This window comes from Vibrio salilacus (assembly GCF_002811245.1).
In the GTDB taxonomy this organism is placed as follows: Bacteria; Pseudomonadota; Gammaproteobacteria; order Enterobacterales; family Vibrionaceae; genus Vibrio; species Vibrio salilacus.
In genome coordinates, this window is the sequence record NZ_NIVQ01000004.1 from 1 (window position 1) to 57,671 (window position 57,671).

The window sequence follows — 57,671 nt, forward strand, 5'->3', positions numbered from 1 at the left end:
ATGAATCGGAACGTTTGTATTGGGAAAGCTCTAAAACCGTGGCCAATTTTAGTTGACCACTACAGAGCTTATAGTTACGTAGGTTGGTCTGTACGTCTTTAAGAGCACAATGAAATATTAAAAAAGCTACAGCTCTTTTGATGTCGACTGTATAACTACATCCAAAGTACACTCAGGTATTTTAACTTATTGATCTAAATTAGAAATGTATGATTTCTAGGGTCCAGAAACGGTGAAACCCCGATGTTGGTAGCATCGGGGTTTCGAATTTCTAGACTTCTCGGTTGGTAATGCCGATTATCTTATATGCAAAAGGTTGGATTTTATCCGAATAATTCCCGGTAGGAATTAGATACGGATGAAGTCCATGTGCTCAACTTTTGGCTTGAACGCGTGACGTTGAACGTCTTGTGGCTTAACTTTAACTTCAGCGCCGTCAATTACTAGAACGATACCTTCGTAGAACTCAGGCTTGTCCATTTGGTTGATAACGTCATCGTGCTTAAGAACGATAGATACTGGCGCAGCTTCACCACCGTAAACGATAGCAGGGAATTTACCAGCGTGACGTAGGCGGCGGCTCGCACCTTTACCTAGTTCAGTACGTACTACTGCTTCAAATTTCATAGTATGACTCTCTAAAAATACAAATTGATTTATCCGTCCGCAATGCGACCTCGCGGACATTGAACGCTCAAGAGAAATTGGTAGTAACTCCATAAGCGAGCGCGGATACTAACATTCTCTCTCTTTTGCCGCAACTCAAAATCCTCTAATCCCTTTGTTTTAAGGCGATGCACTATCAATTGGTTAAGTCTAAAGCACTGTCTGTATTACGCTCTGATAATAGAAATCTTGCCTATGAGTAAAATGCTGCCTAAAAGTAGGCAAAACCTTGCTTGATTTTAGCGGTTCATGCGCTGGATATCAGCAATAAGCACAAGTTGTTTGTTGGCGCTATCTTTGCAACATCGCGTAGATTCACTAAATGGTCTCGTGAGTTGCGAGCAAAGAAAGGAAGCGTTATGCCAACACTGCATTACCGGATAAAAATTGAAGGGCTAGACGATGATTCGCTGGTAGTTCGACAGTTTTCAGGTACTGAGTCGTTATCTTCGACGCGTTTAGAATCTGGCCAAGAGTGCTGTGGTTATCGTTTCAACATTGATTTAGCCAGCCGACGCCATACTCTTCATCAAGATGATGTTGTTGATCAAAATGTACAGCTCGAGCTGTATCGTAATAATGTTCGCGAGCGAGTTGTACATGGCGTGGTAAGAAGCTTTACCAAAGGCGATACTGGCCATCATCATACCTTTTACTCGCTTGTTCTTGTTCCCGCTCTTGAGCGTTTGTCGTTACGACATAATAGCCGCATATTCCAATCGCAGACGGTGCCAGAAATCGTCTCTATCCTTTTGCAAGAGATGGGAATTTCAGATTACGGCTTTGCACTAAAGAAAGAGTATGCAACTCGAGAATACTGTGTGCAGTACCGAGAGACAGATTTGGCGTTTATTCATCGTCTGTTGGCCGAAGAGGGCATCACTTACTACTTCCAGCATGAAGATAACAAGCATAATGTTGTTTTTTGTGATGCCACTGAGTGTCTAATCGAGTATCAGACACCGATTCCTTATAATGCAGTTTCTGGTGGCTCTGCAGATATTGCGCATGTTTTTGGCTTGGCAGAAACCAAACGTGTACAGGTAAGTCACGTTCAAACCGGCGACTACAGTTTTAAAAAGCCAGCTTATCGTTTTTTACAAGATCAACAAGCATCGCAAGCTGAATACCAAAACAGTCACCTTTACGAGCACTTTGATTTTCCTGGGCGTTACAAACAAGAGTCAGTCGGCGCTGCGATTAGTCGTACTCGCTTAGAATATGTACGTAGGATGGCGCATTCAGCGGTTGCTCAGAGTAACCATTTGCAAATGCAAGCTGGGCTTAAGTTTCAACTTGAAGATCAATCAGAAAACTTTTCTACTAACCTGTGGCAAGTGATTAATCTTGTCGTGACCGGAACTCAACCTCAGGCTCTTGAAGAAGAGGGAGGTAATGGTGCCACAACGTACCAAAATGAACTTATTTTGATTCCAGCCAATACTATTTGGCAAGCAGAGCCGCAAGCGAAACCTAAAGTCGATGGTGCTTGTATTGCCCTAGTCGTTGGCCCAGAAGCTGAAGAAATCTATTGTGATGAATACGGGCGAGTGAAGCTACATTTCCCTTGGGATCGCTACTCAAATGGCGACGAGTATAGTTCTTGCTGGGTAAGGGTTTCTCAAGGTTGGGCGGGTTCTCAGTATGGAATGGTTGCGTTGCCAAGAGTGGGGCAAGAGGTCATCGTCTCTTTCTTAAATGGCGATCCAGATCAGCCGATTGTTACTGGCCGAACTTACAATGCAACCAACGCCTTGCCTTATCCGTTGCCAGACAACAAGAGCAAAACGGTGATTCGAACTGAGTCACACCAAGGAAGTGGTTTTAATGAACTGAGCTTTGAAGATCAAGCCAACCAAGAGCAAATCTACTTGCATGCACAAAAAGACTTTCAAGCTGAAGTTCTCAATGACGTAAAAACCCATATCCGCAATGACCTCCATGTTCAAATTGATAATGATCAGTTTGACTCAATAACTAACAACTATCATGCAGTGACACAAGCTGAATCAAGGCTGACCGTTGTAGGCTCAAACACGGAAATAGTCGAGAGTAACCTTGAGCAAAAAATTGACACCTTATTCGCAGCCGAGGCAGGGCGCGAAATTTCATTCAAGAGTGGCGCCAAAATCGTTGTAGAGGCTGGGGCTGAAATTACCCTCAAGGCCGGTGGCAGTTTCGTCAAAGTTGATGGCGGTGGTGTTCATTTAGTTGGTCCTGCGATCAATCTAAACTCTGGAGGTAGTGCAGGTTCAGGCAGCGTCTATAGTGGCAGCGAGCCAATACTACCGATTGATGTAGAGTCGCCGCCAGTTCCTGAAGTTGCAAAAACCATCCGTTACCAATCTCTTTTACAAGCTGAAGAGTCAAGTATTCCGGCGGTGAAAATGTGCCCATTAGCAGGTGATGTTTGATGTTAGCCGCATATTTACCGTGTAGTGACAGTAACGCCTATTGGTTAGTCGATAGCAAAGCGCATCGTCTTGCTGTGAAAGCGTTGAGTTTCGGGTTTGATGAGGCGGTACCACTCTTCTTTGGAGAGACTTTTGCGCCAGCGATGGACTTATCACCTTGGTTGATCCCCGTAACCGAGCAAGTTACGTCATTGGATGATGATGTATTGGATCTAGGTATCCTATTACGCAGTGAAAGACCAGTTGATGAGGTGATTGATCACCTACGCAGCCTTTTAATCGCATCGTTAGACGGTGAAGAAGTCATGTTTCGCTATTACGATAAAAAGGTCCTTCTCGCGATGCTTCAAGCCATGGATGAAAGTGAACGTTATGCATTTATGGGCAATATCGACACTATGATACTTGCAGAGCAAGAAGTTCATGAGTTTCAAAATAGCGCGAGTAAGCCTTTTGAGCTCAATGTGGACGTTTGGTGGCGTCTGTTACCGCATCACATGGATGCGCTCTACAACGTTCAAAACCATGCAAAAATTCTTGAAAGACGTTTGTGGGAACTGATACCCAATGCGTTAGCGCAATTCGACAGTCCATCCAATGTGATCATTCATGCGCTTGAAAGTGCTATTGAACGCAACTATGAAAAGTCGCAGCTAGAGTCGTGCGTAATCATTGAAGTGGCTAAACAAGCGAATCTACACCTTTCAGAACTATCAATGCCCCTTCGTTTAACATTTGATGAGCTTAAAGCATTACAAAGAATTAAGGAGACTTGGTCGTGAGTAGTGAAACAGGAACCAGTCCTTACTGCTATCCGTGTGAAAACAGTAATCACTGGATTGAAATCCTTGTTCGGGATGAGTTCAATCAGCCCTTTTCAGGCGTGAGTGGCGTTTTAATTGACGGCGCTGGTAATGAATTTCCAATATCACTAGGTGAAGCCCCAATTTTATTGGAAGAGCTCGCAGCGGGTGTTGCCACTCTTAAGTTAGACAGTCAATCTTGGTTGATTGAAGCCCAAGGTGACAAGCGCACACCGAATTCAGAAGCCAATCCGACAAAAGAGTTCGCCAGTGAATATCAGGGACATCAAGATTCTACACCAAAATACGTCGAGATAACCGCCGGAGATGTAACCGAACTTGCGGAAGGGGAAGCTTTGCCTTCTCGCCATCAAAAAGGTAAAGCAGACAGCTTAAAGTTGGTCGTAGATAATAGTTATGTACTGCAAGTACGCGGCTTTAACTTTATTACTCTCCGTGTAGGGATGTTCTTTGATGGAACAGGTAATAATACGTACAGCGCCCAGTGGGGCAAAAAGCAGTTAGAGAAGTATCAATCTAAGTGGCGTCAAATATACGATGCAGATTGTCAATTGATCTCAGAAAGGTCTGAGTACAAGAAAAGTAATATACCAATTACGGAGTTGTCTGAGGAATGTTTCAAATACCCTGAGGAAGAAAACTTCTTGGTCAAATTATTTTCTGAGAGTGATGATGAAGTAGAAACTGTTGAGGGTAGTGCGACCAATGAGCTAACCAATATACAGAAGTTGTTTGAGCGATATGCTCAAGATAAGTATTTTGAAACCGAGAACTTGTTCTGTTCAGCTCATTATATTACCGGAATCGGCACAGGAAATGAGACTGTTGAGAAACCAGCAAAAGAATCGATATTTGGGCAAGGTACTGGCATCGGTGATTACGGTGTTGTTGCAAAAGCAAATTTTGGGATAGAAAAGCTAGTTGAACAAGTTTCCGGATTAAAAAGTATTTTCGAAAATGATTTTCCCAATGTAGTGGATGGTATTTCGAAGTTACAATTTGATGTGTTTGGCTTTAGTCGAGGAGCTGCTTCTGCAAGGCATTTTGTGAATGTGGTTCTTGAAGGGGGCGATGGTGAATTTGCAAAAGCATTTACAGATGAATGTGAAAAGCAGAAAGTTGGATTGTCTAGCTCCTTTGATTGGGATTTAGCTGATAAGGATAGAGCTAGTTGCGAGGTAACATTTGTGGGGGTGTTTGACACGGTGGCATCTGTTGTACATCTTGTATCGCTAGACTCCAAAACAATTCTCGATTTTGACTTCAGTACTCATACTGACAATGGAGGTGTTAAGCTGTGGCTTGATCCTGAGCGAGTCAGAAGGGTTGTTCACTTAACTGCAAATTCAAAAACTGAATGTAGAGAGAACTTTAGTTTAAACCGGATTAATGAGTATGAGACATTTTCTGAATTGACGTTGCCTGGTGCTCACTCAGATATTGGTGGCGGTTATCACTCGAGGAACTCATATTCTCAAGAGGATTATTTATTACCTTTGCTGGAAAATAAACTAGTGAAAAAAGTGAGTCGTTCTTATTCTAGTCAATTTGAGAAAAAAAGAGCTCTTAAATATATCCAGCAGACTCTGGAAGAATATAAAAAGCTGGACTTAAACAGTGGATGGAAAGATTCAGACTACGCTCCAGTGATTCTTGAGGAAACTATGCTGGGCAACAATCGGAATAGAGTTACAGGCAAACTGTTTATTAAGAGGAAAGTTGAAGGTGACTTATCGCGCTTATATTTACGAGTGATGTATGGCTTCGCAGAGTTTCATGGTGTGCCTCTAACGGATGACGATGGATACGCTTGGACAGATAACGTCTACCTATTAGTAAAAGATTTACCTTCCGATAAGAAGGATAATTCGATGGCATTTACTGAGTTAAACGCCAATATATTGAAATTAGCAAAAAATGGTGATTATGAGGGAGTTATAAGCTCACTGAGTACACCGCAAAGGTTAAAAGAGTTTATGGATTCCGATTTGTACCACCATTCTTCGAGTGATACTGTTGGAATGAAGCCACTATTGAATGAGTCAAAACAACAATTTGAAAGAGCTAGTTATGAGTGTAATAAAGATACTTAATAGGCTATTACTGCGTTTAGCTTTATTCTTAGCCGTTTTGAGCGCCAATGCATGTGCTTCAACGACGCCGGGTGATGTGCCTGAGTGGAGGGTTAGTGTTTCCTCATCATCACTATTTCCTACCAAAGTTACAAAGTCTTATGGGACTAACTATCAGGAAAATTGGACATCCGAGCTACATGCGTTTAGTCAGTTTATGGCTAAGAGTGACACGAGCAATGCTAAGAAGTGGCTAGACGGTTATGATGGCTACGGCTTACCTCTACACACTTTTACTATGGTAAGGGGAGTTCAGATTTCGGGAAGAAGGTCATTACCAGATGAAGTATATTTATACTGGACTTCGCTTACAAACACTCAGTTCTATGTAACTCGATTTGACTTAGATGAAAAAATAAAAAGACTGATGGCTAGCAAAGATAATTATATCGGACATTCAGGTGATGAGATTAGCTGCTACCGAAGTGAAATTGTTTTTGGGCTTTTACCTGACGGGCGCGCTAAGGTATTTGTAAAAGGATGTGGAGAACTCATCTACATCGCAGAGCTAGAGCCAGAGCGAGTTATGGATCATGATAGCCATGGCTTCGGTGCCGACGACTACAAAAAACGTTCATACCTAAAACGAATACAAAAAAGAGCCGAAGAAGCTGGTGTGTCGATAGACCCAATTCCATGGGACAAAGTGAACAAAGTGTACTCCAGCGACAAAATTACACAGTTAAACTGATATACATTCTTCTAGTGTTTACCAAGTTTCCCGAAAGTGGTGATAGTGCAAAAATTAATGTCTAGCGTGTTAATGATGTTGCCGATGGCTTCTTGTGCATTCGCAAAAGTGCCTAGCGTTCCTGAAGATATGCCTAAATGGCGTATTGGTTATGCTATGTCTTCGTTGTATCCGGCAAAAATAACCGAAGCTTATGGAGTGAATGAGGAAAAGGATTGGACATCGTTTGTTCACAACGATCTACAATTTATTCGTAGAACAGAATTGGATAGAATTTTAGGTAAGCTACCAAACTATAATGGCTTTGGTATTCCGCTAGGTTCGGCCGTTGGGATCTTTCCTCAGGTAGCAGGGACCAAAACACTACCAGACAGCGTATTTATATATTGGGCATCAATAAGTAATGCAAGATTCTTTGTGACTAAATTTGACTTAACAAAAGAGGTTAAATCATTGATGGTTACAAAAAGGCAAATGACTACATGGGATGGTGCTGTCCTAGATTGCTATCAAAATGACATTGTTTTTGGTTTTTTGCCCAATGGAAACACTAAGGTTTGGTTAGATGGCTGCGGCGAGTATAAATACGTAACAGAACTAATGCCAGATGCTGAGCTTGAAGCAGACTCGCGTGGTAACAATGCCGAAATTTACAAAGCTAACTATGGCGCACGAATTACTAAAAGAACAGAAGAAGTAGGTGAGACTTTAGACCCAATCCCATGGGACAAAGTGAACAAAGTGTACTTCAGCGAAAAAATCAAACAAGTAAACTGATGTGTTGTAGCCGGTTACTCATCGGGTTGCCGACAGTGGTGATAGTGCAAAAATTATTGTCTAGCGTGTTCGTGATGTTGCTGCTGGCCTCTTGTGCATTCGCAAAAGTGCCTAGCGTTCCTGAAGATATACCTAAATGGCGTATTGGATATGCTATGTCTTCGTTGTATCCGGCAAAAATAACCGAAGCTTATGGAGTGAATGAGGAAAAGGATTGGACATCGTTTGTTCACAACGATATGCACTATATGCGCAGAACAGAGTTGAGTAGGATAAGGCAAGATATAGCTGATTATGATGGTTTTGGTCTAGTTCTAGGGACACCTGTAACTAAGATTGGTCAGGTCGCTGGCACCCAAACATTACCGGACAGTATCTACATTTACTGGGCTTCCATTTCAAACCAAAGATTTTTCACGACTAAATGGGATTTGTCACCCAATATCAAGACGGTGATGAGTACCAAAGAAACGTACACCAGATGGGATGGTGTTGTGAGAGATTGCTATCGCACCGATATGATTTTTGGTTTTTTGCCCAACGGGAACAGTAAAATTTGGTTGCGTGGTTGTGGTGAATATAAATACATCACCGAGATAACACCAGATGCAGAGCTTGATGCTGATACTTTTGGCAATAATGCCGATATCTATAAAGCTAACTACAGTGACATGATTGCCGAGAGAGCCAAACAAGCGGGTGTGTCGATAGACCCTATCCCTTGGGACAAAGTCAATAAAGTCTACTCAGACATCAATTAGTTAAGTTCATTTAGTTAATCAGAGTCTCGGCAGTGCTTTTCGTGGTTAGGTGGAAAGCTTCAATGATAGAGTAACTTTTAGTCCACCTAAGTGACTCGTAGAAAGCGACAGCTGACCACGGTAACTATGAGCCATCTCGCTGACAATATTGAGGCCAAGACCGCTGCCGGGTGTTGTTTCATCTAACCTGACACCGCGCTGTGTGACTTGATTAACATCCTCGTTAGGAATTCCCGGACCATCATCTTCAATAATAATATTAATGTCGCCGATTTCACCGGGCTCGGAGTAAACACGAATAATCGTATTCGACCACTTGTAGGCGTTCTCAAGTAGGTTGCCGACCATTTCATCTAGGTCGGTTTGCTCTACAGCGACATCGATTTCAGAATCTAACTCGTTGACCAAAGTGATTTGACGGTTCGCATAGAGCTTGTCAAATGCCATCGAAATCGCATCGACCCTTGATGCTACGTTGCTACGCACGGAAAGAATATTCTTCGATCCTGCCATGCGGGCTCGGCCAAGATGATAATCAATCTGGCTTTGAATTTGTTCGACAGAAGGCAGTAAGTGCTGTTGAGTGTTAGAGTCCAAGTTATTGATTTCGTTTTTGAGTACCGAAAGGGGCGTTTTTAATGCATGGGATAAGTTACCACCATGATGCCGAGCGCGTTCGAGTAACTCTTGATAGTGGAACAGTAGCGCATTGAGATCAGAGACGACGGGCGAGACTTCTTTCGGATAGTCTTGGTCAAGGCGTGTTTTATCTCCGCTGCGCAGTTGAGCCAACTCTTTTTGCATTTTGGTCAATGGACTCAGCGACCACTGAACTTGCAACATGATGACGAGAAGTACCCCAAAATAGAGTAGCGCAAGAATGACCCACAACTGACTCATAAGCTCGCGCACCGTATCTTTAATCGGTTGCTCATCGATACCAATCAGTACTTGAATTGGCCCTTTGTAATCGGGGTAATAGAGATTCATTTTGACGAAAATTAGTGGCTCACCGCGTGCGCCGAGCATCTCTTTACCGTTAGGTTCAGACACCATGGTTTTATCCCACAATGAGCGCGAACGCAGTAAATCAGAGTCAGTCTGAGCAGACCAATAAAGCCCGCTGTAAGGTCGATTAAAACGCGGATCAGAAAGTGCATTAGCCAGTGTGATATTGCCGGTTTCATCCGCCTCAATCGACGCGGATATTTCGTCGATAAATAGATTTAATTGTCCTTTAGTGTCATCGACCATGTAGTTGAGTACTTGGTTCGGGACACTGATTCCAGCAGCAAAAACCATCGCGGTTAGCCACACAATGGCCGCCAGTACTAAGCGACTTTTAAGACTCAGACGCTTGAGAGTTGGACGTATTTTATTCGGCATTCAATTGATACCCTAAACCGCGGACAGTCTTTATTACTTTAGGGGCGATTTTTTTTCGGATTCGGCCAATGAAGACTTCAATTGTATTTGAGTCACGATCGAAATCTTGTTTATAAATATGCTCGACGAGCTCAGTGCGTGAAATAACTTTTTCTGGGTTATGCATAAAATAGGCAACCACTTTGTATTCCAAAGCGGTTAAGCTTACCGCTTGTCCTTGCCACATGACTTTTGATGTACGAGTATCTAGGCTCAAGTTGCCGACTTGTAGAATAGGTGAAGCACTGCCTGAAGCGCGGCGCAGTTGAGCACGAATACGAGCGGTGAGTTCGACCATCTCAAATGGCTTGGTAAGGTAGTCATCGGCGCCGGCATTGAGGCCTTCAACGCGCTGAGTCAAGGTGTCACGGGCGCTCAAAATAATCACTGGGGTATTGATGTTTTCATCGCGAATGCCATTTAATACGGTTAAACCATCCAGTTTTGGTAACCCAAGATCTAATACAATCGCGTTCCACTCTTCAGATGTCGCGCGGTATAAAGCATCAATGCCGTCTTGGGCAAGTTCTGGCACCCAGCCCGTCTGTTCCAGTGACTCAATAATTTGTTGGCCTAAACGTGGGTCATCTTCAACAACAAGAATTTTCATAAGCGTTAGTCTTCTGTATTTTTAAGTGCTTGTCTGATGTTTCTGCCTTTAATTTGCAGCATTTCCAACGTCTGGGCGTTGTATTCAACTTTCAGAATGTTGTTATTGTGGTTTAGTTTTAGCTCGTATATCCACATATCATCATCCTCTTCAAGTTCAACCTGAATAATTCGACCATGCAAGTCGCGCTCAACCACGGCGTACATTTCAGAAAATGGCTGAATATAGCCTTTTTTTACCGCGTCGTAGACTTCGTCTTGGTCCTCATCGAATTCAATACGAGTGCCCGGTTTGTGGACGTCTTGAACTAATGCATGGCCATCATAGTCGTCGTGATCTTTTGCTATCGTAGGCCAAGCGAACAGTGTACATACCATCAAGACTATAAAATGTGTAATTGGACGTTTAGACACAATGGTACCCCTTTAAAGTTTCTCAATATGAGTATATGGACTCAAATATGAACGCCAAGTGAATTATCGATTATTGGATTAACTCATCGGCGAAGATTTTGTCGCGCATTTTCCAAAATCGGCCAGATTTTCTGGCAATAACAAATTGTGGCGGTCGAAAGCGGTGTTGATTGTTCACCACTTTAGTTGGTGAAGCATCTTCAAATGGGCGGTGTTTGTCAGCAAGATGAGGACGAACAAACTGATCTTTAAAGCGCTGTTTCTGATTTCTAGTTGTGAGTGACCAAAATTCGCTGACTTTAGCCTGATTTTCTCCGATATAACAAACCTTAAGACTACTTTTTCCCTTGTCATCTTTATGTACGGATAAATCCATCTCGATGCACTCGAAAACTAAGGCATCTTTTAGGTTTAATGCCTCTTTAAGCTTTTTGTCAGGGTCGACTAAGGTTGCGTCACATTCATGACATATACGCGCGGCAATGTCATTGTCTGCGCCACATTCACCGCAGTATTTGGCGCGAAAACGATAGTTGCAATGCTCACGCTCTCGCGTTTCATCGTCTTCGAGAAAGCCCTGACATTTACGACCAAAGTGTTCGATAAGAAAACCGTTGCTATCAAGCTTGCCCCAAAAGTTATTATTGAACCCGCAAGTAGGGCAGGGAATGGTAATGATTTCGCTATCAGAATCGGGTTTGGGATCGCCAACTTCAGGCTGATAAAGATCGTAACTGTTACCCGCATAATCAAGCACTAAACACTCTTTTTTTCCGGGAGATAACCGTAATCCACGTCCAACAATTTGCTGATAGAGGCTAATTGATTCGGTTGGGCGTAAAATAGCAATGAGATCAACGTGGGGGGCGTCAAACCCAGTCGTCAGTACTGAGACGTTAACCAGAAACTTAATCTGACGCTGTTTGAATTGGTCAATAATGCTATCGCGTTCGGGTGTCGGGGTATCACCGATAACAATGGCTGTTTGGCCGCTGGGTAAAAGCTGATAAATCTCTTGAGCGTGCCTGACGGTAGCGGCAAAAATCATCACACCTTGTTTCTCTTTAGCCATGGTAATGATCTGCTCAACAATTTGCGGGGTGGCTCGCTTGGCCTTGTCGATCACCATGTCGAGTTCTGCCTCTTTGTAGCGTCCTGTGCTTGCAGGTTTAAGCTGCGAGAAATCGTAACTTAACACGGGAGCATCCATCATTTTCGCGGGCGTCAGGAACTGTTCGTCAAGCAGGTAACGAATCGGCAGTTCGAAAATGCAATCTTTAAAAAACCGAGGTTCTTCACTACGCACTAAGCCGCGTGTGTGGTATTGGTAAATCCATCCCATGCCTAAGCGATAAGGGGTGGCCGTTAAACCGAGTACTTTGATACCAGGATTTTGTTCGCTGAGATGCTGAATGACTTTCTGGTAACTGGTGTTTTTGTCATCGGGAACGCGGTGGCACTCATCAATCACCAGCAATGAGAATTGATTTTTGAATTGATCAAGGTTACGAACGACCGATTGAACCGAGGCAAAGACCACTTGTTGATCGGTCTCTTTGCGGCCAAGTCCAGCCGAGAAAATGGCCCCTTTAAGATCATACCCTTCGTATTTAGCGTGGTTTTGTTCCACCAATTCTTTGACGTGGGCGAGAACAAGCACGCGTCCTTTGGCTAGCCGGGCGAGTTCTGCAATCACTAAGCTTTTGCCCGCTCCGGTAGGAAGCACTAATACCGCAGGTGTCGAGTGTTTACGAAAGTAATGGATGACAGCTTTGACAGAGTCAGCTTGGTATGGGCGAAGTGTATACATAAATTGTGTGAAATAGCTCAACTATTTGGTCCAGTCGCACTATAATACCTCACCTAAGAAAGATGAGGTATTCATGCGTTTAGATAAATATCTATGCGACGCACTTGGTGCGACGCGAAAAGAAGCAACAAAAATCCTTAAAAGTGGTGAAGTCACGGTAAACGGCGTCGTGCAAAAAAGTGGGGCGTTCAAAGTGACCGATGACTGCTGCGTAGAGTGGCAGGGCAGAGAAATTCACAAACTGGGTCCGCGCTATATCATGTTATTTAAACCAGATGGTTTTGTGTGCTCGCATGAAGATGGCTTCAATCAAACGGCATTTATGTTGCTAGATGAAGTGAAAATGGACGAACTTCACTTTGCTGGCCGATTAGACGTTGATACCACAGGTTTGGTTTTAATTACCGATGATGGTCAATGGTCACACCGTATTACATCGCCAAAACACAAGTGTGAGAAAACCTACCGTGTTTGGCTTGTTGACCCGATATTAGATGATTACGTCGAAAAATTTGCCGAAGGCATTCAACTGCGGAGCGAAAAAGATCTGACGCTTCCTGCCAAGCTTGAGATTGTGGATCGTAAAGATAACCAAGTATTACTGACCATTACCGAAGGTAAGTACCATCAAGTGAAGCGTATGTTCGCGGCATTGGGCAATAAGGTCGAGCATTTACACCGAGAGCGAATCGGTGCTATCGAATTATGTGACTCTCTAGAGCCTGGTGAATATCGCTACCTCACTCAAGATGAAATTGACTCTGTTTGGAAATAATTCTAGGTTTAGGAAATGGTTTATTTCCAAATAGGAACTCGTCTTTTTGCTTTAAATGTTTGAGGATAGAACGCTCAAATATCTTTTTTAGGTGTCGATCGTCATGTGTCTTCGCGATGAAGATACACGGCACTGCGATTCCATTCTGTTTGGTTGTAGCAAGGAGGCTGCACCTAATCCACAGCCGAGTAGGAGACTTATGTCCGAGAATACCTCACCGCCATCTAATGTTAATGCGCCACAAATCAATTTGCTTTTATTTATTGTTCTCGGTGCCATCGGTGCACTAACGCCTCTGGCGATTGATATGTATTTGCCAGCGATGCCAACGATTGCTCGCGATCTTGGTGTGCAACAAGGCGCCGTTCAGATTACGTTGACCGCTTATACAGCCGGTTTTGCTATTGGGCAGCTTATTCATGGCCCACTTGCAGATAGCTACGGGCGACGGCCAGTATTGATTTTAGGTATACTGTTCTTTGCTTTAGCATCTGTTGTCAGTGCAACAACCAACGGTATTGAAGCATTGATGTGGATTCGTACCGCGCAAGGCTTTGCTGGAGCAGCCGCGGCCGTTGTGATTCAAGCGGTCGTACGGGATATGTTTGATCGCGAAGACTTTGCACGAGCGATGTCGTTTGTCACTTTAGTGGTCACGCTTGCTCCTTTGGTCGCGCCAATGATTGGTGGTTATGTTGCTATTTGGTTTGGTTGGCGAGCCATTTTTTGGATATTGGCCGGCTTCTCTTTGGTTGTGATTGCTTTAGTGTTGTGGAAAATTCCTGAAACATTGAGCGCTGAGAATAAGCAACCGTTCAGATTGCGAAATACCTTAAGAAACTATTCACGTCTGTTCCAAAACCCTCAAGCTCTTGGTTTGATTTTCTCGGGGGCGTTTTCGTTTGCAGGTATGTTTGCCTTTCTAACGGCGGGCTCGTTTGTTTATATTGATATTTATGGCGTGCGTCCTGACCAGTTTGGTTACCTGTTTGGTATGAACATCATTGCGATGATCGTGATGACAAGTATTAATGGACGTTTGGTTAAAAAGGTTGGCTCACATACCATGTTGCGCTTTGGTTTAGCGGTGCAATTGTTGGCTGGATTCGGATTGTTCGCGACATGGTTATTTGATTGGGGACTGTGGGGGACCGTGATTTTTGTTGTGATGTTTATTGGCACGCTATCAACCATAGGTAGTAATAGTATGGGGCTACTTTTGAGCGGATACCCAACCATGGCAGGCACAGCATCTTCACTGGCAGGTACATTGCGTTTTGGTACCGGTTCGATCATTGGTGCCGTAGTCGCGTGGTTGCCAGGCGGTGTAACATGGCCAATGGTATTAGTTATGAGCGCGTGTTCGATTATTTCGGCCGCGTGTTATTGGATGTATGGAAGAAAGGCGTGATGTCGCAATATACCGTAGAAATACAAAAACTCGTGGATCAAGCACTAGAAGATATTGCTAAAGAGCATAAAGCGGGCAGGCTAAGCAATGGCTCGGTGGCTAACAATCTCTATCTGGTACGTTGGGTAACTAAAGCGATTAAATCGCAGCAGTTTCCGCGTATTGTTGTCGATGATCTTGTTCGTTGGCAAAAAATGGGTCGCTCAAAAGGCGATCAGGCCGGATTGATGACAACCTTCCAACGGATCTCGACTTATTATCAGCAGTTTTTCCCGCAAGGTGAACCAGAGCGTGTGATCAAAGATAAAGAGATCGATGCTTTTCTCGATATGATGGAAGTAAACGGTTGGGAAGTGTCGACGTCAGAGCCTTTGGTTGGCTGTGGCAAGGTGCAGATATTTATCGAAGGTTCTAATTCGTTGGCGCTTTGCTCGGATCAATGTGACGACTGCTTTGATGGTGAAGAACTGGTCAAACCGATGAATTGGTTTGTTCGTGGTCACCATGCTGATTTTATTGAAAAAGCATCAGCGGCAGGTTTTATGGTGCATAAAGTGACCGACTACAAGTCAAATGTGAAATATCATGGTGAGTACCTGATTTTTCCTGCCAACCGCGGTAACCAGTTAGCTGAAATTCCCTTGAGCTTAACGGTCTAACTGAACGATAAAAGGGCTTCCATTACGGAAGCTCTTTTGCTTTACGCACAATGGCTTTAACCATACCTTTAAAAATAAATAGGTGCGCTGGCATCATTGCAAACCAGTAAAGTAACCCTTTAAAGCCTTGTGGGTGCCACCACGCAGTGACATTAAACGTTCTTTTATCGCCAAGATCTTGAATAGTGAATTCGAGTCGGCCAAGCCCCGGCCCTTTCATGCCAAATAAGAGTGAGATAAATGCCTCGTCTTCACAACGAATAACTTTCCACGAATCAATAAAATCGCCCACTTTTAGTTCCGGGCCTGGCGGGCTGCGTCTGATAGGTTTACCGCCGCCAAAGAAAATATCGAGCCATTCACGTGTGCGCCAGAGGCTATTAGCAAAGAAGTAACCTTGTTCTCGACTACCAATTGTTTTCACGATTTGCCACAGTTGTTTCGTCGTTAAGTCAGTGGTTATTTCAGCACCAGTTTGTTTTGGGTAGTAGCCAAATCCGGGTTGCCAACGTGAAAATGCGGCAGGGTCGTACCCCCAGACATTGCTGCGGACAAAGGTTCCTTCGTGTTGAATACTGTTGTTGACCATCTGCTCGAATCGAATCAAAGGCTGTGGGTATTTAGCTTGAATATCTTCGCAATTAGCAATGAAGTCATGCTCTAGGCCTGACAACAAAGCAGCGCCGATACTGGAAGGCACCGACGTCACAATCCCCAACCAGCGTGATGCCATTTTAGGTGTCAGTAGTGATGTTGGCCAAATCGTGATCGGCTTATTGACCGCTTTAGCGATTACTTTAAATTGATCGCGGTAGCTAAGGGTGTCAGGACCGCCGATTTCGTATAGCTGATGAGTCGACGGCTGCTCTTGAGCGATTTCAAGAAGGTAGTGATTAAGATTTTCTAGGGCGATAGGATTGGCTCTAGAGTCAACCCATTTCGGTGTGATTAATATCGGCATGTTATAAACAAAATCGCGCATTATTTCGAAGGCTGCCGAGCCAGGACCAATGATCACTCCAGCGCGAAGTTCTGTAATAGGGATATTGGCTTGGCGGATGATATCACCGGTCATACGTCGAGCTTTCAAATGATAAGAATCGCCAGTTTGCGGTTGAATCGCACTAAGGTAGATCACGTGCTTAACCGAGCTTTGCAACAACGCTTGTTTGAAGTTCTCTGCGAGTGAGATTTCGTAGTCGAGAAAATCATGTCCATGGGCCATACCATGAACAAGGAAGTAAACTAAATCAAAGTGTTGTATCAGATTTTGAGTGGCTTGCTTGTCGGCTAGATCAAGATAGTTCAGTTGCAGGTTTGAATGAGGAACAACCCGAGCGCGCAAATAGTCTATTTGACGTGCGGCAGCCGTGACATTGTAACCTTGGGCACACAACTGAGTAAGCAATTGCGAGCCGACATAACCAGAAGCTCCTAAAACCAGTACATTCTTCATCGCGATTCTCTATTATTTTATTGGTTTCATATTAGGAGTGATCATATAATAGTCGGCTGCTTTTTTCTCTTTATTCATGCTGTTGCAATTTAAGGTACGGTCACTACGATGTTTTCACAAGTGTTACACCACACCCGTGGTGATTTTATTCGCCGTTTGATTGCGATCGCGATGCCTATAACGTTACAAAGCATTATGTTTTCGAGCCGTAGCTTGGTTGACGTTTTAATGCTCGGTCAGCTCGGTGAGGCTGAAATTGCTGCTGTTGGGGTCGCCGCACGAGCCACGTTTGTGACGACCATTATGCTGGTGGGCGTCACCACAGGTGGGGCAATGCTGACGGCGCAGTATTGGGGAGCTGGCGATCGTCAGGGGGTTCGTGAAAGTACGGCGCTCACCTGGCTAGTTTGTACAATCTTTGCCGCGTTGACAGCGAGTTTGTTTATTTTGTTTCCGACGCAGATAATGGGGCTTGCGACCAACGATACCGACGTTAATCGTCTAGGCAGTGAGTACTTGGTGATTACCTCTGTGACCATGTTTGCAGTTGCGGGTGTTGCCAGTATGTCCGTTGGCTTACGAGCTATGCATCGGCCTGGTATTAGCACCTTCTTTAGTGGCATCGGGATTGTGTCGAATATTTTCCTCAACTGGGTATTGATCTTCGGTAAGCTTGGTATACCGGCAATGGGAATCAAAGGTGCTGCGATCGCGACGGTAATGAGTGGCGCGATAGAAGTGGTGACACTTTTTGGCTATCTGTACGCTAAAAAGCACCTTCTCGCGTTTGGCCTTGAGGATATTCGCTCGGTCATTGAGTTACCACGAGTGATTAAATTTCTTAAACTCTCTCTACCGACTACGTTTAATTTTCTTGCTTGGGCTGGGGGGTTGTTTGCCTACCATGCGATCATGGGGCAGTCGGGTGTGCAAGGTTTAGCGGCACTGTCGGTAATGACTCCGGTTGAGTCTATTTCGTTGGCACTTTTGATTGGTATGTCTAATGCTGCTGCGGTGTTAGTGGGAAATCAGATTGGCGCTAAAAATTATGAAGCGGTGTATTACCAAGCGATTGGTGTGACGTTACTTAGTTTAATCGTCGGCATTTTGGTCGCAGCAATACTCTATGTTGTGCAGGGTAGCGTGTTGGATGCCTTTAGTGCTTTAACCCCTGAAACCAGAGCATTGGCTGAAAAGTTTATGATTGTGCTGAGTTTGAGCATTATTCTGCGCTCCGTCCCAATGATGACTATCGTTGGCATATTGCGTGCTGGCGGCGATGTGAAGTTTTGCCTCTATCAAGACTTAGTTGCACAATGGCTGATTGGAATTCCATTAGCGGCGTTCGCCGCGATCGGATTAGGCTGGGAGCCACAGTGGATTTATCTGTTGTTTTTAACCGAAGAGCTTATCAAGTGGTTTGGTTCACTTCATCGTACCCGTACTCGTAAATGGATTCGAAATTTGATTGAAAATTAGACGTTAGGCGTGGTTTTATATCGCTTGAGTGCATATCCTGTGATCTAGAGTCCAAAATGCTTTCTTGAGCGTGAGATTTAGTGTAGATTCACAGCCTAAATTTACGTTACTGAGAGTTTCAATGTTACAACTGACAGACCTATGTAAAGGCTATTTAGACGGGGGAGAATTTCACCCAGTTTTACAAGGTGCTGAGTTGTCTTTGCAGCAAGGTGAGCAAATCGCTTTGATGGGTGAAAGTGGGTCAGGTAAAAGTACCTTGCTTAACTTGATCGCAGGTCTTGATACGGTCGATTCTGGTGAAGTGCTGTTTCCGGACTTTTCGATGCATCAGGTCACAGAAAACAAACGTACGGCTTATCGAAGAAATAATATTGGTCTTATTTTTCAGCAGTTTAATTTACTTCCGACTTTGAATATCGCAGACAATATTCGTTTTTGTCGTCAGTTAAAAGGGCTACCTGAAGATCAAGGATTATGGCGTCAGATTCTCTCCTCACTCAATTTGATGCCGCTGCTGGGTCGTTATCCTGAAGAAGTCTCAGGTGGGCAGCAACAACGAGCGGCGATTGCACGCGCACTGTATATGGAACCCAAACTACTATTAGCGGATGAGCCTACTGGCAGTCTCGATGAACGTAATGCCGAAGCGGTGATGCGCTTGTTGAGATCGCTAACCAAACAGCTTAATTGCACACTGTTACTGGTTACTCACAGTCAACGTGTGGCAGAGCACATGGAAGGAAAAGTGAGGCTGCAAGGAGGGCAATTGCATGTTATGGCCCGTACTTAAGGCGTTACTGGGTCACTATCGACGTTATCCGTTGCAAATATTGCTGGTGTGGTTGGGGTTGACACTTGGCGGCTCATTGCTTGTTGGTGTTACTTTGATTAACGACCATGCTCGTGCCAGTTATGAGCATGGTGAAAAACTGTTTGATAATCCTCTTCCTTACCGAATTCGTTCTAAGCACTCTCCTAACAAAATACCTCAAGGTTTTTACGTTCAACTCCGTCGCGATGGTTTCCAGCAATGCGTGCCGTTTGATAATGTTCGGGTAAAAACCGTCGATGGGACCGATATTAATCTAATGGGTATTGACCCTGCGGCCATGATGCATTTCAAGCAAGAGGCTCAACTTAGTCAATTTAAGTCTTTAGTTTTGATGCGTCCTCCTTATCCCATTATGGTCAGTAGCGAGTTAGCTGCGCATATGGGTTGGAAGGCAAATGACGCCATCCAATTGCAAGACGGTCGCATGATAGGCCCTATTGTCATTGATTCGGAAGGCGTAATATCTGGACCCCGCATCGTGGCTGATATTGCACTACTACGCATGATAGAGCGCAGTGCTGGTATCTCTTTTATTGCTTGTAGTGAAATGCCACAAGAGAAGTTGGCAATGCTCAGAGCTATGTTGCCAAACGGGATAGAGATCAGCCATAGTTCGCGTATGGAGCTTGAGTCTCTTACCCAAGCTTTTCATATCAACCTCAGTGCCATGGGGATGCTGGCATTTCTGGTCGGACTGTTTATTTTTTATCAAGCAATATCACTCTCTTTGACTCAACGTCAGCGTTTGGTCGGCTTACTTAGACAAATGGGCGTTTCAGGCTGGCAGCTTGCTCAGTCGCTGTTTTTAGAGCTGATTGTGTTGGTCGTTGTTAGTTGGATGTGCAGTAATTTGTTTGGTATGTTGCTCGCCAAGCAATTGATTCCTTCTGTATCGGCAAGCTTGGCCGATCTCTATGATGCCAATGTCGGTTTGTCGGTGGCTTGGAGTTGGCACGCAAGTTTATATAGTTTAGCGATGTCGGCATTGGGGGCGGTAACCGCTTGTGCATGGCCTTTGGTTCGTCTGCTGCGTTCACCGCCTTCACGGTTAACCACAAGGCTGTCGTTGACTCGCTTTACCGGTAAAGAGTTTACCTTCCAAGCGTTACTCGCGTGTGTTTTTTGTGTCTCAGCGGTGGCTATCTATCAGGCGCCAAGAAGTCAGGAGTTGGGCTTTGCAATCATCGTGCTGATGCTGCTGAGTGTGGCACTGTGTACGCCTTACATTATCTGGCGGGTATTTGAAGGTTTTTCTTACTCGCTTCGTTGGGTTAAAGCACGTTGGTTTTTTGGTGATGCGGCTGCGAGCATGAGTTATCGCGGAGTTGCGACGATGGCTTTTATGTTGGCGATGGCAGCCAATATTGGTATTGAAACCATGGTCGGGAGCTTTCGAGATACAACCGAAAAATGGCTAAGTCAGCGTTTAGCTGCCGACTTGTATATTTATCCAAATAGTCAATCAGCGACAAGGATAAGTGCTTGGTTAACGAAGCAACCTGAAGTTAATTCGGTTTGGTGGCGCTGGGAGAAAGAAATATCAACCGATAAAGGTTTGTTGCAAGCGGTGAGTACTGGGGCATCAGAAGGCGAACTTGACTCGTTAACGGTTAAACTTGGAGTTCCTAATTATTGGTATTATCTTCATCAAGCCAAAGCCGTGATGATCAGTGAATCGATGGCGCTTAAAATGGACATACGTCCCGGTGATATTATTAACCTCAATGGTAAATTGGGTGATGGCTGGTTGGTGAGCGGAGTTTATTACGATTATGGTAACCGCTATAACCAAATACTGCTTTCTCATCGGAATTGGCTTTATGCTTTTGGTGGCACTGGCAGTGTTGCCTTAGGTGTTGTGCTTGATCCTAAAGCCGAGACAAAAGCATTGCAGCACCGCCTCGAAAAGCTGTTCAGAATCGACTCTCAGCGCATTTTTGATACTGGCTACATTCATGATCAGGCAATGCGTGTATTTGATAGGACCTTCTCTATCGCAGATTCACTGGGTAACATTACTTTGGTGATTGCGGTGTTTGGTATTTTCTTTGCGACAGTGGCCGGAGAAATCTCGCGTCAACGGCATATTTCGTTATTGCGTTGTTTGGGAATGTCTGGACGAGAGCTGATCGTGATGGGCAGTTTGCAGTTGTTTGTTTTTGGTGCTATCTCAATACTGATTGCGATGCCTCTCGGGCTGGCTTTGGCGAGCCTTGTGGTCGATATTATCATCAAGCATTCATTTGGTTGGACCATTGAGCTGCAATTTATTCCTCAAGAATACCTTTATTCGGTCACACTAGCGATGGGTTCTTTGATGCTGGCAGGTGCAATACCGGTTTTAAGAATGGTTCGAAACACACCAATGAAGTCTCTGCGTGACTCGTTGTAAGCGGATGCCCTATCTGCTTGGTGCTCTTGCCACCAACGATGGTAAAGTGATCCAACTCAAGAATGATCAATTGATTATTGTACCTCTTCACACAACGGTCATCGCTAACGGAAAATCGATTGCAACTCAGTCAGTGGTAAATTGCTCCTTTCCTTATTGGCAAAGCCGCATTGAAACGTAAGGCAGTCACCAAGCGCAAGGCTTTATACAGCTAGTTGGTTACTAGTACAGCGTTATAGCGTAGTATTTTAAACGAGCCACAGGTCAGGAAATGACAAGTGGTTTTTGACTTGCTTAGGGAAAGTGGTCAATATTGCCGATGGTTACTGAAAAAAAATAAGTGGTTTAAAGTTGTTTATATCGGTATTTTCGAAGTTACAACTCTAAACAAGCGATTATTATCAAAGTAGCTTACTCTATACACTCATGAGTTATTCTGTGCTACTCGCTTATGTAAATAATTAATATAAGGGCAATATCATGACTGATGCTATTCGCGATTTTTTCAAAATGGAGTCTGCCGGTGGCATACTTCTTGTGATAGCGGCGGCTATCGCAATGACGATCGCAAATACTGATCTCAACGATGCATACCAAGGTTTTCTGCACACTTACTTACTGGGTATGTCAGTTTCTCATTGGATCAATGACGGCTTAATGGCTGTGTTTTTCTTACTTATTGGCTTGGAAGTAAAACGAGAGCTGCTCGAAGGGGCGTTAAAATCTAGGGAAACCGCCATCTTTCCTGCCATTGCCGCTGTAGGCGGTATGTTGGCTCCGGCCCTCATGTATGTTCTATTTAACTATAACGATCCACAAGCCATTCAAGGTTGGGCAATACCTGCAGCCACTGACATCGCGTTCGCGCTTGGTATCATGGCGTTACTAGGTAATCGTGTTCCTGTTAGTTTAAAAGTATTCTTACTCGCGCTTGCGATCATCGATGATTTAGGTGTGGTCGTCATTATTGCCTTTTTCTACACAGGTGATCTTTCTACCACAGCGCTTGCGATAGGTTTCGCGATGACGGCGGCGTTAGTTTTACTCAATAATAAGAAAGTCACTAAGTTAACTCCGTATATGGTAGTCGGGGCAATTCTTTGGTTCGCGGTACTCCAATCAGGTGTGCACGCAACTTTAGCGGGTGTTGTAATTGGTTTTTCTATTCCATTACAAGGCAAGAAAGGAGATCACTCGCCGCTTAAACATATGGAGCATGCGCTGCACCCTTACGTCGCCTTCGGTATTTTACCTTTGTTCGCCTTTGCTAATGCTGGTATTTCTCTTGAGGGCATTTCGATTGGGACTTTAGGTACTGCGTTGCCTATTGGTATTGCCCTTGGCCTGTTGATTGGTAAACCATTAGGTATTTATACATTCAGTTGGGCGGCAGTGAAGCTGGGTATTGCTAAATTACCTGAAGGGATTAACTTCAAGCATATCTTTGCGGTCTCTGTGTTGTGTGGTATTGGCTTTACGATGTCAATCTTCATCTCTTCACTGGCCTTTGGTCAAGCTAACGCTGAGTTTGATACCTATGCTCGACTTGGTATCTTGATGGGATCAACGACGGCTGCCGTGCTTGGTTATTTCTTGTTGCGATTCTCACTACCAAAGAAAGCCGTTACTGTCGCGCAGTAGGTAGATTTCGAGCAACAATCATCGTGCTAGTTCTTAGACGAAACAAGCGCTCCAACTGGAGCGCTTGTTTATTTTAAGTGAACATTATCATTTCCCTGTCTTCATTGATAACGGCACACTTAACGAGATGGAGATGTTAACGCAAATTCTAAAGACTGATACTGTGTAACTTCGATGGCAAAGTGTAACAAAAGCAGGTCTCAATTCGGCTACCTTTGTTTTGATAAATAGATAAAAGTTTTGCTTCTTGACGACAAATTATTATTGCCAGTGCGTCGCATTTTATGATAATTTTCGCCGCAATCTCGGAGATGAGTCGAAAAGATATTCTGGGGGATACGCGTGATGACATTCGGGCTGAGTGAGCATCACGTAGGGTAGGTATCGACAAGTCCTTTTGTCGATAGACGGGATACTAATGTCGCTTAGCGGCATGTGAATGGGAAACCCAACATTGAATTCACATAAAAAACAACCATTAATCAGCTTCGTTCTTCCTCAATGCCCTGTTCTACAAGACAGTTGCATTACTGAACCTTGATTTAATTACCAGTATATAGTCCATCTTTGATGGAGCGATTTGTCGTACACGCTACTTTATTTTAGTGCGTGACTCTTTGCTTTGCCCTCATTCTAGAATTGGTTTCTGAATAGGGAAATAAAACTATTTCAAGGGATTACATCATGAGCACCGCCTTTGAAGTCGATAATTCATTTATCGCAACCCCTTTTTCTACTCAGGTTCCCGTTCTGGAAGGTATTTACGATCTTACTCCAGACCAGGTTCTTCTTGACCAAGAGCAGCATGAATCTGCCGTTCGTTCATACCCTCGTCGACTCCCTATTGCTATTAAACAGGCATACGGGGCGCTCGTGGAAGATACGCGTGGTCAATTATTTCTCGATTGTTTGGCTGGAGCTGGCACGTTGGCAATGGGTTATAACCACCCAGAGATCAACCAAGCGCTTAAAGACCAACTTGACAGCGGTTTACCATATCAAACATTGGACATCGCCACTGAAGCGAAAACCAAGTTCATTAAGGCCGTTAAAGACTTTTTGCCTGAGCAATTGGGCAATCATTGTGTGATTCAATTTTGTGGCCCATCAGGCGCAGATGCGGTTGAAGCAGCGATTAAACTGGCTAAGCAGACGACTGGGCGTAATACCATGTTTGCTTTTCGTGGTGCCTACCATGGTATGACCAATGGTACCATGGGAATGATGGGGAATTTAGGTACAAAAGCACGTCGTACAGGTTTGATGTCTGACGTCCACTTTATGCCATTCCCATATAACTTGCGTTGCCCGTTTGGTTTAGGCGGTGATGAAGGGGCTAAAGCGAGCATTCGTTATATCGAACGTCTTCTTCACGATGATGAAGCAGGAATAATGAAGCCTGCCGCTATCGTGGTAGAGCCCGTTCAAGGTGAAGGCGGCGTTATCCCTGCACCAGCGTTCTGGCTGCGAGAGTTGCGCCGCATTTGTGATGAGCATGGCATCCTACTTATCTTTGACGAAATTCAATGTGGTGTTGGCAAAACAGGTTACAACTTCGCCTTCGAAGAGGCAGGTATCGTCCCTGATGTGCTCTGCTTATCGAAAGCGATCGGCGGTGGTATGCCGATGTCGCTATTGGTGATTAAAAGAGATCACGATACATGGAAGCCTGGTGAGCATACGGGTACGTTCCGTGGTAACCAACTTGCGATGGTTTCAGGCGCCAAGGCTCTTGAAATTATTCAGCGTGATAACCTTGTTGAGCATGCCAATATTGCTGGTCAATATTTACGTCATGGTCTCGAAGCGATCCAAAAACGTGTTGACTGTATTGCTGAGGTCCGTGGCAAAGGGTTGATGCTGGGTGTTGAAATCCGTAAGCCGGGCAATGAGCTGAACAAGTTTGGAGAGCCTGCATCGGATGGTGAGCTTACCCTAAGCATTCAACGTGCGGCGCTAGAGCGTGGATTGATGATCGAAAAGGGTGGTCGTGACGGCTCGGTGATTCGTTTCCTTGCGCCGTTGATTATCTCTTTTGAGCAGATCGACTTTGCACTGCGTGTGATTGAAGAAGCCATGTTAGTTTCAGGCGCCAATAAAATTGATGCTGAGCAAGCCAATCAAAGTTGGAAGCCGCACTTTATCCATACCGGAGAGATGGGAAGTCACGAGTTTGCTAAGGTGATGAACCACACTACGGCGACAATGAAGTCGTTATTTGAACAAGTCGACGCTCCATACTCTGGTCTGGATCCTAAGCTTTTGCAAAGTGCGATCAACGCCGTTGACCTCGATAACAAGAATGCTTCGCTTATCGATGTGATTGGCGAAACCGCGGACCTTGTGGCGAAGAATGCTATCTTTACCCAACATCCCAACTGTATTGCGCACTTGCATACTCCGCCGTTAATGCCAGCCGTGGCAGCGGAAGCAATGATTGCGGCGTTAAACCAATCGATGGACTCTTGGGATCAGGCGTCATCTGCGACCTATGTCGAGCAGAAAGTCACCGACTGGCTATGTGAAAAGTACGACCTTGGCGAGCAGTCAGACGGTATTTTTACCAGTGGTGGCACGCAAAGTAACCAAATGGGACTCATGCTCGCACGCGACTGGATTGCCGATACGTTATCGGGACATTCGATCCAAAAGCTTGGTCTTCCTGACTATGCAGACAAACTGCGTATTATTTGTTCAAAGAAATCTCACTTTACGGTACAAAAATCCGCCTCTTGGATGGGATTAGGTGAAAAAGCGATTTTAGCAGTAGATGCCAACGTAGACGGTACGATGGATGTCACTCAGCTTGATGCAGTCATTGAGCAGGCAAAAGCTGAAGGTTTGATTCCTTTTGCTATCGTGGGTACCGCGGGTACAACCGATCACGGAGCGATTGACGATCTTGATTTTATCGCGGATATGGCTGACAAGCATCAGATGTGGATGCATGTTGATGGCGCGTACGGTGGTGCATTGATTCTAAGTAGCCACAAGAACCGTCTTAAAGGCGTTGAACGCGCAGCGTCGGTAAGCGTTGATTTCCACAAGCTGTTTTTCCAAACGATTAGCTGCGGTGCTTTACTGGTCAACGACAAAGCTAACTTCAAGTTTCTTCTGCACCATGCAGATTACTTGAACCGTGAACATGATGAGCTGCCAAACTTGGTCGACAAGTCTATCGCGACAACTAAGCGCTTTGATGCATTGAAAGTGTTTATGACAATGCAAAATGTTGGCCCAGCCACTTTAGGTGAAATGTACGATCATCTCTTGGCACAAACTCAGCAAGTGGCAAATTTAGTGCGCAGTAATGACAGTTTGGAGTTATTGGCAGAACCTGCTTTGTCGACCGTTTTATTCCGCGCAGTGCAGGGGAATACCGACCTAGATGAACTCAATAAAACGCTAAGACTAGAAGCGCTAACACGTGGTGTAGCGGTACTTGGAGAGACTGTTGTGGATGGTAAATCGGCCCTTAAATTCACAATACTAAACCCTTGCTTGAAGATCTCGGACTTCGAATCTTTGCTAAATAAAATTAATACTCTAGCGGTTGAGCTAGCGAAATAAAGGTAACGAAAACTATGGCAATTCTACAAATTGGTGCAGGCGGCGTTGGCTGGGTAGTTGCACATAAAGCCGCGCAAAACAACGACGTTCTGGGTGATATCACCATTGCATCACGAACCGTGGGCAAATGTGAAAAAATCATTGAATCTATTCAGAATAAAAATAACCTGAAAGATCCATCGAAGAAATTAGAAGCTCGTGCAGTCAATGCCGATGACGTTGACTCTCTCGTTGCTCTTATTAAAGAAGTTCAGCCTGATCTTGTGATCAACGCAGGTCCTCCATGGGTCAACATGTCAATCATGGAAGCGTGTTACCAATCTAAGGTATCGTACCTAGATACTTCGGTTGCAGTCGACTTGTGCAGCGAAGGCCAACAAGTACCACAAGCGTACGACTGGCAATGGGGCTACCGCGAGAAGTTCGAACAAGCAGGCATCACTGGTATTCTAGGAGCTGGTTTCGATCCGGGCGTAGTATCCGTATTTGCCGCTTATGCTGTGAAACATTTGTTTGATGAAATCGATACTATTGACGTCATGGATGTTAACGCTGGCGACCACGGCAAGAAGTTCGCGACTAACTTTGACCCAGAAACCAATATGTTAGAGATCCAAGGCGACTCTTTCTACTGGGAAAATGGCGAGTGGAAACAAGTGCCTTGTCATTCTCGTATGCTTGAGTTTGATTTCCCGAACTGTGGTTCGCACAAAGTTTACTCAATGGCACATGACGAAGTGCGTTCAATGCAAGAGTTTATTCCGGCAAAACGTATCGAGTTCTGGATGGGGTTTGGTGACCGTTACCTAAACTATTTCAATGTAATGCGTGATATCGGCCTGCTAAGCCCTGAGCCGCTCACACTACACGACGGTACCGTGGTTCAGCCGCTACACGTTTTGAAAGCACTGCTTCCAGACCCAACATCTCTTGCGCCGGGTTATACAGGCTTAACGTGCATTGGTACCTGGGTTCAAGGTAAGAAAGACGGCAAGGAGCGCAGCGTATTTATCTACAACAACGCTGATCATGAAGTGGCATATGAAGACGTTGAGCACCAAGCGATCTCTTACACCACTGGTGTTCCTGCGATCACGGCGGCACTACAATTTTTCCGCGGCAAGTGGGCAGATAAAGGCGTGTTCAACATGGAACAGCTAGACCCAGATCCGTTCTTAGAAACGATGCCTGCTATCGGCCTAGATTGGCACGTACAAGAGCTAGAACCGAGTCAACCTGTGATCCACAAGTTGAAATAAGAACGTCATTTCTCTTATTTGAAATCTAAATGTAAGCCGATGCACCTGCGTCGGCTTTGTTCGATTTTATATTGATAGTGCCTTCGTTTACGCGAGGGAGCTTAAGGTATTTAAATGCAACACAACCAACTTAAAACTCCGTACTTCATGATCAATGAAGATAAGTTGATAGAGAACCTAAAGAAAGCCAAACAACTCAAAGAGATCTCTGGCGTCAAGCTTGTTCTGGCGCTGAAATGCTTCTCAACTTGGGGAGTATTTGACATCATCAAGCCATATTTAGATGGCACCACGAGTTCGGGCCCGTTTGAAGTCAAGCTTGGCCATGAAACCTTTGGTGGTGAAACACACGCTTATAGTGTCGGTTACAGTGAAGATGACGTGCGTGAAGTGGCAGACATTTGCGATAAAATGATCTTTAACTCACAGTCTCAACTCGCAGCGCACCGTCACATTGTGGAAGGTAAAGCATCGATTGGCCTTCGTTTGAACCCAGGCGTGAGCTATGCGGGGCAAGATTTAGCCAATCCCGCACGTCAGTTCTCTCGCCTTGGGGTACAGGCTGATCACATCAAGCCTGAAATTTTTGACGGTATAGATGGCGTGATGTTTCACATGAACTGTGAGAACAAAGATGTCGATGCGTTTATTGGCTTGCTCGATTCCATCTCACAGCAGTTTGGTGAGTATTTAGATAAACTTGATTGGGTCAGCATGGGCGGCGGTGTCTTCTTTACTTGGCCTGGATACGATATCAGCAAGCTTGGTTTAGCGCTGAAAGCGTTCGCTGAAAAACACGGCGTGCAAATGTATCTAGAGCCGGGCGAAGCTATTATCACTAAGACCACCGATCTGGTCGTAACGGTGGTTGATGTGGTTGAAAATGTGAAGAAAACGGCAATTGTTGACTCAGCCACTGAAGCACATCGTTTAGATACTCTGATTTATAATGAGCCGGCTTCGATTCTAGAAGCGTGTGATAATGGTGAACACGAGTACGTTATCGGCTCATGCTCATGTTTGGCGGGTGACCAGTTCTGTGTGGCGAATTTTGATCAGCCATTAGAAATCGGTCAACGTCTGCACATTCTTGATAGCGCTGGTTACACCATGGTGAAACTAAACTGGTTTAACGGTCTACGCATGCCGTCGGTTTACTGTGAACGTTCAAGCGGTGAGATTCAAAAGCTTAACCAGTTTGACTACGCTGATTTTAAGCGTTCGTTATCGCAGTGGTCTGTGACATAACGGGATAAAATAACAAGAGAGCGTTCAATTCGCTCTCTTTGTTGTTGCAGTATTGTTGTTGCAGTATTGTTGTTGCAGTATTCGCCTAATCGCGGTCTTAGCTTTCAACAATCACTCGGGTATCTTCGCTAAGAGACTCTAATTCGTTAGCGACATCGTTGATGTCAACTTGCTGAGGAATGCGAATGGCTAAACTGGCAGTAAATAGACTCGAGCTGACGCCACCGCCTCCTGCGATAAAGACTCGTTGGCAGTCCATATCGAGAATACTGATGCCTTGGTCATCAAGGACGTGGGTAATTTCATTAACGATACCAGCCCTGTCGTTGGAATCGACTCTCATCTGATAGATAGTATCGGCATTGTGATTTGTGGTATCTGAATCGGTAAATTGAACCATCAACTCTGGATGTGAGCTAAACGCCTCTTTCACGATATCCATATTGCTTGTCGGTAAATCAACTTTGATCACCGCGGCAACTTGGTCTTCAATAAAGTTAACTTTGCTGATAAGCCATTTACCACCATTTTCGTGAGTAATGGTCGCCAACTGTTTGATGGTTGTCGGGGTTGCTCGACCGACAAAGTTTACGATAAATGTACTGTTCATAGTGGGGCCTCCTAGCGCTGAAGTAGATATTGCAAGCCAATCTTTTCAGCGTCGAAAAACGGATTGGTGCCTAATCTCAGTGTAGAAGAGCTCAACGGCTAAGGTTTGATGTAAATCAACTTTTAAACCTAATGCCTTGTCAGTCTTACCAATATTGTACCGCGAGCACAAAAAAGCGCCTTTCTTTAACTAAAATCTGTTGTTACGGCGATCAGAAGGTGACCTTCATTTCTACACCGTAGAAAATATCGTCGTAGCTCGCGCCCGCATCAAGAGCAAATTTGGCTGCATCTTGGTTGCCAAACCAAGGCTTGCTGCTGTACTGAAACTCTGCACTGCCGCCCCAAGCACCACTGACCCAACCGTGAATATGCCCGACAGGGTTCAAGAAGAAGAGTGTGATATCGCCCATGGTTTCCGAACCCATGACTTCACCACCCGTATTGACAATATCTTGCTCGGCTTCGAGCATCATTTCACCAACAATCGCACCGAAGAACGGCGTAATAAAGATATCTTGCCATGATGGAATTTCAGCAAATGACTCTACACCATACTCCCAGAAGAAAGTCGACATGGTGGCAGAGTAGAGGAAGGATTCAAATTCGTTAAACCCAGCATGGCGTGCTGCCGTGTAATAGACGCCACCAAAATAGGGATGCATAACGTAGTTGAGATAGTGTTCATCGCGATCCCAAACTGGGCCTGCGGTGACGTTGTCTTTCCATTTTGAGCCTAAACCACTTAAGTTACGGTCTTCTTCATCCCATTTAGTGATAGATTCTGGCAGCAGTGTCATCAATCCGACCGTTGCGACGCTCAAACCTAAGATGGTGTAGGTTTGACCTTTTAAATAATCCCAATCCTTCTCCTCAGACATGGTCAAATATTTTGGCAAGTCTGGCGCATCTAATTTAAACGTGCTCTCAGTTAGACTTAGAGAATAAGGATCGCTGATATGATACTGATAGGAGTTGTGAAATACGCTGTCAGGTTGCGCTTGATCTACTTGATACGAAAGCTCAATATGTTGATTCGACTGATAAACATTGGCATTAGCGTAAGTGCAAACTGACAACATTAAAGCGGAAATGCTTTTTTGGATCACGAAAGACTCCATCGTTATTATTTTTTTGACGGCCAAGTTTACAATTGTCCAACAAAGTCAGCATAATGGGAACTTGAAATTGTCTTAAATAAGAAATAGGGTTCATTTTTCACCAAAGCGCATGATTATTATCAGTTAAACTCTACAAATATGTGACGATTTCCCACAAAGGATATAACAATGTTAAAGATAGCAATGCTCAGTACTGGGGAAGAGGTCCTTCACGGCGATATTGTTGACACCAACGCTGCTTGGTTGTCGCAACGCTTTTTTGAACATGGCTATAGTATGACCAAACGTTCAACCGTCGGTGATGAAATGACGGCGTTAATTGAAGAATTATTAATGCTCAGTTTTAACTGTGACATTGTGGTTGTGAATGGTGGACTAGGTCCAACCTCGGACGACTTAAGTGCTCAAGCGGCATCACTCGCGCTAGACACTGAACTTGTACTGTACCCCAAGTGGTTAGAGACATTAGAGGAATTTTTTGCTGCGCGCGGCATTATCATGCCTGAAAGTAATCGTAAGCAAGCGATGTTGCCTAAAGGCTCAATATTGTTAGAGAATCCTATCGGAACGGCATGTGGCTTTAAGCTCACGCTTAACGACTGTGATTTTTATTTTACGCCTGGCGTTCCCCGTGAATTTAAGCTCATGGTTGATCAGCAGGTGTTGCCTGACATTAAAGCGAGTCATCCACAAGTCACAGGACAAGATTGCAGCAAGCTTTATACTTTCGGTACGTCGGAATCAGCACTCTCTGACAAACTCGACAAAATCAAACTGCCAACAGGTTATACGCTTGGTTATCGCTCCTACTTACCTTATATCGAAGTAAAATTGTTCGGTCCTAAAGAAGACTTGGATAACCGCGTCAAACTATTACAGATTATCTTTAAACTTATCGAAGAGCATGTAGTGAGCGTCGATGAGTCGATGCAAAAACATGTCGCGTATTTGATCCAAGAGAAAAAAATGTCTATTTCAACCGCTGAACAATCTACGTTTGGTGCACTTTCTCAGTGGATCCAGTCAAATGCTTTGGCGGCAGAATTTTGTGGTCATGGCTGGGTCTTAGGTGAGCGAATTGCGATTGGAGAACAAGCGGATGACAAGCTAGCGGCAGCATTGGCGTTGGTTGGCGCGACTAAGGACAAATGCGGCACCGATGTAGCGATTGTGACGGGGAAGGTTACAGATAATGCGTTCTGCGTTACCCTTGCTGCGCCAGAAGGTGAATGGGGGCAAACACTCACCTTGAACCGAAATTACTCCCGCGATGAGCAAGCATTGGTGATAACCACTGTCGCCGCCGATATGTTGCGTCGTTATTTGAGCAAGAAACCAATGTTTGTCGGTTACAGCTCATTATCGAGAGTCAAAGAGATGTTCGTGCCTCGTAGTGTAATAAGTGAATAAAAATTCAGCTAGGGTAGTGTGACAAGTTTGTCAAACACTAACGGTTTTACGTTCTGTAATAAGTGAATGAAAGCTCTTCTTATTACTCATCGAGCGATATAATTAATTTTTATTCGAATTTCATATAATCGCTAACTGAATGATTTTTCATAGAAGACGTTTTCGTCTTTGATTTGCAACGTGCATTCGTCAGAATAACCTTTAAAATGACAATTCGGTTTTCAATTACACAAGGAGGTTGGCATGTTAAATCAGTCTAAGATTTTAGTTTGGTATCAAGTGGCTAGCCAGAAAGTTATTTTGGGTGAAGCACTGAATAATCAGCACCAAGACTTGATTTCGAGATGGCGGAAGGCGCCTGAGGAGCCTCTCGCGACCGATTGCCTAGGGTACCGTCTTTCTTTGTATGATGATGATGGCAGAGAGATTGGTGGTAAGTCAGTTTCTATGCTGACAGCCGATGAGTTTTTATCCGGTGTTCGTGTGCAGATATAAAAAAGGCCAGCGTCTCTGCTGGCCTTTTTGAATGATTATGCGCGCCTTTCTTTGAGCGTATATTTGACATCTTTGATTTCAATGTCAGATTTTGCTCGGCAAATGCACGGCAAAATCTCTTTTTCTTGAGTGTAAGCCATTGCAAAACCAACGTACTCAACTTCACCAGAAATCAAGGTGCAGCGACAAGCACCGCAATGCCCATCACGACAATTGTATTCTGGCTGCAGCTCTGCCCGTTCTAGAGTTTCTAGAATGGTATTAGACGGGTGGGACTGAATCGTTGTAATTCCGTTAATTTTGATACTGGGCATTACAGTTCGAAATCCTTAAAATCATCGGCGCGGACATCACTATCGATCTGGCCGACAAGATAAGATGAGATCTCTGCTTCTTGTGGCGCAACTTGGACGTTGTCTGATGATAACCACGCGTTAATCCAAGGAATTGGGTTAGACGTTGCTTCAGGGTAAGCCGTACCTAGGCCAACCGCTTGCATACGAATGTTGGTGATGTATTCAACATACTGGCTAAGAATATCTTTGTTAAGGCCAATCATAGAGCCATCTTTGAATAGGTATTCTGCCCACTCTTTTTCTTGCTCAGCCGCGGCTTTAAACAGATCGAAACACTCTTGCTTACACTCTTCTGCAATCTGAATGAAAGCAAAGTCATCTTGTCCATTACGCAACAAGTTAATCATATGCTGCGTGCCAGTGAGGTGCAGCGCTTCATCGCGAGCGATAAGCTTGATTATTTTAGCATTGCCTTCCATCAATTCACGTTCAGCAAAAGCGAATGAACAAGCAAAACTCACATAGAAACGAATGGCTTCAAGTGCGTTGACTGACATCAGACACAGGTAAAGCTTCTTCTTAAGCCCATGCAGTGAAACCGTTACATCTTCACCGTTGATTTGGTGAGTGCCTTCACCATAGCGGTGGTAGTCGTTGGTCAGTTGAATAAGCTCATCGTAATAGCGAGAGATATCGTCAGCACGCTTTAGGATATGTTCGTTCTCAACAATGTCGTCAAACACCACACCCGGATCATTAACAATGTTACGGATAATGTGAGTGTATGAACGCGAGTGAATCGTTTCTGAGAACGACCAAGTTTCAATCCAAGTCTCGACTTCGGGCAATGAAACCAATGGCAATAGTGCAACGTTAGGGCTACGGCCTTGGATTGAATCCAACAACGTCTGGTATTTCAAGTTCGAGATGAAAATATGCTTTTCATGATCTGGAAGCTTGTTGTAGTCGATGCGATCACTTGAAACGTCGACTTCTTCTGGGCGCCAGAAGAAAGAAAGTTGCTTTTCGATCAACTTTTCAAAGATTTCAAATTTTTGTTGGTCGTAACGTGCCACGTTCACGGATTGACCTAAGAACATTGGTTCTTTTAATTGGTCATTTTTATTTCGATTAAAAGTACTGTAAGCCATGATGCCTCAATTCCTTTTATGCCCCTTAATCATAAGGGGCGAATAATTTTTTAAACCTGATAACCTGGATAAGGTTATCGATTAGATCTTACAACCGCCGCCTGCACAATCGTCATCTTGTGGTTGTACTGCGTCTTTTTGGTCATCGCTCGCACCATCACGTGTGTTGTGGTAGTAGAGTGTTTTAACACCAAATTTGTACGCAGTCAGCAGATCTTGAAGCAATTTCTTCATTGGAACTTTGCCACTCTCAAAACGAGTTGGGTCATAGTTGGTGTTAGCAGAAATGGCTTGGTCAACGAATTTTTGCATAATGCCGACAAGATGCAAGTAACCCTCATTGGAACCAATGTTCCACAGCAGCTCATAGTTATTCTTGTATTCAGTGAATTCAGGCACCACTTGCTTAAGAATGCCATCTTTAGATGCTTTAACTGAAACGTAACCACGTGGTGGTTCGATACCGTTAGTCGCATTTGAAATCTGAGAAGAAGTCTCAGATGGCATCAGCGCCGTTAAGGTAGAGTTACGTAAGCCATGAGTCATTATTTCTTGACGTAAGTTTTCCCAGTCATAGTGCAGCGGCTCATCACACACTAGATCGATATCCTTCTTGTAGGTATCGATAGGCAATAGACCTTTCGCGTAGTTGGTTTCGTCGAATAAAGGACATTTACCTTGTTCTTTAGCTAAGCCAACAGACGCTTTCAACAAGTAGTACTGCATTGCTTCAAATGTACGGTGAGTCAAACCGTTGGCACTACCATCCGAGTACTTAACACCATTTTTCGCTAAGTAGTAGGCGTAGTTAATTACACCCACACCAAGAGTACGTCGGTTCATACTTGACTTATAAGCGGCTGGAAGTGGGTAGTCTTGGTAATCAAGTAGGGCATCTAGTGCACGTACAACCAGATCAGCCAACTCTTCAAAATCATCCAGTGACTTAATGGAGCCTAAGTTAAATGCGGACAGAGTACATAGCGCGATTTCACCTGAGTCGTCTTCAACATTCGTCAGTGGCTTAGTCGGCAATGCAATCTCAAGACATAGGTTTGACTGGCGGATAGGCGCAACTTGAGAGTCAAATGGACTGTGCGTATTACAGTGGTCAACGTTCTGAATATAGATACGACCCGTTGAAGCACGCTCTTGCATTAAGATTGAAAACATCTCAATGGCTTTTACGGTCTCTTTCTTGATAGAAGGATCGTTTTCGTACTTAACGTATAGGCGTTCAAATTCATCTTGGTTTTCGAAGAATGCGTCATATAGACCTGGAACATCCGAAGGTGAGAACAGTGTGATATTACCGCCTTCAACCAAACGCTGGTACATCAGACGGTTCAGCTGTACGCCGTAATCCATATGACGGACGCGGTTCTCTTCAACGCCACGGTTGTTCTTGAGCACCATTAATGCTTGAGACTCACCATGCCACATTGGGTAGAAAACGGTTGCAGCACCACCACGAACACCACCCTGAGAACAACACTTCACGGCAGTTTGGAAGTACTTGTAGAAAGGAATACAACCGGTATGGAATGCTTCACCGCCACGGATTTCTGATCCTAAGGCGCGGATGCGTCCAGCGTTAATACCGATACCAGCACGCTGAGAAACGTAACGAACAATCGAGCTCGCTGTCGCATTGATCGAATCTAGGCTGTCACCACATTCAATCAGTACACAAGAGCTGAACTGACGAGTAGGGGTACGCACACCAGACATGATCGGCGTTGGTAGCGAGATCTTGAAAGTAGATGTCGCATCGTAGAAACGCTTGATGTAGTCAAGGCGAGTCTGTTTTGGATACTTCGCAAACAAACAAGCGGCAACTAAGATATAAAGGAACTGAGCACTTTCATAAATTTCACCGCTGACACGGTTTTGGACAAAGTACTTACCTTCTAGCTGTTTAACGGCCGCGTAAGAAAAATCGAGATCGCGTCTGTGGTCGATATACGAATCCAACTCATCCAGTTCCGCCTTACTGTAGTCTTCGACAATATGCTTGTCGTACTTGCCCTTATCAATAAGGCGAGTAACGTGCTCATACAGCTTTGGTGGCTCATATTGACCATAAGCTTTTTTGCGCAAATGGAAAACCGCTAAGCGTGCTGCAAGATACTGGTAATCTGGCGTTTCTTCCGAGATAAGATCGGCGGCTGATTTGATGATAGTTTCGTGAATATCAGAGGTCGTAATGCCATCATAGAACTGAATGTGAGCGCGGAGTTCTACTTGTGATACAGAGACGTTGTCTAGGCCTTCGGCAGCCCATGTAATCACGCGATGGATCTTGTCGAGATCGATACTTTCTTTGCGTCCGTTACGCTTAGTAACGGTAAGTTGTTGGTTCATTCTGCTTCATTTCCCTAACAAAACTGATTAAAGCCGATTTTATGTGTAATTCTTGTAAAAATCGTTCCGGCTTTGTGATCAAAGTCTATCTATATATTGTAGTACAAACACAACATATAGGGGTGCACTGCGGTGCGGATTACAAGATAGTGCTATCTCGGGTAGTTTTCAAGTTACAGATCTTGGATGACTTGTGGATAACTAACAAAATTAAAAAAAACAGTAAGTGACTACTAACCGATGAGAATAGTGCTGGCAAGATTGCATAAAATTACCGTTTTAGAATCGGTTTATAACTAACCATAAACAAAAAAAAATACCTTGATCTTTAGATAAATTTGAGACCGTTTTTTAGGTTGTTTAAATTGGAATCAAATCGACAAAAATCGGTTAAAAAAGCACTAAAAAAGGCGGTGAGCTTGTGCTACCGCCTGAATCGTCATCACTTAGAGTAATGAGTGATGGTTGGTTAAAATTTCTGGGTATGGACGATGTAATTTACGTCGACGTTGTGGCCGAGCTTGTAGCTATCGATGAGCGGGTTGTAATGCAGCCCAGTGATGCCTGTTTCGGTTAAATCGGTTTGATCGACCATTTTAATTAGTTCAGCAGGGCGAATGAACTTGTCATGGTCATGGGTGCCTTCTGGAACGATCTTTAATAGCTTCTCTGCGCCGACAATAGCGAACAGGTATGACTTTATGTTTCGATTTAAGGTCGAGAAAAACACATGGCCACCAGGTTTTACCAACGCTGCACAAGAGCGAACGACCGAAAGTGGGTCAGGAACGTGCTCAAGCATCTCCATACAAGTTACTACGTCGTAGGTACCCGCATTGTGCTGCGCGTGATCTTCGATCGTACTCTGAATGTAAGTCAGTGTTGTGCCTGTTTCTAGTGCATGAAGGCGAGCAACTTCGAGAGGCTCTTTACCCATATCTAAACCTGTCACCTTGGCGCCTTCTTTCGCCATGCTTTCAGCAAGGATACCGCCGCCACAACCTACATCAAGTACCGTTTTGCCAAACAGACCATTACAATTGTCGAGCACATAGTTCAAACGCAGAGGGTTAATTTGATGTAGAGGTCTAAATTCACCCTCTAAATCCCACCAGCGAGAGGCCATATCCTCGAATTTTTTAATTTCATTTGGGTCGACGTTTTGTGATTGGGTCATAACAACTCTGCTAATAAACTGCTTTCCTTAAGATAGGCATTATACCTGACTCGATAAATGAGGCCACTTTTATCCAAATGTGGATAAAATGTAGCCACTTATCAGCAGCATAGTGTCCAAGTGTGCATTTTGTCGGCGTTTGATTCACAACCAATCTCACAACCTTGTAAAAGGAGAGGGAAAGTGATGCCGAACAAATGAATTCTATGTTATATTTTTGCACCTTAAGCGTATTGTACATACGATCTATAGAATAGAGGGATAATGGCTCTATGAGCGATCTAGCGAAAGAGATCACGCCCGTAAACATTGAAGATGAGCTGAAAAGTTCGTACTTAGACTATGCGATGTCAGTTATCGTTGGTCGAGCTCTTCCAGATGTGCGTGATGGCCTAAAGCCAGTGCATCGCCGCGTATTATTTGCGATGAATGTGCTAGGTAATGATTGGAACAAACCATATAAAAAATCTGCCCGTGTTGTTGGCGATGTAATCGGTAAATATCACCCACATGGTGATAGCGCAGTGTACGACACTATCGTACGTATGGCTCAACCGTTTTCACTTCGTTACATGCTAGTCGACGGTCAAGGTAACTTCGGTTCGATCGATGGTGACTCAGCGGCGGCAATGCGTTATACCGAAGTTCGTATGGCGAAAATCGCCCACGAGCTTTTAGCTGATTTAGACAAAGATACTGTTGATTATGTACCTAACTATGATGGTACAGAACAAATTCCAGCAGTTCTGCCAACAAAAATTCCTAACCTATTGGTCAACGGTTCTTCTGGTATCGCAGTAGGTATGGCAACCAACATCCCACCTCATAACTTAACTGAGGTTATCGATGGTTGCCTTGCATATATCAATAATGAAGAGATCACTATTGATGAGCTAATGGACTACATACCTGGTCCAGATTTCCCGACCGCAGCGCTAATCAGTGGCCGTAAAGGCATCATTGACGCTTATAAAACAGGTCGCGGTAAAGTCTACATGCGCTCGAAAGCGGATATCGAAGTAGAAAAGAATGGTAGAGAAACTATCATTGTCAGCGAGATCCCTTATCAGGTAAACAAAGCTCGCTTGATTGAGAAAATCGCTGAGCTTGTAAAAGATAAGAAAGTTGAAGGTATCAGTGCACTGCGCGATGAGTCAGACAAAGATGGCATGCGTATTGTTATTGAGTGTAAGCGTGATGCAGTTGGCGAAGTGGTACTAAACAACCTGTACGCCAATACTCAGCTCCAAACGACTTTCGGCATCAACATGGTGGCACTGAACAATGGTCAGCCGCAACTTTTCAATCTAAAAGACATGTTGAAGTGTTTCGTTGACCACCGCCGTGAAGTGGTGACTCGACGCACTATTTTCGAATTGAAGAAAGCGCGTGATCGTGCTCATATCCTAGAAGCTTTAGCTCTTGCTCTCGCGAATATCGATGACATTATCGAATTAATTCGCAGCGCATCCACTCCAGCGGAAGCCAAAGCTGGCCTAATCGCCCGTGGTTGGGATCTAGGTAATGTTGCTGAAATGCTGGAACGCGCAGGTACTGATGCTGCCCGTCCAGATTGGTTGGAAGATCAATACGGCATTCGTGACGGACAGTACTTCTTAACCGAACAGCAAGCACAAGCGATTCTTGATCTTCGTTTGCATAAGCTAACCGGTTTAGAACATGGCAAGATTCTTGATGAATACAAAGCACTGCTTAATGAAATTGCAGAGCTAATGCATATCTTGGCAGACACCGAGCGTTTGATGGAAGTGATCCGTGAAGAGCTTGAGTTAGTGCGTGAAAACTATGGTGATGTTCGCCGTACAGAGATCACCGCCGCTAGTCATGATATCGATATGGAAGAGCTGATCGCACGTGAAGATGTGGTAGTAACACTGTCTCACGAAGGTTACGTTAAGTATCAAATCCTTAGTGATTACGAGGCACAACGCCGTGGTGGTCGTGGTAAGAGTGCGACTAAGATGAAAGACGAAGATTTCATCGAACGCCTACTTGTCGCTAACACGCATGACAATGTACTGTGTTTCTCGACACGTGGTAAGACCTACCGCGTGAAGGTTTACCAACTGCCACTGGCAAGTCGTACCGCACGTGGTAAGCCAATTGTTAATATCCTGCCTCTCGAAGAGGGTGAGCGTATTACCGCGATTCTGCCTGTTGGTGAGTTCTCTGAAGATAAGTTTATCTTTATGGCGACCGGTGACGGTACCGTGAAGAAAACACCATTGAATCAGTTTGCTAACGTACGTTCAAACGGTTTGATTGCGGTTAACCTACGTGATGATGACTCACTGATTGGTGTCGATATCACTAATGGTGACAGTGACATTATGCTGTTCTCGAAAGCGGGTAAAGTTGTACGCTTTAGTGAAGATAAAGTTCGTCCTATGGGTCGTACTGCAGCGGGTGTTCGCGGAATGAAACTCGCAAATGATGACCAAGTGGTCTCTTTGATTGTTCCTTCTAACCAAGGTGACATTCTAACCGTGACGCAAAATGGTTATGGTAAACGTACTGAACTTGCAGAGTACCCGACTAAAGGTCGTGCGACACAAGGCGTTGTTTCTATCAAGGTGTCAGATCGTAACGGTTCTGTTGTTGGCGCAGTGCAAGTAGAAGAAGGCGATGAGATGATGATGATCACCGACGCTGGTACTCTAGTTCGAACGCGCGTTTCTGAGGTTAGCCAGGTTGGACGTAATACTCTGGGTGTTACGCTAATCCGTACCGCAGAAGACGAAAACGTGGTCGGTTTGCAGCGCATCGATGAAATTGAAGAAGCTGAACTGTTGCAAGATGAAGACAATGCAAGTGCTGAACAGGCGAGCGTTGACACATCGCCTGAGGCTCCAACAAGCGATAGCGATGATACTCAAGAGTAATTAAATCTCGTTACTTTATTCGAACCAATGCCAGACTTTATGTCTGGCATTTTTTGTTCTAGGCGCTCTAATGATCATTTAGTGATTGAAAAAAAGGCCGCGACCGCGGCCACATAACAGGAAGTAATGGATAACGCCAACAGACAGAGGTGACGGTCTGTTGAACGTTTAATACACAGTGTAGCTGATTAACACTGTTTAGCGATTTTATGCATTAATTTGTCAATAACAGGGATAATTACTCGTTTTTTTGTCGACTTCTAGTTGGCTGTATATTCCGTTTAAATCTATTATTATGGTTATAAATGTCGTAAAAGCTGTCTTGGTGTTGGTTGATTTGCTGATATTTTTAATTTTGGCATTTTCTTTGACTAAAAATGAATTCATCAATTGATCGATAGCAATGAAGTGACAATTAGTTGCTAAAGTTTGAGATGTGGCTCACATCCGATCTGCCTATTGATGCCAAATAAGCGTAAAATCCCCCCTTCGAAAAACGGTATCTCCGGAAATGAAAATGGATAATAAACTCGGATTAAGCTCTTTAACCGCCATCGTGATTGGCTCGATGATCGGTGCGGGGGTATTTAGCTTACCGCAAAATATGGCATCCGTGGCAAGCCCAGCCGCCGTCATGATTGGTTGGACGATCACAGGGGTAGGGATGATCTTCCTTGCGCTCTCATTTCAAAAACTGGCATTTCATCGACCTCACGTTGATAGCGGTGTTTTTGGGTATGCCAAAGAAGGTTTTGGTGACTTTGTCGGCTTTTGTTCTGCGTGGGGTTATTGGTTGAGTGCGATGTTAGCCAATGTCTCTTACTTAGTGATTGTATTTAGTACCTTAGGAATGTTATTCGATACGCCTGACAATGTCATATTTGGTCAAGGTAATACGCTAGTTTCGATCGTTGGTGCATCGTGTTTATTGTGGCTAGTGCATGCTTTAGTATTACGCGGTGTACAAACGGCGGCGTTAATTAATATGGTCACCACTTACGCAAAGTTAGTTCCTCTAATTATTTTTATTATTTGTGCAATGCTTGCCTTTAGTTGGAATACCTTCACCTTTGATTTTACCGGTGTTCATTTTGGTGAAGAGTACGATCTGCTCGAGCAGGTGAAAAGTACTATGCTGATCACCGTCTGGGTATTTATTGGTATCGAAGGGGCAGTCGTTGTCTCAAGCCGAGCTAGAAATCGAAAAGATATTGGTCGTGCGACAATTTTGGGGCTGCTCACGGCACTGGCGATTTATGTCTTCGTGACTTTGTTGTCTATGGGGGTTGTTAAGCCAGTAGAATTAGCCACCTATCAAAATCCATCGATGGCCAAAGTATTAACGTTGATTCTCGGCCCTTGGGGGCAATACATTATCAGTGTTGGGCTGTTGATTTCAGTATGTGGTGCGTTTCTCAGTTGGACAGTTCTGGCATCCGAAGCGCCGTACTTGTGTGCTAAAGAGAAAATGTTCCCGAAGAAATATGCGCAGTTAAACAAGGCTGGTAGCCCGGTGAAACCGCTAACCTTAACCAATATATGGATACAGGTTTCGCTGATTTTTGTCATGTTCGCTGGCAGTACTTATGATACTTTGTTGATCATCGCTTCAGAAATGATTTTAGTGCCTTACTTCCTTGTTGGGGCATTTGTATTGAAAATCGCTATCACTGAGAAAAACAGAGGTAGCTTGCTGTTGGTTGGACTTGGTGCGAGCGTATATGGTTTATGGCTACTGTATGCTTCGGGTCTTAACTACCTGCTGCTATCAGCATTGCTCTACTTACCAGGTCTCTATTTCTATATTCAAGCTAAACGAGAGCAAGGTATCCATCCATTTAAAGGAAGAGAAAGGCTTGGCGCTGGTGTATTGGGTTTCACCGCAATGTTGGCGGTTGCCATGATATGGAGCGGTAGTTTGAACTTAGCATTGTAAATAAAAGCCCCAGTAAATATTTGCTGGGGCTTTTTCTAGTCCAAATCTGGACGTTACCTCCCACCAGTTTGACCATCTACACCACGTTGATATTCATCATCATTCACTTTTTATATGGCATGTTTTCTCTTCGTGAGCAAAAGCTTGCTTGAGTGAGGTAGAAAACTGCTTGATTACTCTCTGAGCTTTACTTTAAGGTGCTGATATATAATGATATTAAGTTGGTACTAAGTTTGCTTCTATTGTGCCTCGATAGTTTCTATCAACGGTTAAAGACAAAAGGAAGCCCCGATGCCAACGCTTAACTTCAATATCCGAATCGATGGATTAGCACCCGATACATTAAGGGTGATTGAATATTCTGGATGGGACACTTTTTCACGCCAATCTTTACCTGTTGAGCATGCATGTAATGGTTACCGCTATGAGTTTCAACTTGCGAGTCGTCAGCACACCATTACGTCTCAACAAGTGGTTGATAAAAACGTTCAGTTTGAAGTGGTTCGTGATGGTGTTGTTGTGCAGCGGCTGCATGGTGTAGTACGTAACTTTGGTAAAAGTGACACAGGTCATCGTCATACTTTCTACACCCTCAGTGTTGTTCCAGCAATTGAACGTCTGTCATTACGCCATAATTCCCGTCTCTTTCAGTACAAAACTGTCCCTGAAATGGTTTCTATCTTGCTGCAAGAGATGAACATCAATGACTATGCGTTTGTGCTAAAAAACGATCATTTGCAAAGAGAGTTTTGTGTTCAATATCGAGAGTCTGATTTAGATTTTGCCCATCGTTTGCTCGCAGAAGAGGGGATTATTTATCATATTGTGCATGACAGTGATAAACATACCGTGGTGTTCAGTGACGCCAATGACAGTTTGGTGAAACTTGGCCAGCCGGTACCGTACAACAACCTAAGTGGTGGCGGAGTTGTAGGCGCGCCTTATATCAACACTTTTGCAACCCATCATACAGCGCAAGTCAGCCATGCCGAGATTCAAGATTACAGTTTTAAAAAACCGGCTTATTCATTCGCACAGAATGTTCAGGGCACAGAAATGGCGTATCAAATAGAAAATCGTTACGAGCACTTTGATGCGCCAGGCCGATTTAAATGCGATGACGCAGGCAAGACCATCACCCAAGCACGGCTTGATTATCTAAGGCGAGACGCTCGCTTAGCGACAGGAATAAGCAATCAACCATCACTTTCAGCAGGAGTGAAGTTTGAACTTCAAGAGCACAGTGATAATAGCTTGAATCGAGAATGGCTAGTGGTAGCGACGCAACATGTTGGCAAACAACCCCAAGCGCTAGAAGAAGAGGGGGGCAGCGGGGCAACCACCTATCACAACGAATTTAAACTTGTTCCGAGTGACGTTATTTGGCAAGCAGAGCCTATGACGAAACCTCAGGTTGATGGCCCGATGATTGCAACCGTCGTTGGCCCGGAAGGTGAAGAGATATATTGCGATGAATTTGGCCGTGTCAAAGTTCATTTTCATTGGGACAGATACTCAAATGGCGATCAACACAGTTCATGTTGGGTTCGAGTTTCTCAAGGTTGGGCGGGGCATCAATATGGTATGGTCGCGATCCCGCGTGTTGGTCATGAAGTGATCGTCACCTTTCTCAATGGTGACCCAGATCAACCGATTATCACCGGTCGAACTTATCATGCGACCAACGTAACGCCGTACCCTTTACCCGACCATAAAACCAAAACAGTGATTCGCAGCGAGTCTTATCAAGGCGAGGGTTTTAATGAGCTGAGCTTTGAAGATCAATCTGGCCTAGAGCGTGTTTATCTGCATGCCCAAAAAGACATCGACATTGCGATAAACAACGACGAAATCAGCGAAATTCAACACGATAAGCATCACGTGGTCGATAACGATCATTTCAGCTTGGTGAAAAACAACAGCCACTTGACGATTGGCGGCGAACTTCGTGAGCAAGTTTCTGCCAATAAGTCAGTGAATATCGGTGACTCGCTACAGCAAAAGGTCGGCCAAAAAACGGCTATCGACAGTGGTGACGAAGTCCATCTAAAAGCGGGACATAAAATTGTCGTTGATGCCGGTAGCGCTATTACTATCAAAGCTGGCGGCAGCTTTGTCAAAGTCGATGCTGGCGGGGTTCATGTCGTTGGTTCTGCTATTAACCTTAACTCAGGCGGCAGCCCAGGTAGTGGCAGTGGTTATGGTGGTATAGCACCAGTCTTGCCTATGGGGTTAGAAGATGTGGCAGAACCGGAGGATATTGCGCCAATTAGTTCAATTGCACAGCTTGTCTCAGAAGACGCGCTTATTCAAATTGCACTAAGTGATATAGCGCTTGCAAGAATGTGCCAACGCCAACCTGACGGGAGTTGTCCAAGGACTGACTGCCCATGCGAGCAGGAGCAGTAGAGTATGATAAATCAGCAAAGCTCTATACCATTAGACAGCCAGCTTGAGCATTGGCTTATTGTCGATATTGTAAGGGTTCCTGACATAATGGAATTAGCTTACACAGCAGAAGAAAACCCAGAATTATTCAAGCTGTATGCTGGTAGCCCCTTTCTTCATTTACTCAAGATTAGCCCTGTAGTTTTTAATTTTACAGGCTCACACGATTTGGCGAAGAAAATAAAGGACGATTTTGCACTGAGAACCAGCAGCGTGGTGTTTTCTTATAAAAATGGTTTATCCCTAAATGAGAGAATAAATCATCTTCACAACCTAATGTCTGTAGTAATCAACAAAGAGATAACATTCTTTAGGTATCACTCAAGCGAATTTTGGAGTGAAGTTTCACACCACCTTATCCCTCAAGATATCGATATCATCTTAGGCCCATTTGAAGCGTTGAGTTGGGTCGACAAGAACCAAAATTGGAACTCAATATCGAGAGATGCTGGAGTGGTTAAGACTGAGCGAAGAGAGCTCCCTTTCCATCTAAATTCACCTGTTATAAGTAAGCAGATTTAACTATGACCGACATAAAAACCTACCAAATTCAACAAGGTGACTGTCTAAGCTTGATAGCAAAAAAATTTGACATAGATATCAGTACATTAAAAGAACTGAATAGTGATCAGATTAAAAACTTAGACCTTATTTATGCAGGAAACACTCTCAACTTAGAGGGGAACGAAGGCGCTCCAGTTGAAGTGGATACGGGTAAGCGAAAACCTGTACCACCTATCCCAAAGAAACCAGCATGTGGAAATGACTTATGTTCAAGCAATGTACCAGATTTCATAGATATATTGTACGTGCCCGCGCATCCGAAAACAGGAAAACAAACTTGGTATGCATTAACTGAAGAGGCACAAAAAGCTGTAGTTTCAGAGCAGAAATTGTTCAAAGATGCGGTAGTTTCGGATAGGCAAAAAACTTTCGATAATCTTAATTCTTTAGGCATTTTATCTAAGTTTGAAAGTAAACCTCACGAAAGCTTTTTAGATGATAAAGATGTTGAACGCTTGAGAACTGTCATATGGATATTAACTACCATTCGTTCCGGAGCAGCTAAGGAATTTGAGCAAGGTGGCGAAAATGGTTTTCTAATCTTTATTGCTGAACATGAAGAAGGTATTGATTATCACGAAATACTCGATGACTCTCTAACTTGGGAAAAAGTTAAGCAATTTGCGTTTGACGTATTGCCATACGTTAACCCTGTTGCTAATTATTTGGGTAACGCTCTGGGCTACATTGAGCAAATAGAAGAAGAGGATCGAGAGTATAGACTAAGAGAAAGGGCTTTAAGAGCAACAAAAGACAAAGTTGTTAAGTTCTTAGAAGAAGAGATCGCTTTACTCGAAAAGAAAGCGATCACGGCGGCGGGAGATCTCAAAAGTGATGATGGTACGGCATTTGTTTATGACAATAAGCGAAAGTACTACACAAGTGAGAAACAACAAGATGTAACAAAGTGCCTTAAAAAGTTAGCCTCACATCGTCCCTGGAGTGATAGCAAACTGGCGGGTTATAGTCACGAAAAAGCAAAAGAAAAAATTGAGAAATTTTGGGAAAGGGATGTTGTCGCGTCAGCAGAGTTTATTAAGAATCTGAGTGAATTCAAACAGGGTCATAGCGTGCCTTCTAAAGCAATGAACGCTTATAGTTTCACCTATCATTTGTTAAGGCTAAATGAATTTGGGTATGTGACAAAAGAGCAATGCCTTACTAAAGAACAATTAATAGGAACGAAACCCGAACACCTTGGCCCGAAAAGCCTTGCAAATGATAAAAAGTATAAAAAGTGGCGTGAAGATAGCGGGCTGAAAATTGCTTATGAAGATTACGAAAGCGTTGTTGAAAAACTGCTTAATGAGTTTTTAACATATCCAGAGCAACCTAGAGATGAGAAACTGATTAAAGGGATACTAGAATCAAATGTTTCGTCTGTTAGCCAATGGGCTTATTACCCGACTCAAGCGTTTATCAAATTCATAGACCGCACTCTTAGCTATTGGCTTGCGAGCATTAAAAGCATCGTGGGGCAAGCAATCCCTAACATGTTCACTGACCTAATTTGGCTTAAAAAAGTTGCTCTAGAGCGGCTTGAACAGTTGAAACGACAAGCTCAGCGAGCGGTAAACCGTAGTGCATTCCATCATTACTATTTGCAATCTGAATCTATTGAAATTCAAACGTTGATCTGGGAGGAGTCTAAGTTCACTCCAACAGAAAAGAAACTGGGTGTATTTTCGAATAAAGCAGGGAATGCTGATCTTCAAGCGCTAGAGTGCAGTTTACTATCTACAGGTGGAGAGCTGGGGTGGGTTAGAGCTCCTGCCTGGTTTCTTCCACACAGTCAAACGAATACTAGTAAAGGGCACAGTAAAGACATTACAGAGAAAGTTAACCTAATAGACCCTTTGGTTGGTGGAGAGAAAGCAGGTAAGAATCTTCAAGAAACTTTGACAGACTTAAAAACTCAACTTAAGGAGTCAGTAACCAAAAGAAACTTTGTCATGTCACCTTTGAACTTAAACCAAACCATTAGTAAATTTGACTCTAGTGCATTTTGGCAAGCAGATTATCATTGGCAAGGAGGGAGAAGCCAAGGCGGTAACTCCGCATATATCGCCAATGCTCAAGCTCAATTTTTACGCCTCACTTCGAGTGCTGATGGCACATTAAATATGCCATTAAGTGAGTTGAATAGCGTAACCCCCAACCTGGATCTTACTACAGGGGCTTCTATTCAATCGAAATTTAGTTTGTTAAGTGGCCAGATTGCGTTCACTTCATGGTTTCCTGTCAATAATAACTCTCCAGAACAACGACCTATTAATGGCTTTGGGCTAGATATCCCCTATGTAGCAAGAAATAGCTCAACAAATAAAAACGAGCGACGTACATACAGCGCAGGGGAGTGTTACGTAAAGCTGAGCGCTAAGGTATACGGGCTTGCTGCGGCTTCATGCCAGATTTCTGGCAATTTATCATTCGGCCCCTCTGAAACAGATGGCGGCATTGGTGTGAAAGGGAAATCAATCAAAGCTCTCGACCCCAACCGCTCAGAAGACACAAGCGTTCAAGCTCGGGTAGTTGCGGATACAGGAGTGAGGTCTCCAGTTGCTGCTGCACAAGCAGGCGCAAAAGTGGATGTCTTCGCAGGCGTTGAAGCCGGCGGAACCATTGACGCTGAGGTTCATTGGAAACCCCCAGTAGTTAAGATTAACGGCAGGCCAATTGAGCAACCTGCTGGAAAGCTAGGTAGTATTGCAGCGCAAATGTCCGCAAACTATGGAATTGGATACTCTGGTGAGTTCCGTTTCGCGTTTCAGAACGGGCAAGTTATTTTAATTACATCAGCGAGAGCGGTGTGCGGACCAGGTTTCTCTGGAAAGTTTTCTGTAACCCTGAGTCCAGTTTTACTAGACCGTTTTCTCGATTCGTTGCTTCGCGTGTTAAAAGAAAGTGGATTCCGTTATGTGGAAGTGTTTGGTGAGTTGGATGAGAATGGAAAAAACCCTGATTTCGAACGGCTGAATGAAAGGCTTACAACGGCTATGGCGCTGGGTATCGGTTTTGCTGATGTTATGCTGTTGCCCACAGTGGCGTATGATTCATATAAAGCTGACGCGTTAAGTGAAGATTTTGCGCCCATGATTGCATATCATATTATTGGTAGGGATAACCTAAACCTATATCAAGTTAAGTCGAGAGCGAAGTGGGTGAGAAACTTACCCCCTGAAACTTTAGCGAAACTTTTAAAGTGCTTATCCAATATTGAAGAAGCGCCTTGGTTTGAGAGTGGAAATGCGGCTAAAAAACGTAAAGAAAATGAGTTGGAAAAAGCTAGCGCAATAGCAAAGATACTAGAGTGGCTGACCGAGGATAGTAAGTCAGGTCAGAATTTAATGCACCGTCAACGTCAGTTCGAAGAGGCTCTAATTCGCATGAGTGGCTCTTTAGAAGAGGTTGCCAGCCCTGCAGCACAATGGCAAAGGTTTGCTGACAGTTGGCTTCGCATCGAAACTTTTATGATTTCTTGTTTTAATGATGGGGATAAATCAATTTTAAATACATTCAACGAAAACTCGAAGCTGTTAGCTAAAAATATGCGAGGATTTAAGTACAAATATTCACCTGGTTATTATAAGGCGTATCGAATCGAGTCTGCCGATGATAACGAAATCGTAAAGCTTGAACGTGAACGAATCAAGTCTGTATTTAGATCAGATAAGAGATGGATAGAGTTTAGTGATTGGAAAGTTCAATGAGAAATATTAAAAAGATACTTAAATACTGTTTACTAACGTGTTTGGCTGTCGTAGTGGCATTAGGCGGGTATGCGACCTACTTAAGGCTACCTAATGGAACAGATATAGAGTTGACAAAGCCACTTGCGCTTAGGTTAGCTGAATTAATCTCCATTGCAGATAAGAATCAAACTGCAAACTTAAACCTAGACGCTGCCAGTACCTTTCAACGCAGTAACCCTATTTTTGAGGCCATTATTGCAATTCAGCAAGAAAGGTGGTGGGAGGCCCAAGAATTACTTACACCATTAGCGGAGCAAGAAAATGCTGAAGCGCTGTTTTGGTTAGGTGATATCACTTATAGAAGCAGTGCGTTTTCTGGACGGAAAGGAGCAAAACTATTTGAAAAATCGGCCAAATTAGGCAATCCCTATGCTGCTATTAAGCTCTCTCCTAAATACAACTCTTACGAATGTAAGATGAGAATGGGATCATATTGCAATGAGAAGTGGGGAGAGTTGGGGTTAGATATTTTGAGAAAGCAAGCAGATGCTGGCAATGTCAAAGCGGCTTATTCATATCTTTTTTATACTAAATTTGATGATGGAAGCTTCGATTATTTTGAGAAATTTCTGGATGTTGTTGAGCGTGGCATAGAGATTAAATATTATCGTCCGCTACGTCATTTGGTTGATATGTACCAAACTCGCGAACATCTCAATCCGTATAACAGGGATATTATCCCATTAACGGAAGAAGACCGCAAAATACTGGCTAAGTTGTTAATGGTTGCAGCGGAGAATAATGATATTCCGTCGATAAAAATACTAAACAACCGATACCTAGACGTAATCTCATTACCAAGGAAGTTTGATGAGATAGTTGAGAGAAATCTGAACGCCCTAGATTCACAGCACTACTTCATCTCATATGATTTCTTCTTAAGAAAATACAAGCAGAGCAACGAAAGAGATTTCTTAATTCATGGTTATGCTTATGCAATGATGTACGACAAATCCGAAGGAGAAGGTCAATCCGTGTATCATCGTATGTTTGACAGCAGACTAGAGGAGAGGGGAATTAGTGCTTTAACCCAAAAAGAAAAAAACAGTGCGAAAGCAATATTTGAAAAGCAAGTGGAAAAACAAAAATTCTCAGCCTACATAGATGAGGTAAGAGAAGCTTATGAATCCCCTTCTGGTGGTTACTAAATTTGGCTTCAACTGCGATGCAATTGGCATTAGACGCTTACACGCCTGTTTATCTACACAGTCGTTCAATCGAGCGACCTTCGAGTTTTAGCAGACGGGCGAGGGGGAACAGTACAAGAATAACCAGCAATTTGAAGCTGGGCAGACCTTTTTAAAAGCGGCAGAAATGGGCAGCCCCTGGGCGATGGCAGTGTTGGCAGGCAGTGAGCTCAACGGTAATAGCCCATGTAATTATCTCGGTTGGCCATGTGACTCTAGCTGGAAATCTAAAGCCATAGACGGCTGGGAGAAACAAGCCGTTAACGAAAATGGAAAAGCCATGTTCGCCCTCGCCATTAAGCAAATAAAATGGTGGGAGTTTATTCCTGTTTATAAGTACAAAAGACACCGTGAAATCTATGAAGTAGCAATCAATAATCAAGGCTACGGATTTCTAAAATACAGCGCGTATTGGAAGGATGCAGAAGAAAAAATAAAATACCTAAAAATCGCAGCCACTCAAGGCTACGCACCAGCCATGCTATCCTTGTACTACTATTTGCTGGAGCCTGAGACATTGGATGAGGCGTTAGAATGGAACCTCAAAGCAATAAAACTAGGCTACCCAGATGCGGCAACCAGCCTCTACTATGCTTATTCTCAAGGCAAAAAAGATAGCTCTGGAGAGATGCTTATTCACCCTGATGTTAAAAAGGCCTATTACTACAATAAGATATCGGGAGCTTTAGGCGGCGAGAAAGAGGACGACTTAAGAATTACCGAAAGGATGCGCGTAAAAGATCAGCGCCCTGTCGTTGACGAAAATGGCAGGCCGGTATTTGAAGTACTTATCACTAAAGAAGAACAAGCTGAACTAGACAAACAGGTTGCTGAGTTTGTCAAAAATATTAAGCCAAACATGTTCTTAGATGAAACGTCTCTAGAGCTCTTCTAGTCCCCCCCTAAAAAGCCGCTTATTGGAGCGGCTTCTTTATACAAAATATAGTGACAAGTAACTTACTACCGCTAACAACAAATCAACTGAAACTACAAGGCGTATAACGTGGCAAAAGAGCAAAGTGTAGAACAGGATTTTAACTTAAATGACCAACGCCCTCTTGCGGGAGAAGTACGCACTTATCCTCTGGGAGAGGCATTATTCTTTTCACCAAAACCGTTGCCTTCTGCAAGAATTATTTCTGGTGGCTTAGGTGAATCAAATCAAATAGTGGACATCAACGATACATACATGGACATCGGACAATCGAATCACGGTAAAGCCTTTCAAGTTCAATTAATAATGTTTTGTGTGATGCTGGGGGTAATAGTCGTTGCATTGATATTTTTGGCTAGCGCATATGCAACGCAAGACAGGTTAGGGGGCTTTTTTGAGGCTTTATTGTTGGGACTTCGTGATGAAGGGGTTGTAATTGGTACGATTCTGCTGATTCCCCTATTCATTGGTTGGTACACCATAATCAATTCTTCTTTAAAAAAAGCACGTCAGAAGCCTATTCGCTTTAATCGACAGCGCCGAGAGGTTTGTTACTTCGAGGAAGGAAGTCAAACCCCCACCATTGTTCCTTGGGAAGAAATCGTTTCATGGGTGTCCATGTACAAAGGCTTTACTGGCAATGCTATTGTTTCCAATGTCACATTCGGAATTGCCTTACCGGATTCCACTGGGAAAGATTACTGGATGTTTAAAAGACCCGTAGGGATCATGGAAGAGGGACAACGCTCGTGGGAGATTATCCGCTGCTATATGGAAGAAGAATCCGAGTTTTGGGCGCAAAAAGCGGGAGATGAAAACCGACAAACATTCGATGAAAATCGCCGCCAGATAAAGCAGAAGTTCAAAAACGGGCCTAAGCCTTTATTTGCCATGAGTATGTCGGATCCAACAGCCTCATACTTTAATATGTTTGGTTATTACGTTTTTAATATCTTATGCCTCTGGAAGCTACCTTACCTTGTTTCGGAATGGGATAGTAAAATATCCATGGCAAAGTTTCCAAGCGAGATCGATGAGTGGTCTAAGCCCTTGCCGAAAGAAGAATGGGCTAAACCAAGTGATGAGTTAAGGAAACAGAAAGACGTTGCGATTAAGCATTACAAATCTGGTGGGAATCTAACCAATCTAAAGTTGTTGAACGCAGAGTAGATATAGAGAATAAACCGCTCACCGAGCGGTTTTCTACACTCTAAGTTAAACCAAATACCCACCACTCAACGCACGTCACTAAAGAAACTGGTAAATTTGTCGATATCATTCGTAGTATGTTAGATTTATTTGACCAATTATCGGTTCAAGTGTGACCGACTATACTTAAGGATAAGCTGTAGCCATGTGTTACGAGGAGTACGACCATGAGCGACATTGAACAAAAACGCCAATATTACCGGTTGAAATACCCCAAGCGGGCTAGGCCTTATGTGCGCTTTGCTGATGAGATGTTTCAAGTGACTGAAGTCTCTGAGGGCGGAATACGAATGGTTTTGAATAACTTTACTTGTATGTACAAAGGGTTAAGTATGAAAGGCGTACTGAATTTGTATGGCGATCGTAGTATTCCCATCGAAGGTGCTGTGCTCCGTTTTGACAACGATGAAGTCGTACTGCAATTGCGTAAAGGGCCGACATTTAAGATTATGGTCGACCAACAGCGCCACATCAGACAAAAGTACCCCTCTTTTTTTGAACGTTTACGCGGGACGGCGGCTTAAGAAAGATTTCACAAAGCCGCACAATTAATCATACTCAGCTATCAAGATCAGAAACCCGGAAAGGATTTCTGCATTTTTTACTCTTTTTCAATCTCGTCAACGCGTTATGCTACCTGTATCGAAGATAGATGTAGGAATTCGAGATGTCTGAGTTAGAAAAAATGATGGCAGGCGACCCCTTTGATGGCGCCTCGCACGAAATTGATAAGATCAGAACACAAGCCGCCAAGACTTTACAGCAACTGAATTTGTGTCTGGAAACAGAGCAAAGACACCAACTACTCACTGCGCTGCTTGGGAAGATAGGCAATAGTATGGTCCAGCCACCGTTTCAATGTGAATTTGGCAAAACCATTGAAATAGGCGACAACACCTTCATCAACATGAACGTCGTGATGTTAGACGGTGCAAAGATCACCATTGGCAACCATGTGTTAATTGGCCCTAGTGTACAGTTCTATACCGCAGGTCACTCTCTGGATTATCAAAGCCGTCGTTTATGGGAAACCTTTTGTTTACCTATCACGGTTGAAAACGATGTTTGGATCGGAGGCAACTCGGTTATCAATCAAGGTGTCACAATTGGTGCACGTTCAGTGATTGCTGCTAATTCGGTCGTCAATAGTGATGTACCCTCAGACTGTTTGTATGGTGGGACGCCAGCAAGGCTCATCCGCCGACTTGATGATAAAACGCCGCTTTAGTAAACCACTTAGTAAATAAGCCATACCTGCTTATAAATGCGTAAAATCGACGGAAATGGGTCGCGAGTATTGATTCGGCGACAGAGGAATGACGTCAAAAAATAAACACAATGCCAATCACTTATCTTGACCCAATCGTTCTATATTATTGCGTGCATATTCAGCAATTTGATTATAAAATTTGCGCCCTGTCTGTTCCTATTATCAATAAGAAACTCTATGAAACTCACTCTTAAGCAAAAACTCATCGGCTCAAGCCTGTTGGCTGTGGTGTTGATGGCAACTGCGTTGACTTGGCTGTCTGCTGATCAGTTAAAAAAACAAACTCAAAATGGCGTTCACGCACGAGCAGAAAGCCTAGCAAATGCAGCTTCTGCAGGTATCTCAGATTGGATCTCGATTCGTGAAGATATTGCCTCTGCATTTAATGACTATAGCCAAGAAGTGAACGTTGTTCCTTTCTTACAGCAAGCACGCAATGCTGGTGGTTTTGACGATATATTCCTTGGAACACCAGAGGGCGGCATGTACCGTTCTCATCCAGAGCGTAACCGTGCCGACTACGATCCTCGTGTGCGTCCTTGGTATATAGATGCGAACAACGCAGGTAAGCAAATTATTACCACGGCGTATAAAGATGCCATCACTAACGCGTTGTTGGTTACCATTGCCGAGCCTATTCGTAGTAATGGTAAATTTGTTGGTGTCGTTGGTGCAGATGTACTGATTGACCAACTCGTCAACGATGTTATCAATCTTGATGCGGGCAAAAATGCTTACGCAATGCTAATTGATACTCAAGATGGTACTTTCCTTGCGCACCCTGATAATGCGTTATCGCTTAAGCCGGTCACAACGTTATCGAAGCAGTTTACGCTTCGCGCGATTGAAGATGCGGCTAACTCGGGCAAAATTGAACAGATTGAACGTAAAGGCCAGCAGAAGTTGTACTTCTTCCGCCAAGTCGAAAATACGCCATGGATTTTTGCCATTGAAATGGATCGTGCAACAGAGGAAGCGGCACAAAGTGAATTGCTGACCAGCCTGATTGTTACGGCCATCATCATTACGTTGATTGTCATTGCCCTTGTTTCTTGGTTGGTCAGCTTCTTATTCCGCGATTTAGGCCGCGTCTCGAAAGCTCTTGAAGAAATTGCTTCAGGTGAAGGCGATCTTACCCAACGCCTTGAACCGCGCAGTGATGATGAAGTGGGCCAACTTGCAACTAACTTCAACACCTTCGTTGGCAACATGCACACCATGGTCTCTAAACTAAGCCTCGTTTCTGCCTCACTTTCTGAACAATCAAAGCAGACCGCTCAGCAAGCTGAAGAGCGTAGCTCACGTATTCGCCTGCAACAAGACGAAATCAATATGGTCGCTACGGCGATTAATGAGATGGCGGCGGCGACGCAAGAAATTGCTGGTAATGCCGACAATACCGCACAAAACTCAACGGAAGCGGTAACGGCGTGTGTGCACGGTGGCGAGCAAGTGGTTCGAACTCAGGGTTCAATTAAGAACTTGGCAACAGAAGTGCAGGTAGCAACAGACGTCATCCAAGAACTAGAAACACACGGACACAGTATTAGTACGATTTTAGGTACCATCCAAGATATCGCTGAGCAAACCAACCTTTTAGCATTAAATGCTGCGATTGAAGCGGCACGTGCTGGTGAGCAAGGTCGTGGTTTTGCCGTGGTCGCTGATGAAGTTCGTGTACTTAGCCAACGTACACACGCTTCGACCAAAGAAATTCAGCAGATGATTGAAACGCTCCAGTCGACCACAGGCAAGGCGGTCGGCATTATGGATGATAGTCGTCAACTGGCAGATACCAGTGTGTCGGATGCTGATTCTGCGGCAGTGAGTTTGACTCAAATTCAAACAGCGGTTGAGCGTATTAGCGATATGGCTACGCAGATTGCTTCGGCGGCTGAAGAGCAAGCATCTGTGACCTCTGAGATCACTCGCAATACGGTGGGTATCCGTGACGTATCAAATGAACTTGCTGATGAAGCGCACGATGCTGCCGCTCAGGCCGCTCAACTATCCGAATTGTCACATGAATTAGAGCAAGAGATTCAACGCTTCAAATTGTAATCTGCTTAACTTTAGTGCTTGTCTAGGCCTCGCTTTCAGTGAGGCCTTTTTATTACCATGAATATCTTAATCGCAAATCATGTCCAAATCGTAACTAGTTTCCAAATTGGAAATATTAGTAGGATGTAATTTCAATCGTGGACATGATGTGGCTGATATAAAATCCATAAAAACTTTAGGGAATTATAGCCATGTCCGATTTATATCAAGCGTTCCAGTCGCGTGTTACGTCTATTGTTAACGAGCCTCACCTTAGTGTGAAACAGAAGAATCAGTTTTTAGCGCTAGAGGCTGAGGCAAGTTTGCCGTATCTGACTGTTTCACAGCAGGTTAAGAGTGCAATGGAGAAAGGCATTCTTTGCGATATGTTTGAAGGCCATGCGCCCTTTAAGCCGCGCTATGTGTTGCCTGATTATACCAAGTTTCTCGAGCAAGGCTCTGACTATCTTGAGTTAGAACCAGCGCAAGACTTTGACGATGCACTTAACCTGCTGACCATTCTCTATCACCATGTACCGTCTGTGACTAATATACCGGTTTACCTTGGGCAACTAGACGATGTGTTACTTACTTATGTTGGCGATCTATCAGAGCAGCAGGTATATCAAAAGCTAAAGCGTTTTTGGATCATGCTTGATCGAACCCTGCCGGATGCGTTTATGCATGTCAATATTGGCCCAAGTGACAATATTATTTGTCGTACGATTTTGCGTATTGATGCTGAGCTTAAGCAAATTGCGCCAAACCTAACGTTTATGTATGACCCAGAGATAACGCCAGATGATCTGCTGCGTCAAGCGACCGACAATATATGCGAATGCAGCAAACCCCATATTGCCAACTATCCTATGCATGCCGCCGCTTATGGTGAAAAGCGCTTCGGAATTGTCAGTTGTTATAACTCCTTACCATTGGCTGGAGGTTCAAACACGTTAGTGCGGATGAACCTTAAGCAGATCGCGCAGTTAGCTGAGAACCCGGCACACTTCCTCACGCAATTATTGCCGATCTACAGTGAGCTTATGATTGAGTTGATTGATGCGCGCTCAACCTATCTCCATGAAAAATCAAATTTCTTTCAAGGATTTCTGACCACTGAGGGGCTGATTGAAGAAGCACGCTTTGCACCAATGTTTGGAATTTATGGTATGGCTGAAGCGGTCAATCTTTTGATTGAAAAAGAAGGACGATCGGGACGCTATGGTCATGACCAACAAGCGAACCAATTGGCACATACAATATCATCTAAACTAGCTGAGTTAGTTGATAGTTTGCCAGTGAAATATGGCCTCAATGGTAAGGCTTTGCTGCATGCGCAAGGTGGGATAAGCCTTGATCAAGATGTCACACCAGGTGTGCGTATTCCATATGGCAACGAACCCGATCCGGTTAGCTACGTTCAGGCAACAGCTCAACATCACCAGTACTATACCTCAGGTATCAGTGACATCTTAACCATTGATGAAACGGTGAAGTCGAATCGCGAAGCCATGTACAATCTGTGTAAAGGGGCGCTGAATATGGGCTATAGAGAGT

At 44.0% G+C, this 57,671-nt stretch carries 43 protein-coding genes (1 of these 43 running past the window's edge); 31 read left to right on the plus strand and 12 right to left on the minus strand.

Going from position 1 to position 57,671, the window contains the following annotated elements:
• Positions 1–348 precede the first annotated feature (348 nt).
• Positions 349–627 carry a 50S ribosomal protein L25 gene (rplY, locus tag CDZ87_RS03700; protein WP_038174579.1) on the minus strand — a complete coding sequence of 93 codons (279 nt, stop codon included), beginning with the start codon at positions 625–627 and terminating at the stop codon, positions 349–351.
• Between the two features lie 398 nt (positions 628–1,025).
• Between rplY and CDZ87_RS03705 the strand changes: the two genes are divergently transcribed.
• From CDZ87_RS03705 to CDZ87_RS03730, 6 genes are read left to right on the plus strand one after another with little or no spacing between them, the layout of a single operon-like run.
• A complete protein-coding gene (locus CDZ87_RS03705; protein WP_100752229.1) occupies positions 1,026–3,080 on the plus strand; it encodes a type VI secretion system Vgr family protein in 2,055 nt (684 codons plus the stop codon).
• Complete coding sequence (locus tag CDZ87_RS03710) at positions 3,080–3,862, plus strand: DUF4123 domain-containing protein (RefSeq protein ID WP_100752230.1); 783 nt, start codon at positions 3,080–3,082, stop codon at positions 3,860–3,862. Before CDZ87_RS03705 ends, CDZ87_RS03710 begins: the two co-directional genes overlap by 1 nt.
• Positions 3,859–5,997 carry a T6SS phospholipase effector Tle1-like catalytic domain-containing protein gene (locus CDZ87_RS03715; protein WP_100752231.1) on the plus strand — a complete coding sequence of 713 codons (2,139 nt, stop codon included), beginning with the start codon at positions 3,859–3,861 and terminating at the stop codon, positions 5,995–5,997. Before CDZ87_RS03710 ends, CDZ87_RS03715 begins: the two co-directional genes overlap by 4 nt.
• Entirely contained in the window at positions 5,975–6,727 is a 753-nt protein-coding gene (locus tag CDZ87_RS03720; protein ID WP_100752232.1) for a DUF2931 family protein, read from the plus strand. Before CDZ87_RS03715 ends, CDZ87_RS03720 begins: the two co-directional genes overlap by 23 nt.
• A gap of 45 nt (positions 6,728–6,772) precedes the next feature.
• Positions 6,773–7,504, plus strand: coding sequence for a DUF2931 family protein (locus tag CDZ87_RS03725; protein WP_100752233.1), 732 nt, complete (start codon positions 6,773–6,775; stop codon positions 7,502–7,504).
• A gap of 44 nt (positions 7,505–7,548) precedes the next feature.
• Positions 7,549–8,265: a DUF2931 family protein gene (locus tag CDZ87_RS03730; protein WP_100752409.1), complete on the plus strand. Its 717-nt coding sequence runs from the start codon at positions 7,549–7,551 to the stop codon at positions 8,263–8,265.
• 45 nt (positions 8,266–8,310) lie between these two features.
• Here CDZ87_RS03730 and CDZ87_RS03735 read toward each other — a convergent pair whose 3' ends face one another.
• From CDZ87_RS03735 to radD, 4 genes are all read right to left on the minus strand, one after another.
• On the minus strand, positions 8,311–9,651 hold the full coding sequence (locus CDZ87_RS03735) for an ATP-binding protein (RefSeq protein WP_100752234.1): 1,341 nt from the start codon (positions 9,649–9,651) through the stop codon (positions 8,311–8,313).
• Positions 9,641–10,300 carry a response regulator transcription factor gene (locus CDZ87_RS03740; RefSeq protein ID WP_100752235.1) on the minus strand — a complete coding sequence of 220 codons (660 nt, stop codon included), beginning with the start codon at positions 10,298–10,300 and terminating at the stop codon, positions 9,641–9,643. The genes CDZ87_RS03735 and CDZ87_RS03740 overlap by 11 nt, the downstream gene beginning before the upstream one ends.
• Before the next feature lie 5 nt (positions 10,301–10,305).
• A complete protein-coding gene (locus tag CDZ87_RS03745) occupies positions 10,306–10,677 on the minus strand; it encodes a PepSY domain-containing protein (RefSeq protein ID WP_100752410.1) in 372 nt (123 codons plus the stop codon).
• A 106-nt stretch (positions 10,678–10,783) separates the two neighbouring features.
• Complete coding sequence (gene radD / locus CDZ87_RS03750; protein ID WP_100752236.1) at positions 10,784–12,523, minus strand: DNA repair helicase RadD; 1,740 nt, start codon at positions 12,521–12,523, stop codon at positions 10,784–10,786.
• Between the two features lie 73 nt (positions 12,524–12,596).
• On the opposite strand from radD, the gene rsuA reads away from it, so the two are divergent.
• The 3 genes from rsuA (at position 12,597) to CDZ87_RS03765 (ending at position 15,368) form a co-directional block, all read left to right on the plus strand.
• A complete protein-coding gene (rsuA, locus tag CDZ87_RS03755) occupies positions 12,597–13,298 on the plus strand; it encodes a 16S rRNA pseudouridine(516) synthase RsuA (RefSeq protein ID WP_100752237.1) in 702 nt (233 codons plus the stop codon).
• Between the two features lie 199 nt (positions 13,299–13,497).
• On the plus strand, positions 13,498–14,709 hold the full coding sequence (locus CDZ87_RS03760) for a Bcr/CflA family multidrug efflux MFS transporter (RefSeq protein WP_100752238.1): 1,212 nt from the start codon (positions 13,498–13,500) through the stop codon (positions 14,707–14,709).
• A complete protein-coding gene (locus CDZ87_RS03765) occupies positions 14,709–15,368 on the plus strand; it encodes a DUF2913 family protein (protein WP_100752239.1) in 660 nt (219 codons plus the stop codon). Before CDZ87_RS03760 ends, CDZ87_RS03765 begins: the two co-directional genes overlap by 1 nt.
• A 22-nt stretch (positions 15,369–15,390) precedes the next feature.
• Here CDZ87_RS03765 and CDZ87_RS03770 read toward each other — a convergent pair whose 3' ends face one another.
• Positions 15,391–16,824 (minus strand): DUF2867 domain-containing protein, encoded by a 1,434-nt coding sequence (locus tag CDZ87_RS03770; protein WP_100752240.1) that lies wholly within the window; start codon positions 16,822–16,824, stop codon positions 15,391–15,393.
• 108 nt (positions 16,825–16,932) lie between these two features.
• On the opposite strand from CDZ87_RS03770, the gene CDZ87_RS03775 reads away from it, so the two are divergent.
• The 8 genes from CDZ87_RS03775 to nspC all read left to right on the plus strand — a co-directional run bounded on the left by CDZ87_RS03775 (position 16,933) and on the right by nspC (position 29,248).
• On the plus strand, positions 16,933–18,303 hold the full coding sequence (locus tag CDZ87_RS03775; protein ID WP_100752241.1) for an MATE family efflux transporter: 1,371 nt from the start codon (positions 16,933–16,935) through the stop codon (positions 18,301–18,303).
• Between the two features lie 121 nt (positions 18,304–18,424).
• A complete protein-coding gene (locus tag CDZ87_RS03780; protein ID WP_100752242.1) occupies positions 18,425–19,096 on the plus strand; it encodes an ABC transporter ATP-binding protein in 672 nt (223 codons plus the stop codon).
• Positions 19,077–21,530 carry an ABC transporter permease gene (locus CDZ87_RS03785; RefSeq protein ID WP_100752243.1) on the plus strand — a complete coding sequence of 818 codons (2,454 nt, stop codon included), beginning with the start codon at positions 19,077–19,079 and terminating at the stop codon, positions 21,528–21,530. Before CDZ87_RS03780 ends, CDZ87_RS03785 begins: the two co-directional genes overlap by 20 nt.
• Complete coding sequence (locus CDZ87_RS16975; protein WP_157806446.1) at positions 21,517–21,711, plus strand: hypothetical protein; 195 nt, start codon at positions 21,517–21,519, stop codon at positions 21,709–21,711. The genes CDZ87_RS03785 and CDZ87_RS16975 overlap by 14 nt, the downstream gene beginning before the upstream one ends.
• Before the next feature lie 299 nt (positions 21,712–22,010).
• Positions 22,011–23,171 (plus strand): Na+/H+ antiporter NhaA, encoded by a 1,161-nt coding sequence (gene nhaA, locus CDZ87_RS03790; protein WP_100752244.1) that lies wholly within the window; start codon positions 22,011–22,013, stop codon positions 23,169–23,171.
• A 684-nt stretch (positions 23,172–23,855) separates the two neighbouring features.
• Positions 23,856–26,741 carry a pyridoxal phosphate-dependent class III aminotransferase gene (locus CDZ87_RS03795; protein WP_100752245.1) on the plus strand — a complete coding sequence of 962 codons (2,886 nt, stop codon included), beginning with the start codon at positions 23,856–23,858 and terminating at the stop codon, positions 26,739–26,741.
• Positions 26,742–26,755: 14 nt separating this feature from the next.
• Positions 26,756–28,000 (plus strand): carboxynorspermidine synthase, encoded by a 1,245-nt coding sequence (locus CDZ87_RS03800; protein WP_100752246.1) that lies wholly within the window; start codon positions 26,756–26,758, stop codon positions 27,998–28,000.
• A 114-nt stretch (positions 28,001–28,114) separates the two neighbouring features.
• On the plus strand, positions 28,115–29,248 hold the full coding sequence (nspC, locus tag CDZ87_RS03805; protein WP_100752247.1) for a carboxynorspermidine decarboxylase: 1,134 nt from the start codon (positions 28,115–28,117) through the stop codon (positions 29,246–29,248).
• Positions 29,249–29,345: 97 nt separating this feature from the next.
• Here the strand turns inward: nspC and CDZ87_RS03810 are convergent, their stop codons facing one another.
• Positions 29,346–29,858, minus strand: a complete 513-nt coding sequence (locus CDZ87_RS03810) for a glycine cleavage system transcriptional repressor (RefSeq protein WP_100752248.1) — start codon at positions 29,856–29,858, stop codon at positions 29,346–29,348.
• 211 nt (positions 29,859–30,069) lie between these two features.
• A complete protein-coding gene (locus CDZ87_RS03815; RefSeq protein WP_100752249.1) occupies positions 30,070–30,966 on the minus strand; it encodes a DUF3943 domain-containing protein in 897 nt (298 codons plus the stop codon).
• 180 nt (positions 30,967–31,146) lie between these two features.
• Here CDZ87_RS03815 and CDZ87_RS03820 point away from each other — a divergent pair, with 180 nt between their 5' ends.
• The gene (locus CDZ87_RS03820) at positions 31,147–32,388 is read left to right on the plus strand and encodes a CinA family nicotinamide mononucleotide deamidase-related protein (RefSeq protein WP_100752250.1); all 1,242 of its coding nucleotides are present in this window, start codon (positions 31,147–31,149) and stop codon (positions 32,386–32,388) included.
• Positions 32,389–32,631: 243 nt separating this feature from the next.
• The gene (locus CDZ87_RS03825; RefSeq protein WP_100752251.1) at positions 32,632–32,883 is read left to right on the plus strand and encodes a 30S ribosomal protein S6 modification protein; all 252 of its coding nucleotides are present in this window, start codon (positions 32,632–32,634) and stop codon (positions 32,881–32,883) included.
• Positions 32,884–32,918: 35 nt separating this feature from the next.
• Here the strand turns inward: CDZ87_RS03825 and yfaE are convergent, their stop codons facing one another.
• From yfaE to ubiG, 4 genes are all read right to left on the minus strand, one after another.
• Positions 32,919–33,197: a class I ribonucleotide reductase maintenance protein YfaE gene (gene yfaE / locus CDZ87_RS03830; RefSeq protein WP_100752252.1), complete on the minus strand. Its 279-nt coding sequence runs from the start codon at positions 33,195–33,197 to the stop codon at positions 32,919–32,921.
• On the minus strand, positions 33,197–34,330 hold the full coding sequence (nrdB, locus tag CDZ87_RS03835; RefSeq protein ID WP_038174614.1) for a class Ia ribonucleoside-diphosphate reductase subunit beta: 1,134 nt from the start codon (positions 34,328–34,330) through the stop codon (positions 33,197–33,199). The genes yfaE and nrdB overlap by 1 nt, the downstream gene beginning before the upstream one ends.
• Before the next feature lie 81 nt (positions 34,331–34,411).
• Positions 34,412–36,694 carry a class 1a ribonucleoside-diphosphate reductase subunit alpha gene (gene nrdA / locus CDZ87_RS03840; protein WP_100752253.1) on the minus strand — a complete coding sequence of 761 codons (2,283 nt, stop codon included), beginning with the start codon at positions 36,692–36,694 and terminating at the stop codon, positions 34,412–34,414.
• A gap of 469 nt (positions 36,695–37,163) precedes the next feature.
• Positions 37,164–37,871 carry a bifunctional 2-polyprenyl-6-hydroxyphenol methylase/3-demethylubiquinol 3-O-methyltransferase UbiG gene (gene ubiG / locus CDZ87_RS03850; RefSeq protein WP_100752254.1) on the minus strand — a complete coding sequence of 236 codons (708 nt, stop codon included), beginning with the start codon at positions 37,869–37,871 and terminating at the stop codon, positions 37,164–37,166.
• A 272-nt stretch (positions 37,872–38,143) separates the two neighbouring features.
• Between ubiG and gyrA the strand changes: the two genes are divergently transcribed.
• The 12 genes from gyrA to CDZ87_RS03910 all read left to right on the plus strand — a co-directional run.
• A complete protein-coding gene (gene gyrA, locus CDZ87_RS03855) occupies positions 38,144–40,774 on the plus strand; it encodes a DNA gyrase subunit A (protein WP_100752255.1) in 2,631 nt (876 codons plus the stop codon).
• Positions 40,775–41,291: 517 nt separating this feature from the next.
• Entirely contained in the window at positions 41,292–42,710 is a 1,419-nt protein-coding gene (locus CDZ87_RS03860) for a basic amino acid/polyamine antiporter (RefSeq protein ID WP_100752256.1), read from the plus strand.
• Between the two features lie 291 nt (positions 42,711–43,001).
• Positions 43,002–45,119 (plus strand): type VI secretion system Vgr family protein, encoded by a 2,118-nt coding sequence (locus CDZ87_RS03865; protein ID WP_100752257.1) that lies wholly within the window; start codon positions 43,002–43,004, stop codon positions 45,117–45,119.
• 3 nt (positions 45,120–45,122) lie between these two features.
• Positions 45,123–45,680: a DUF4123 domain-containing protein gene (locus CDZ87_RS03870; protein WP_100752258.1), complete on the plus strand. Its 558-nt coding sequence runs from the start codon at positions 45,123–45,125 to the stop codon at positions 45,678–45,680.
• Positions 45,681–45,682: 2 nt separating this feature from the next.
• Positions 45,683–49,432 carry a LysM peptidoglycan-binding domain-containing protein gene (locus CDZ87_RS03875; RefSeq protein WP_100752259.1) on the plus strand — a complete coding sequence of 1,250 codons (3,750 nt, stop codon included), beginning with the start codon at positions 45,683–45,685 and terminating at the stop codon, positions 49,430–49,432.
• Positions 49,429–50,622 (plus strand): SEL1-like repeat protein, encoded by a 1,194-nt coding sequence (locus CDZ87_RS03880; RefSeq protein ID WP_100752260.1) that lies wholly within the window; start codon positions 49,429–49,431, stop codon positions 50,620–50,622. The genes CDZ87_RS03875 and CDZ87_RS03880 overlap by 4 nt, the downstream gene beginning before the upstream one ends.
• Positions 50,623–50,788: 166 nt before the next feature.
• Positions 50,789–51,556, plus strand: coding sequence for an SEL1-like repeat protein (locus CDZ87_RS03885; RefSeq protein ID WP_216639375.1), 768 nt, complete (start codon positions 50,789–50,791; stop codon positions 51,554–51,556).
• A 108-nt stretch (positions 51,557–51,664) separates the two neighbouring features.
• Positions 51,665–52,765, plus strand: a complete 1,101-nt coding sequence (locus tag CDZ87_RS03890; RefSeq protein ID WP_100752261.1) for a DUF6708 domain-containing protein — start codon at positions 51,665–51,667, stop codon at positions 52,763–52,765.
• A 206-nt stretch (positions 52,766–52,971) separates the two neighbouring features.
• A complete protein-coding gene (locus tag CDZ87_RS03895) occupies positions 52,972–53,328 on the plus strand; it encodes a PilZ domain-containing protein (RefSeq protein WP_100752262.1) in 357 nt (118 codons plus the stop codon).
• Between the two features lie 143 nt (positions 53,329–53,471).
• Positions 53,472–54,032 (plus strand): sugar O-acetyltransferase, encoded by a 561-nt coding sequence (locus CDZ87_RS03900; RefSeq protein ID WP_100752263.1) that lies wholly within the window; start codon positions 53,472–53,474, stop codon positions 54,030–54,032.
• A 219-nt stretch (positions 54,033–54,251) separates the two neighbouring features.
• Positions 54,252–56,135: a methyl-accepting chemotaxis protein gene (locus CDZ87_RS03905; RefSeq protein ID WP_100752264.1), complete on the plus strand. Its 1,884-nt coding sequence runs from the start codon at positions 54,252–54,254 to the stop codon at positions 56,133–56,135.
• A gap of 191 nt (positions 56,136–56,326) precedes the next feature.
• Positions 56,327–57,671: the 5' portion of a YjjI family glycine radical enzyme gene (locus CDZ87_RS03910; RefSeq protein WP_100752265.1), read on the plus strand. The gene runs 203 nt beyond the window's last position; only the first 1,345 of its 1,548 coding nucleotides appear in the window; it begins with the start codon at positions 56,327–56,329; its stop codon lies beyond the right edge, outside the window.

Excerpts from the sequence above, each read along its gene's own strand:
- rplY (WP_038174579.1), bottom strand. The coding sequence starts at position 627 with ATGAAATTTGAAGCAGTAGTACGTACTGAACTAGGTAAAGGTGCGAGC.
- CDZ87_RS03705 (WP_100752229.1), top strand. The coding sequence starts at position 1,026 with ATGCCAACACTGCATTACCGGATAAAAATTGAAGGGCTAGACGATGAT.
- CDZ87_RS03710 (WP_100752230.1), top strand. The coding sequence starts at position 3,080 with ATGTTAGCCGCATATTTACCGTGTAGTGACAGTAACGCCTATTGGTTA.
- CDZ87_RS03720 (WP_100752232.1), top strand. The coding sequence starts at position 5,975 with ATGAGTGTAATAAAGATACTTAATAGGCTATTACTGCGTTTAGCTTTA.
- CDZ87_RS03735 (WP_100752234.1), bottom strand. The coding sequence starts at position 9,651 with ATGCCGAATAAAATACGTCCAACTCTCAAGCGTCTGAGTCTTAAAAGT.
- CDZ87_RS03740 (WP_100752235.1), bottom strand. The coding sequence starts at position 10,300 with ATGAAAATTCTTGTTGTTGAAGATGACCCACGTTTAGGCCAACAAATT.
- CDZ87_RS03745 (WP_100752410.1), bottom strand. The coding sequence starts at position 10,677 with ATGGTATGTACACTGTTCGCTTGGCCTACGATAGCAAAAGATCACGAC.
- radD (WP_100752236.1), bottom strand. The coding sequence starts at position 12,523 with ATGTATACACTTCGCCCATACCAAGCTGACTCTGTCAAAGCTGTCATC.
- rsuA (WP_100752237.1), top strand. The coding sequence starts at position 12,597 with ATGCGTTTAGATAAATATCTATGCGACGCACTTGGTGCGACGCGAAAA.
- CDZ87_RS03760 (WP_100752238.1), top strand. The coding sequence starts at position 13,498 with ATGTCCGAGAATACCTCACCGCCATCTAATGTTAATGCGCCACAAATC.
- CDZ87_RS03765 (WP_100752239.1), top strand. The coding sequence starts at position 14,709 with ATGTCGCAATATACCGTAGAAATACAAAAACTCGTGGATCAAGCACTA.
- CDZ87_RS03770 (WP_100752240.1), bottom strand. The coding sequence starts at position 16,824 with ATGAAGAATGTACTGGTTTTAGGAGCTTCTGGTTATGTCGGCTCGCAA.
- CDZ87_RS03775 (WP_100752241.1), top strand. The coding sequence starts at position 16,933 with ATGTTTTCACAAGTGTTACACCACACCCGTGGTGATTTTATTCGCCGT.
- CDZ87_RS03780 (WP_100752242.1), top strand. The coding sequence starts at position 18,425 with ATGTTACAACTGACAGACCTATGTAAAGGCTATTTAGACGGGGGAGAA.
- CDZ87_RS03785 (WP_100752243.1), top strand. The coding sequence starts at position 19,077 with ATGTTATGGCCCGTACTTAAGGCGTTACTGGGTCACTATCGACGTTAT.
- nhaA (WP_100752244.1), top strand. The coding sequence starts at position 22,011 with ATGACTGATGCTATTCGCGATTTTTTCAAAATGGAGTCTGCCGGTGGC.
- CDZ87_RS03795 (WP_100752245.1), top strand. The coding sequence starts at position 23,856 with ATGAGCACCGCCTTTGAAGTCGATAATTCATTTATCGCAACCCCTTTT.
- CDZ87_RS03800 (WP_100752246.1), top strand. The coding sequence starts at position 26,756 with ATGGCAATTCTACAAATTGGTGCAGGCGGCGTTGGCTGGGTAGTTGCA.
- nspC (WP_100752247.1), top strand. The coding sequence starts at position 28,115 with ATGCAACACAACCAACTTAAAACTCCGTACTTCATGATCAATGAAGAT.
- CDZ87_RS03810 (WP_100752248.1), bottom strand. The coding sequence starts at position 29,858 with ATGAACAGTACATTTATCGTAAACTTTGTCGGTCGAGCAACCCCGACA.
- CDZ87_RS03820 (WP_100752250.1), top strand. The coding sequence starts at position 31,147 with ATGTTAAAGATAGCAATGCTCAGTACTGGGGAAGAGGTCCTTCACGGC.
- CDZ87_RS03825 (WP_100752251.1), top strand. The coding sequence starts at position 32,632 with ATGTTAAATCAGTCTAAGATTTTAGTTTGGTATCAAGTGGCTAGCCAG.
- yfaE (WP_100752252.1), bottom strand. The coding sequence starts at position 33,197 with ATGCCCAGTATCAAAATTAACGGAATTACAACGATTCAGTCCCACCCG.
- nrdB (WP_038174614.1), bottom strand. The coding sequence starts at position 34,330 with ATGGCTTACAGTACTTTTAATCGAAATAAAAATGACCAATTAAAAGAA.
- nrdA (WP_100752253.1), bottom strand. The coding sequence starts at position 36,694 with ATGAACCAACAACTTACCGTTACTAAGCGTAACGGACGCAAAGAAAGT.
- ubiG (WP_100752254.1), bottom strand. The coding sequence starts at position 37,871 with ATGACCCAATCACAAAACGTCGACCCAAATGAAATTAAAAAATTCGAG.
- gyrA (WP_100752255.1), top strand. The coding sequence starts at position 38,144 with ATGAGCGATCTAGCGAAAGAGATCACGCCCGTAAACATTGAAGATGAG.
- CDZ87_RS03860 (WP_100752256.1), top strand. The coding sequence starts at position 41,292 with ATGGATAATAAACTCGGATTAAGCTCTTTAACCGCCATCGTGATTGGC.
- CDZ87_RS03865 (WP_100752257.1), top strand. The coding sequence starts at position 43,002 with ATGCCAACGCTTAACTTCAATATCCGAATCGATGGATTAGCACCCGAT.
- CDZ87_RS03870 (WP_100752258.1), top strand. The coding sequence starts at position 45,123 with ATGATAAATCAGCAAAGCTCTATACCATTAGACAGCCAGCTTGAGCAT.
- CDZ87_RS03875 (WP_100752259.1), top strand. The coding sequence starts at position 45,683 with ATGACCGACATAAAAACCTACCAAATTCAACAAGGTGACTGTCTAAGC.
- CDZ87_RS03880 (WP_100752260.1), top strand. The coding sequence starts at position 49,429 with ATGAGAAATATTAAAAAGATACTTAAATACTGTTTACTAACGTGTTTG.
- CDZ87_RS03885 (WP_216639375.1), top strand. The coding sequence starts at position 50,789 with ATGGGCAGCCCCTGGGCGATGGCAGTGTTGGCAGGCAGTGAGCTCAAC.
- CDZ87_RS03895 (WP_100752262.1), top strand. The coding sequence starts at position 52,972 with ATGAGCGACATTGAACAAAAACGCCAATATTACCGGTTGAAATACCCC.
- CDZ87_RS03900 (WP_100752263.1), top strand. The coding sequence starts at position 53,472 with ATGTCTGAGTTAGAAAAAATGATGGCAGGCGACCCCTTTGATGGCGCC.
- CDZ87_RS03905 (WP_100752264.1), top strand. The coding sequence starts at position 54,252 with ATGAAACTCACTCTTAAGCAAAAACTCATCGGCTCAAGCCTGTTGGCT.